This window comes from Klebsiella sp. HMSC16C06, from assembly GCF_001808325.1.
Lineage (GTDB): Bacteria > Pseudomonadota > Gammaproteobacteria > Enterobacterales > Enterobacteriaceae > Klebsiella > Klebsiella variicola.
Window position 1 is genome coordinate 56,644 of the sequence record NZ_KV793029.1, and the last position, 57,671, is coordinate 114,314.

Sequence of the window (57,671 nt, forward strand, 5' to 3'; positions counted from 1 at the left end):
GTTTCGGTCAGGAAGATGCTGCACCGGTTGTAGCTCCGGCTCCGGCTCCGGCTCCGGAAGTGACTACCAAGCACTTCACCCTGAAGTCTGACGTTCTGTTCAACTTCAACAAAGCAACCCTGAAACCGGAAGGTCAGCAGGCTCTGGATCAGCTGTACACCCAGCTGAGCAACATGGATCCGAAAGACGGTTCTGCAGTTGTTATGGGCTTCACCGACCGTATCGGTTCCGAAGCTTACAACCAGCAGCTGTCTGAGAAACGTGCTCAGTCCGTTGTTGACTACCTGGTTGCTAAAGGCATCCCGGCTGGCAAAATCTCCGCACGCGGTATGGGTAAATCCAACCCGGTTACTGGCAACACCTGTGACAACGTGAAAGCTCGCGCTGCACTGATCGACTGCCTGGCCCCGGATCGTCGTGTAGAGATCGAAGTTAAAGGCTACAAAGAAGTTGTAACTCAGCCAGCGGCTTAAGTTATAACTGATGAAAAACCCGCCTCGGCGGGTTTTTTTATGCCTTCTCTCCCGCTTTTGCGGTGGTGGGCCCCATATCAGAGTAGCCTCTGACAGGCCGCCGTAAAGACTACTCTTTGCCTAACAGTTCCTGCAGATCGTGTTTCAGGCTCGACATTTTGCTGGCGTACTTCTCTTTATGCTCAGCATCCTCAATCAGCTGCACGATGGTTTCGGACAAGGTTTTACCCCGCCGCTGCGCCAGGCCGGCAAGACGCTGCCAGACGACAAACTCTAGATCGATAGACTTCTTGCGCGTGTGCTGATGCTCCGCGTTAAAATGCCGTTTCCGTCGCGCGCGGATGGTCTGCTTCATGCGGTTCATCAGCGCCGGATTCATATGCTGCTCAATCCAGGCATGCACCAGCACAGGTTCATTCTCGAGCGTCAGCAAGTCATCTACCGCAGCTTGCGCAGCGCTGGCCTCAATGTAGCGGGTAATCAGCTCACCTTCCCGGTGCTTCTTTACCAGATATTTCCATTTCCAGCCGCTTTCAAGATTTTCCAGTTGTTGATATTTCATTGCGATCTCAATGTGACCGTGTAACTCATTTCAGGATATCAGTTTTTTCCTGATGTGCTGAATATAAATCATTATTCGTGATGTGTATGGCCGGGGAATCATCGGGGTAATCATAATCCTCCGTGTGCTCAGTCGCGGCATCAGGTATAATTGCGCGCTTTACATCTAACTAAAAAACAGCGACTTTGACCATTACGAAACTGACCCGAACCGACCTTGCGCCCGATATGGAACCTTATCAGGCGCTGTTTGCCCAAGCTGATCTCTCTCAACCGGCCCCCTCCCTCTCGGGCGATCTGCAGCCGCGTCTGTTCTACGCGCTTGAGCAATTGCTGTGCACGCCGGCAGTCTGCTCCTTCATGCTGGTGAAAGCCCCCGAAGAACCGGAGTATCTGCAATGGCTGACGGCAGAAACCCGTACGCTGCATGAACCTACCGCCCCGCTCTACGGGGTCCGCTATGACGTTGACGGCGCTCGCGTGACGCTCTCCCCGGCGCAACGGGCTGAGGATAATTTTGCCAGCACCGCCCCGGTCGTCGCGGCCGATTGGGTAGAGGCGGAACAGCTGTTTGGCTGCGTACGCCAGTTTAACGGCGACATCACCCTCCAGCCAGGCCTGGTTCATCAGGCCAATGGTGGCGTGCTGGTAATCTCGCTTCGCACACTGCTGGCGCAGCCGCTTCTGTGGGTGCGCCTGAAAAATATGGTGACCCGTCAGCGGTTTGACTGGCTCTCCATCGATGAGTCGCGCCCGCTGCCGGTCAGCATTCCCTCCATGCCGCTGAGCCTGAAAGTCATGCTGGTCGGCGAACGCGAATCGCTGGCGGATTTCCAGGAAATGGAACCAGAGCTTTGCGCTCAGGCGATCTACAGTGAGTATGAAGACACTTTGCAGTTTGCTGACGCCGAGACGCTGAAAGCCTGGTGCCAGTGGGTATGGCAAAATGCCCAGCAGCTGACGCTGCCAGGTCCGGCGGCCGACGCCTGGCCACTGCTGATCGATGAGGGGACGCGCTACACCGGCGATCAGGAGACCCTGCCACTCAGTCCGCTATGGATAGCCCGCCAGCTGCGAGAGGCCGCCGCGTTCTGCGAAGGCGAGGAGATTACTGGCGAAGAAATGCAGACGATGCTGGCACGCCGGGAGTGGCGTGAAGGCTACCTCGCAGAACGAATGCAGGATGAAATCCTGCAGGAACAGATCCTGATTGAAACCGAAGGCGAATGCGTCGGGCAGATCAACGCCCTGTCGGTGATTGAATTCCCCGGCCATCCGCGCGCATTCGGTGAACCTTCGCGCATCAGCTGCGTCGTGCACATTGGTGATGGCGAGTTTATTGATGTCGAACGCAAAGCCGAGCTCGGCGGCAATATTCATGCGAAAGGCATGATGATCATGCAGGCTTTTCTGATGTCCGAGCTGGAGCTGGAGCAGCAGCTTCCGTTCTCCGCTTCGCTGACCTTCGAACAGTCCTACAGTGAAGTGGACGGCGACAGCGCCTCCATGGCTGAACTCTGCGCCTTAATCAGCGCGCTGGCCAATGTGCCGATTAATCAGAGCATTGCGATTACCGGTTCCGTCGACCAGTTTGGTCGCGTGCAGCCGGTCGGCGGTCTGAACGAAAAAATTGAAGGTTTCTTCACTATCTGTCAACAGCGCGGGCTAACCGGTAAACAGGGCGTCATTATCCCTGCGGCCAACGTGCGTCATCTCAGTCTTAGCCATGAGCTCCGTCAGGCCGTTGCCGAAAACCAGTTTGCCATCTGGGCCATTGACGATATTACCGAAGCGCTGCCGATGCTGACCCAACTGATGTGGGACGGTGAAGGGCAGACGCTGCGACAAACCATTCAGGAGCGGATAGCGCAGGCGACCCAGCAAGAGACTCGCCATCGTTTTCCGTGGCCGCTACGCTGGTTAGGTGGGACAAGTTCTAACTGATCGGACTTGTTCAGCTTACACGTGTTAGCTATCCTGCGTCCCGAACTTAAAATAAGGCTTACTGAAAACATGGTAGATAAACGCGAATCCTATACAAAAGAAGATCTTCTTGCCTCTGGTCGTGGTGAACTGTTCGGCGCGAAAGGCCCGCAGTTGCCAGCACCAAACATGCTGATGATGGACCGCGTCATCAAAATGAGCGAAACCGGTGGTAACTATGACAAAGGTTATGTTGAGGCGGAACTCGACATCAACCCGGACCTGTGGTTCTTCGGTTGCCACTTCATCGGCGATCCGGTGATGCCGGGCTGCCTGGGCCTGGATGCGATGTGGCAGCTGGTCGGGTTCTATCTTGGCTGGCTCGGCGGCGAAGGCAAAGGCCGTGCGCTGGGCGTTGGCGAAGTGAAATTCACCGGTCAGGTTCTGCCGACCGCGAAAAAAGTCACCTACCGCATCCACTTCAAGCGCATTGTTAACCGTCGTCTGATTATGGGCCTGGCGGATGGCGAAGTGCTGGTTGACGATCGTCTGATCTATACCGCGAACGATCTGAAAGTCGGCCTGTTCCAGGATACTTCCGCTTTCTGATAATTATCGGCAGCGATTAAAAGGCGAAGCCCCCGCTATGCGGAGGCTTCTTTTTTAAAGAGACAGTGTCAGGCCGTTAGTACCCTGTCCTCCATGGCTTCTCGCCAGCCTCCCAGCCACCATGAGCGTTGATTCAAGCTCTGGTATGGACACATTTCTTTCGATCTCCCCGCGATACCCGCTTGATATCCACGTTGATGTGCCCGTTCCAGGCGATCTCGTTTTTGTCTCTTCATGCCTCGTTTCCCTCATTCTTTGATCTGGTGGAAAAGAAAACAGTGGTCGCAAATTGTGCAGCCACGGGTTACGAATACCGCGAAATGAAGACAACGTCAATGCGCAAAATTCACGCCAGTGTCATATTTGTGACCTATATAAGAGTTCATTTTTTGTTCATTCGGCGCAACGCTCGGTAACGAACTGACCTGGCAAAAAAAATGCCGCGCGGCTCAGATGAACCGCGCGGCATATCACTTTTATGAAATTTACTTATGGCAGACGGTTAAGCTCGCCGGCAATGGCCACCGCCTCCTGACTCCATGCCTGGGCCAGGGTCTTCACCATCGCGTCATAGCCATCCTGCTGCTGCTTGAGCACGATGTTAAACGGGCGCTTAATCAGCTGTCCCTGATGCTTCAATAGCCACTCGCCGCTGACGATAACCCGCCCGTCGTAGCGCCCGTGAAAGCCATTTACCGCCACATTGAGCGTATCCTGCTCGCTGCCCAAGGGTTGGGACGACACTACCCAGCCCGGCAACTGCTGGCTGAGGTTTGCCACCAGCGTAGTACGCAGCTGCTGGTCCAGCGGGCTGGCCCACAGATTATTATTGGCGATTACATACTGCACATCGGTGGTTTGATAGACCACTCCATTGCCCGCCAGATAATCCGGGATGCTGACCTGCTCAACCCACAGCAGACGTGCCCCCTGGCTGGCGGCGCTCTGCGCGCCGCCTTGCACCACCGGCAACTGGTAATATGTTTTGCTCTCACCGCCGCTACTGCACGCCGTCATCACGCAAACGGCTGCCACCAGTAACCATTTTTTCATTATTTCGCTCCCTTCGGCTGTGGGTCTTTTTTATCCTTCGCCTCAAATACCAGCGCATTGCTCTTATCATTGAGCGTTTTCAGGACCGGCTGCAGCTCACGCAGCACCTGATCCAGACGCTGCATATCGGCCACCATCTTATTGTAGGCCGCGGAGCCCGGCTGGAAGCCCTGCATGCTGCGGTTCAGCTCGCGCAGCGTCGTCTGCATATCGGCAGGTAGCTGCTGCATCGACTGACTGGAGGTGATCTTATTCAGACTATCCAGCGTGGTCTGTACATGCTGCATGGTCTTCTCGCTTTGCGCCAGCGTACTGGTTGCCTGTTCCAGTAGCGGATTGAGCGGCAGGTTATTGATTTTATCCAGCGCATCCATCAGACGCTGCTGGATCTGCGCCAGTCCACCGCTAATGGTCGGGATAATCGGATAGCCGTTAAACTCCTGAATTTTCCCACGCGGCGGCGCTTTCGGATAGAAGTCGAGATCGATATACAGCGCGCCGGTCACCAGGTTACCGGTTTTCAGCGAGCCGCGCAGTCCGCGGTTGATCAGATCGTCAATGTGAGCGCGAATATTCGGATCGCCGCCGAGCTGATTGACCAGACGCTGCGGTTCAACCCGCACTTCCACCGGAATGCGATAGTCATCGTTCAAACGCTGCTTCAGCCCAGGAATAAAGAACGGCACTTTGCCGACGGTTCCCAGACGGATGCCGCGGAACTCCACCGGAGCGCCGGGCTGCAGGCCACGAACCGAGTCTTTGAAGAACATCACGTAATCGATATGCTCGGTAAAGACCGAATCCTGGATGCTCTTCTGATCGTCAAACAGGTGATATTCCGTTTTGTTCGCCACCGGCTCGCCGAGGTCCAGTCCTTCCGGAATATCGAAGCTCACCCCGCCGCCAAACAGCGTCGACAACGAGCCCATCTCGACGCGCATCCCCGCCGCGGTCAAATCAACGGCGATCCCGCTGTCCTTCCAGAAGCGAACGTTAGTGGTCACCAGGCGGTCATTAGGCGCGTTGATGAACAGCTGATAAGTGATATGACGTTTCTGCGCATCAAAGGTGCTGGTTTCCACCGACCCCACGCGATAACCGCGGAACAGCACCGGGTCGCCTGGCGACAGCTGGCCTGCCTTGCTGCTTTCCAGCAAAATCCGGATCCCCTTGGCATCCGGCGAGGCCAGCGGCGGAGAATCCAGCAGCGGATACTGCGCCGGCACCGAACCTTTCGACCCCGGCTGCAGTTCAATATAGGCCCCGGACAATAATGTCCCGAGACCACTGATCCCCTCGCGCCCTACCTGCGGTTTCACCACCCAGAAGACGGAATCGTTATGCAGTAATTTCTGCATGCCGGAATTGAGGCGAGCTTTGATTTCCACGTGGGTTAAATCGTCGGTCAGCGTCGCGCTCTCTACCACCCCAACATCCACGCTGCGGCTCTTGATCCGGGTTTTTCCCCCTTCAATGCCTTCCGCGTTAGTGGTGATCAGCGTGACCTCTGGTCCCTGATGGCTGTAATGATAAAACAGGATCCACGCTCCGATCAGCGCAGTGACGATAGGGAAGATCCACACCGGTGACCAGTTCTTCACCTTCTGCACTTTCGCTTCTCCGCTCTTATTTTCCATGTTGTTGTATTTCCTCATGGCTTGAATCTGGCTCACGATCCCACAGTAAACGGGGATCAAACGTCATCGCTGAAAACATGGTCATCACCACCACCAGCGCAAACATGACCGCGCCGATGGCGGGATAGATATTCATCAACCCTCCCATGCGCACCAACGCAGAGAGCACGGCGATAACAAAAACGTCAATCATTGACCAGCGGCCAACAAATTCCACCACTTCATAAATCAGATGCATGCGTTCCGAATCGCGCGCGCCGTTGCCGTTAGCATTCCAGCACAGCCAGGCGATAGCGATCATCTTCAGCGTCGGCACCATAATACTGGCGATAAAGATCACCAGCGCCACCGGATAGGAGCCCTCGCTCCACAGTAACACCACCCCGGCCATAATGGTCGACGGCATTTTATCGCCCAGCAGATCGGTGATCATGATCGGCATAATATTGGCGGGAAGATAGAGAATAAATGAGGTCACCAGCAGCGCCAGCGTCCACTGCAGGCTATTTTTACGCCGCGCCGTCCCTTTGCTGTGACAGCGCGGGCAGACGGTCTGGTCGGCCGGTAACACCGCCGTGCAGCAGCCGCAGGAGCGCAGCCCCTGGCGGACCCCGGCTACCCCGACCTTCAGCGGCTGGGTAATCGCCGGCATAGGGGCAATATCATCCCATAGCCAGCGGCGGTCGACGCACTGGAAGGTGCGTAACTGCAGCAGGCAAAACATGCACCAGGGAATAAAGCTCAGGCCGATGCCGATATCGCCGTAGGCCATCAGTTTGACGAAGCTCACCAGCACGCCGGCAAGAAAGATCTCCGCCATGCCCCAGGTCTTGAGGTGAAACAAAATGCGCGCCAGAAACGCCTTCAGCCCAGCGGGCATCCTGACCCGATTGACCAGCAGCAAAATGGTGACCAGACAAAAGGCCGGTACCAGTTGTACAAAGAGCAAAAAGAAGGTGCCGAGGCTGGCGTAATCCTCGGTAAACAGCACGTTGGGAATTTCCAGCAGCGCTATTTCGCTGCTGATGCCACCCACTTTCATATAGATAAAAGGAAAGAGGTTGGCCAGCAGCAGCATAAACAGCGCGACCAGCGCGTAAGCCGTGGGACGCTGGCGAGGCGCGTCCCACGTGGTGGTTAACGTTGTACCGCAGCGCGGGCAGGCGGCTTTCTGGCGATGCTCAAGCTGCGGCAAAGCCACCAGCAAATCACATTGGGGACATAAAATATGTCGCGCAGCATGATGGTGATCGCACATGACAACTCCTCGGCTCAGGCGCCGTTCTTTAATCCTTCGAGATATTCCCAGCGTTCAAAGGCGGCTTCCAGCGCCTGCTCCGCTTCGGCCAGCTGCGCCAGCACTTGCTGCGTACGATCGTGCGATTGGCCAAAGAAGTCAGGATCGGCTACCTGCTCCTGCAGCGTTTGCAGTTCGGCCTCAAGCGTTTCCAGCTTCTGCGGCAGTTGCTCCAGCTCGCGCTGCAGGTTATAGCTTAGTTTGTTCCCGCCGCGTTTGACAGTTTCTGCTTTTGGCTGAGCGACTTCCGTCGTTTTTTTAACGATCGTCTGCTTTTGCGCCAAAGACTGGGCCTGCTGACCGCGGGCGTCGTGATAACCGCCGACGTACTGACCAATATGGCCGCCGCCTTCGAAGATCCAGCACTCGGTCACGGTATTGTCAACAAACTGACGATCGTGGCTAACCAGCATCACGGTGCCCTGATAGCCATCGATCAGCTCTTCCAGCAGCTCCAGCGTTTCGACATCAAGGTCGTTTGTCGGTTCATCGAGAATCAATAAGTTACTGGGTTTCAGGAACAGTCGCGCCAGCAGCAGACGGTTACGCTCCCCGCCGGACAGCGCGCGGACTGGCGTCATCGCCCGTTTCGGATGGAACAGGAAGTCCTGCAGATAGCCCAGCACGTGCCGCGGCTTACCGTTAACCATCACCTCTTGCTTACCTTCGGCGAGGTTATCCATCACCGTCCGGTCCGGATCCAGCTCTGCACGGTGCTGGTCGAAGTAGGCGACTTCCAGCTTGGTGCCAACGTGGATCCGCCCGCTGTCGGCCTGCAACTGGCCAAGCATCAGCTTCAGCAGCGTGGTTTTCCCGCAGCCATTGGGGCCGATCAGGGCAATCTTATCGCCGCGCTGGATTTGCGCGGAGAAATCTTTCACCAGCACTTTGCCGTCAACCTGATAGTTGACGTTCTCCATTTCGAAAACGATTTTGCCGGAGCGCGAAGCCTCTTCCACCTGCATCTTCGCACTGCCCATCACTTCCCGGCGCTCGCCGCGCTCGCGACGCATCGCTTTCAGGGCACGAACGCGGCCTTCGTTGCGGGTACGACGCGCTTTAATCCCCTGGCGGATCCACACCTCTTCCTGGGCCAGCTTGCGGTCGAATTCAGCATTCTGCAGCTCTTCAACCCGCAGCGCTTCTTCTTTATCCAGCAGATACTGATCGTAATTGCCCGGATAGGTCACGAGCTTGCCGCGATCGAGATCGACGATGCGCGTCGCCATGTTGCGGATGAAGGAGCGGTCGTGCGAAATAAAGATAATGGTGCCTTTAAAGCTTTTCAGGAACCCTTCCAGCCAGTCGATAGTTTCGATATCGAGGTGGTTCGTCGGTTCATCCAGCAACAGCACGCGCGGCCCGCTGACCAGGGCACGGCCCAGCGCCGCTTTACGCAACCAGCCGCCGGAAAGCGAAGCCAGCTGCGCGTCGGCGTTAAGACCAAGCTGCTCGATCACTTCATTGATGCGGCTATCCAGCTGCCACAGGCCCAGGTTATCCAACTGTTCCTGCAGACGGGCCAGTTCATTTAAATTTTTGTCGCTCGGGTCGGTCATCACCTGATGCGAAACATCATGGTAGGCCTTCAGGTAAGCGGCCTGTTCGGCGATCCCTTCGGCGACGAAATCGTACACCGTACCGGCAACGTTGCGCGGCGGATCCTGCTGCAGACGCGCGACGATCAGATCCTGTTCATAAATAATACGCCCGTCATCCAGCCCCTGTTCACGGTTAAGGATCTTCATCAGGGTCGATTTACCGGCGCCGTTGCGCCCAACCAGACAGACGCGTTCGTTATCTTCGATATGCAGTTCAGCATTATCCAGCAGCGGCGCATCGCTGAATGAAAGCCAGGCGCCGTGCATACTAATCAGTGACATTCTTTATTCCTTTCAGGCTGCAGTAATCAGCCAGCAGTTGTGGATCTGACGGTTGCGGGCAAAATCCTGCGACAGCGTTTTTTGCGAAATCTCTTGCGCCTTCAGGCCAAGCGCCGCCAGCCCGTCATGATCCATACGGAAACCGCGTTTGTTGTTCGAGAACATAATGGTGCCGCCTTTACGCAGCAGACGTTTCAGATCGGTCATCAGGCGAATATGATCGCGCTGCACGTCAAAGGCATCTTCCATTCGTTTGGAGTTAGAGAAAGTCGGCGGATCGATAAAGATCAGATCGAACTGCTCGGTGCTTTCCCGCAGCCAGCCCAGCACGTCAGTCTGCATCAGGCGATGCGCACGACCGGTCAGGCCATTGAGACGCAGGTTGCGCTCCGCCCACTCCAGATAGGTACGCGACATATCCACCGTGGTGGTGGATCGCGCGCCGCCCAGACCGGCGTGGACGCTGGCGCTGCCGGTATAGGAGAACAGGTTGAGGAAATCCTTACCTTTGCTCATCTGGCCCAACATGCGACGGGCGATACGGTGGTCGAGGAACAAACCGGTATCGAGGTAGTCGGTGAGGTTAACCCACAGGCGCGCGTTGTACTCCTGCACCTCGATAAAGTCGCCCTTCTCCGCCATCTTCTGATACTGGTTTTTACCCTTTTGCCGCTCGCGGGTCTTCAGCACCAGCTTGTTGGGGGCGATTTCCAGCACGGCGATGGTCGCCGCGATAATATCAAACAGACGCTGGCGCGCTTTGTGCGCATCGACGGTTTTCGGCGGCGCATACTCCTGGACCACCACCCAGTCACCGTAGCGATCGATCGCCACGTTATATTCCGGCAGATCGGCATCGTACAGGCGATAGCATTCAATGCCTTCCTGACGGGCCCACTTTTCAAATTTCTTCAGATTCTTACGCAGACGGTTGGCAAAATCTTCCGCCAGCATCGCCGGCTTGCCGCCTTCGCTTTCCGCCAGGTGATAGTTTTTCTGTATGCAGTCCAGCGGGCCGTTCTTCGCTTTGAACTGTTTATCGGCACGCAGCTGCAGGCAGCTCAGCAGTTCCGGCGAGGCGCTGAACACCGACAGGTTCCAGCCGCCAAACTGACTTTTCATGATCCGGCCCAGCAGGCTGTGCAGGGCAATCAGCGCCGGTTCGCTTTCCAGGCGCTCGCCGTACGGCGGGTTGCTGATCACGGTGCCGTACGGGCCTTTCGGCAGCGGGTTATTCAGCTGGGCGACGTCTTTGACTGCAAAATCGATCAGCTCGCCGATGCCGGCCCGGCGGGCGTTGCGGCGCGCGCGCTCAATGACGCGCTCGTCGACGTCAGAGCCATAGAAGCGCGACCCATAGGCCGCCAGCCCCTGGCGGGCGCGGGTTTGCGCTTCCGCCTTCACCTCTTTCCAGATAGCGTCATCGTGCTGCGCCCAACCGCCAAAGCCCCAGTGGCCGCGGTGCAGACCCGGCGCACGATCGGTCGCCAGCATCGCCGCTTCAATCAGCAGGGTACCGGAGCCGCACATCGGATCGAGCAGCGGCGTACCCGGTACCCAACCAGAGCGCATGACGATCGCCGCCGCGAGGTTTTCTTTGATCGGCGCCATACCGGTACCATCGCGGTAGCCGCGCAGATGCAACCCTTCCCCGCTCAGATCCAGGGAGATATGCGCCGTCTCTTTGTTCAGCCAGACGTTGATCCGCAGATCGGGCGACTCACGATCGACATTCGGGCGCGGCAGGTTTTTACGCGTGAAGCTGTCGACGATGGCGTCTTTGACTTTTAATGCGCCATACTGGCTGTTGCGGATCTCGTCATTGAGGCCGCTAAAATGTACCGCGAAGGTGGCGCCAGGGTTAAACATCTCCGTCCACGGAATGGCCTGTACGCCGAGGTACAGATCCAGATCGCTGTATACGCGACACTCGCCCAGCGGCAGCATGATGCGCGAAGCCAGCCGGCTCCACATCAGGCTTTGATACAGCAGGCGCGTATCCCCCTGAAAATGGACCCCGCCCTGGACGACCTGGCAGTCCGTCGCGCCAAGTCCTTCCAGTTCAGTTTTTAACAGCTCTTCCAGCCCACGAGCCGTACTGGCAAACAGAGAATTCATATCGTCACTTTTACTTAAAGAAAATTGGTGCGCATTATAGCCAATATGTGCCCTATGTCATAAAGTTATAGGCTTATTTTTGGAACCCGGAGGCAGCGTATGGTAACGCTCTCGCGACTTTTTATTCATCCCGTTAAATCCATGCGCGGCATGGGCATGACCCACGCCTTTGCTGATATCAGCGGCCTGGCCTTCGATCGCCTGTTTATGGTCACCGAAAACGACGGGACCTTTATTACCGCCCGCCAGTTTCCGCAAATGGTAAAATTTATTCCGGCGCCGCTGCATGATGGCCTTCACCTGACCGCGCCGGACGGCAGCAGCGCCGTGGTGCGTTTTAGCGATTTCGCCCTGCAGGCCGAGCCCACCGAAGTCTGGGGCAACCATTTCACCGCCCTTATCGCGCCCGCCGCCGTTAACCAGTGGCTCAGCGGCTTTTTCAAGCGCGATGTCCAGCTGCGCTGGCTGGGGCCGCAGTTAACCCGCCGGGTGAAGCGCCACGATGCGGTACCGCTCTCCTTCGCCGACGGCTACCCGTACCTGCTGGCTAACGAGGCCTCGCTGCGCGATCTGCAGCAACGCTGCCCGGCCAGCGTAAGCATAGAACAGTTTCGTCCTAACCTCGTGGTCACCGGCGCGGCCGCCTGGGATGAAGATAGCTGGAAAGTGATCCGCGTCGGCGAAGTGGTGTTTGACGTCGCTAAGCCATGCAGCCGCTGCATTTTTACCACCGTCAGTCCAGAGCGCGGGCAGAAGCATCCCACCGGGGAGCCGCTGGAAACCTTAAAGCGTTTTCGTACTGCGCTGGACAATGGCGATGTCGATTTTGGCCAGAACCTGATTGCCCGCAACAGCGGGGTGATCCGGGTGGGTGATGAAGTCGAAATCCTCGCCCGCGGCCCGGCGAAAGCCTACGGCGCCGGCGAGAGCGACGATACTCCGGCCCCGGAAGCGCAGCAGCAAGCTACGGTTGCCATCGAATGGCAGGGTCAACAGTTTAGCGGGAATAACCAGCAGGTGCTGCTGGAGCAACTGGAGCAACAGGGCATTCGCGTACCCTATTCGTGTCGGGCAGGGATCTGCGGCAGCTGCCGCATTCGGCTGGAAGAGGGCGAAGTCAGCGCGTTAAAGAAAAATGCGGTCGCCGGGGACGGCACCATTCTCGCCTGCAGCTGCGTACCGAAAACGGCGCTGCGCCTGGCGCCTTAAACCGCCTGTCCCAGGCTGTAGCTGACCGCGCTCTGCGCCGGCTGCAGCCTGTCGTTCATGATTTTAATAACGTCGCCTAACTGCATCACGCGCCCGGCAAGGGTGAGACCCGGCTGGGCCAGCAGACAAAGCGCGGCGTTATCTCCCGGCTCCACCACCAGCAAATTCACCTGCTCCCCGGTATCGCTCAGCCAGACGCAGGCGGCGTCGCCGCCGCTCGGCTGCCACTGGTGGGGATGAGCGATAAAGTGCCAGCTTTTCGGCATCTGCGGTTTGAGAAAACGGATCGCGGTTAACGCATTGAGGACTAATTCCGCTCGCTGTTCTTTCGACAGTTCGAGATCGCGACATTTTTCTTCAAAGGAGAAATAGAGCGCGGCGTCATCGACGCAGAATCCCGACGGCGCAAAGGCATCCGGGGTCAGCATTCGCCGGGCGAAGCGCGAGCGAAATAACATGCCATTGGCCAAATCGAGCATCATGCGGTCATGCTCTTCATCGTAATACCAACGCCAGTTATCGTCAGGTTTAATGCGCATTTTTCCCCCTGTCCCCTTTCATACGCCTCTGCAAAGTTGTTGCGACTTGCCGCAGAATATTTTCTAAAATTAAGAAAAGTCTAAAATGTTTAAATAAGCAACAGTGAGGGAATATAAAACAACCAGGGCCGGAAATAAAGCCCTGGGTGGGTTTCAGCGGAGGAAAAGATTAGATGTGGGTAACAATTTCTTTAATCAGCGGCGGACCTTTAAAAATAAATCCGGAATAGATCTGCACCAGCGATGCTCCGGCGGCTATCTTTTCTCGCGCAGCAATCACCGAATCAATACCGCCCACGCCGATGATAGGCAAACGACCATTCAGCTCAGCGGAGAGCATACGGATAATTTCAGTGCTCTTTAATTGTAATGGACGACCGCTAAGCCCACCGGTCTCATCACAATGTTTCATTCCCTGAACCAGAGAACGATCGAGGGTGGTATTGGTTGCAATTACCCCATCAATATTATGACGCACGAGGCTATCGGCAACCTGGATCAATTCCTCTGGTAAAAGATCCGGCGCGATCTTCACGGCGACCGGAACATATTTCTGATGCTTTTGCTGCAGCTCAAGCTGCTTATTTTTAATACCGGAGAGTAAATCATCGAGCGCTTCACCGTATTGCAGCGTACGCAGCCCCGGGGTATTCGGTGAGGAGATATTAATGGCGATATACCCGGCGTAAGGATAGACTTTTTCCATACAAATCAGGTAATCATCTTTACCGTGCTCCACCGGCGTATCTTTATTTTTGCCGATATTGATGCCCAGCACGCCGTCAAAATGCGCCTTTTTCACGTTCTCAACCAGGTTATCAACGCCATGGTTATTAAAGCCCATGCGGTTGATCAACCCCTCGGCATCCACCAGACGGAAGATCCTCGGTTTATCGTTGCCCGGCTGCGGACGCGGGGTGACGGTGCCGATCTCAATCGAACCAAAACCCATCGCGCCCAGCGCGTCAATGCATTCCCCATTTTTATCCAGCCCGGCCGCCAGACCCAGCGGATTTTTAAAGGTCAGCCCCATGCAGGTAACGGGCCTGGCCGGTACCTTCTGGCGAACCAGCATTTCCAGCGGCGTCCCGGTGACACGGCGTAATTGTTGAAAGGTAACTTCATGAGCGCGCTCAGGATCGAGCTGAAAAAGGGCTTTACGAACGAAGGGGTAGTACATGAACTCTCCTGGATTCCCGGTGTGCAAACCGGGGGCGTATTATGTGCGATCCGCAGCTGAAAGGGAATTGACCTGCGACAAAAAATCACCCATCAGCGCAAACGATTACCTCTCCCCGCGCCGTTATGCGCTTTTCGGCTATCTAACGGTGGATAAATCATTTAGGGAAATAATGGTGCTCTGTCACACTCACTGCAAATGTTATCAATTATAGATAAATGCAAACATTTAGTTATAAGGAGAGAGAGATGCGCGTCATTACGCTTGCGGGCAGCCCGCGTTACCCTTCCCGTTCCAGCGCCCTGCTGGAATATGCCAGAGAGACGCTCACCGCCGCCGATATCGAAGTCTGCCACTGGCATCTGCAGAACTTTGCCCCGGAAGACCTCCTGTACGCTCGCTTTGACAACCCGGCGCTACAAACGCTCAATGAGCAACTGGCCGGGGCCGACGGTCTGATTATCGCCACGCCGGTGTATAAAGCCTCGTTTTCCGGCGCCCTGAAAACCCTGCTCGATCTGCTTCCTGAGCGCGCGCTGGAGGGCAAAATCGTGCTACCGCTGGCCACTGGCGGCACCATCGCCCACATGCTGGCGGTGGACTACGCTCTGAAACCCGTCCTGAATGCCCTGAAGGCCCAGGAGATCCTCCATGGCGTCTTCGCCGATGACAGCCAGGTCACGGATTACCAGCATAAGCCGCAGTTCACCCCTAACCTGCAGCGGCGCCTGGATGAGTCCCTGGAGACCTTCTGGCAGGCGCTGCATCGTCCCAGCAGCCGCGCCCCGTCGTTAACGTCTCTGCGTGGGGTGGAACATGTTTAATCCTCTCCGCGCGCTGACCCTCGGCGGACTGCTGTTGTTCTCCGCGCTGGGCCACGCCGCCCCGGCGGCGCCCGATGCCCTGCGCATTGGTTATCAGAAAGGCAGCGTCAGCATGGTGCTGGCGAAGAGCCATCAGCTGCTGGAGCAGCGCTATCCGGGCACCCATATCTCGTGGATTGAATTCCCGGCCGGTCCGCAGATGCTGGAGGCGCTGAACGTCGGCAGCATTGACATCGGCAGTACTGGCGACATTCCGCCTATCTTTGCTCAGGCGGCGGGCGCCGATCTGGTCTATATCGGTTCTGAGCCGCCCAAGCCCAAAGCGGAAGTCATCCTGGTGGCGCAAGGCAGTCCTATTCACAACGTTGCCGAATTAAAAGGGAAAAAGGTCGCTTTCCAGAAAGGTTCCAGCTCCCACAATCTGCTGCTGCGCGCCCTGCAGCTGGCGGGCCTGAAATTTAGCGATATTCAGCCGGTTTACCTTGCCCCCGCCGATGCGCGCGCCGCCTTCCAGCAGGGTAATGTCGACGCCTGGGCCATCTGGGATCCGTACTACTCCGCCGCGCTGCTGCAGGGCGGCGCCCGGGTACTCACTGACGGAACCGATCTGAAACAGACGGGATCGTTCTATCTTGCTTCCCGCCCCTACGCTGAACGCAATGGCGCTTTCATTGAAGGCGTACTCGATACCTTTACTCAGGCCGATGCCCTGACCCATAGCCAGCGCGCGCAAAGCATTACGCTGCTGGCGAAAACGATGGGATTACCGGAGGCGGTGATCGCCAGCTATCTGGACCATCGTCCCCCCACCTCAGTGACCCCGGTGAGCGCCGAAACCGCCGCTCGCCAGCAGCAGACGGCCGACCTGTTCTATGAGAACAAGCTGGTGCCGAAAAAAGTTGATATCCGGGCCCGTATCTGGCAGCCCGCCGCCGCACAAGGAGCGAAATCATGAGTCTGAATATGTTCTGGTTTTTACCGACCCATGGTGATGGTCGTTATCTGGGCACCGAAGAGGGCGCCCGTCCGGTCGATTACGGCTATCTGCAGCAAATCGCGCAGACGGCGGATCGGCTGGGGTTCACCGGCGTGCTGATCCCGACCGGACGCTCATGTGAAGATGCCTGGCTGGTTGCGGCCTCGATGATCCCGGTGACGCAGCGGCTGAAATTTCTTGTCGCCCTCAGGCCTAGCGTGGTGTCGCCGACGGTAGCCGCCCGCCAGGCGGCGACCCTGGACCGACTGTCAAACGGCCGGGCGCTGTTCAATCTGGTCACCGGCAGCGATCCCGCCGAGCTGGCCGGCGACGGCGTCTTCCTCGACCACACCGAGCGCTATGAGGCCTCAGCTGAATTTACCCACATCTGGCGCAAGCTGATGGAGGGAGAAACCGTCACCTTTAACGGCAAGCATCAGCGCGTTCGCGACGCTAAGCTGCTGTTCCCGCCGCTCCAGCAGCCCCGTCCACCGCTCTATTTCGGCGGATCGTCTGACGTCGCGCAGGATCTGGCCGCCGAGCAGGTCGATCTCTATCTCACCTGGGGTGAACCGCCGAAGCAGGTGGCAGAGAAGATTGCTCAGGTCCGGGAGAAAGCGGCCCGGCATGGGCGCCGGGTGCGTTTTGGCATCCGTCTGCACGTGATCGTGCGGGAAACCAACGAGGAAGCCTGGCAGGCGGCGGACAGCCTTATCTCCCACCTTGATGATGAAACGATCGCCCGCGCCCAGGCGGCCTTCGCCAGAACCGACTCCGTCGGTCAACAGCGAATGGCGGCGCTGCACAACGGTCGACGCGATCAGCTCGAGATCAGCCCCAACCTGTGGGCCGGCGTCGGCTTAGCGCGCGGCGGCGCCGGTACTGCGCTGGTGGGCGATGCCGCCACCGTTGCCGAACGAATCAATGAATACGCTGCGCTGGGTATTGATAGCTTTATCTTCTCCGGCTATCCGCATCTGGAAGAGGCGTATCGGGTCGGCGAGCTGTTGTTCCCCCTGCTCGACGTCGCCGTGCCGTCTATCCCGCAGCCGCAAAACCTGCGCCTGCAGGGGGAAGCGGTCGCCAACGAGTTTATCCCGCGTAAAGTGGCGCAAAGCTGAGGAGACACTGATGGCAAAATCAACCCATCCCCTGTTGTTACGCCTCGCCCCCTGGCTGCTGCCGGTGGGGACGGTCATTGTCTGGCAGCTGGCCTCGTCCGTCGGCTGGCTCTCGACGCGGGTGCTTCCCTCGCCGGAGGGGGTATTGAAAGCGTTCTGGACGCTCTCGGCCAGCGGTGAGCTGTGGCAGCATCTGGCCATCAGCTCGTGGCGGGCGCTGGTCGGCTTCGCCATCGGCGGCTCCATCGGGCTGGTGCTCGGCCTGATCAGCGGCCTGTCACGCTGGGGCGAGCGCCTGCTGGACACCTCGATCCAGATGCTGCGCAATGTGCCGCATCTGGCGCTGATCCCGCTGGTGATTTTATGGTTCGGCATCGACGAGACCGCCAAGATCTTCCTTGTGTCGCTGGGCACTCTGTTCCCGATCTATATCAACACCTGGCACGGGATCCGTAATATCGACCGTGGGCTGGTAGAGATGGCGCGCAGCTATGGTTTATCCGGCTTCGCGCTGTTCCGTCACGTGATTTTACCCGGCGCCCTGCCCTCAATTATGGTCGGCGTGCGTTTCGCTCTTGGCCTGATGTGGCTGACGCTTATTGTCGCTGAAACCATCTCGGCGAATGCCGGTATCGGTTATCTGGCGATGAATGCGCGTGAATTTCTACAAACCGACGTGGTGGTGGTCGCCATCATTCTTTACGCCATCCTTGGCAAACTGGCCGATGTCTGCGCCCAGCTGCTGGAACGGCTCTGGCTGCGCTGGAACCCGGCGTATCATCTTCAGGAGGCTAACGCATGAACACTGCCCGTCTGACCCCAGGTATCCCGCTGCTGCTGAACGGGGTGACGAAACGCTATGGCGATAACACTATTCTTAACGAGCTGGATCTGCATATTCCCAGCGGCCAGTTTGTGGCGGTGGTGGGCCGCAGCGGCGGCGGCAAGAGTACCCTGCTGCGCCTGCTGGCGGGTCTGGAAAAACCGAACGCTGGCGAGCTGCTGGCGGGCGCGACACCCCTGGCGGCGATCCAGGACGACACCCGGATGATGTTTCAGGATGCGCGCCTGCTGCCGTGGAAAACGGTGATTGATAACGTCGGGCTGGGGTTAAAAGGCGCCTGGCGCGACGCCGCCCTACAGGCATTGGCCAGCGTCGGACTCGAGAGCCGTGCGCAGGAGTGGCCGGCGGCGCTGTCAGGTGGGCAAAAGCAGCGCGTTGCGCTGGCCCGCGCGCTGATCCATCGCCCGCGCCTGCTGCTGCTGGACGAGCCGCTGGGAGCGCTGGACGCCCTCACCCGTCTGGAGATGCAGGAGCTGATCGTCTCCCTGTGGCAGGAGCATGGTTTTACGGTCCTGCTGGTGACGCACGACGTCAGTGAAGCGGTGGCCATGGCCGACCGGGTGCTGTTAATTGAAGAGAAGAAAATTGGCCTCGATTTGAACGTGGATATTCCGCGACCGCGGCGCACCGGGTCGGCGAAGCTGGCCGAGCTGGAGGCAGAGGTGCTGGATCGGGTGATGAAACGCGGCAAGAGCGAGAGCGCACCGCGTTTGTTTAGTCATGGCTAACTAACGTCCCCGGCCCGCGCTTCGCTCGGCCGGGCTACCAAATCGCACAGCGCTGTAGCCCCGGTAAGCGAGAGCGCAACCGGGGATTTTGCCACCGTTACGCCAGCGCCTTACTGATTTTCTCGAACAGATCGCCGGAGAGATTCTCCAGCCCCTTCAACTGCTCCAGCGCAGCGCGCATCAGCGCCTGTCGCTTCTCATCATAACGCTTCAGACGAATCAACGGCTCAATAAGACGCGACGCCACCTGCGGGTTGCGCTGGTTAAGTTCGGTCAGCATCTCCACCAGGAACTGGTAGCCGCTGCCGTCTTCAGCATGGAACGCCGCCGGGTTGCTGCTGGCGAAAGCGCCGATTAGCGACCGCACACGGTTCGGGTTGCTCATGCTGAATGAACGGTGATTCAGCAGACCACGCACTGTTTTCACCACATTGGCCGCCGGGCTGGTGGACTGCAGGATAAACCACTTATCCATCACCAGACCGTCCTGATGCCATTTATCGTCATACTCCTGCATCAGCGCATCGCGGCTCGGCAGCTCGGCGGCAACCGCTGCCGACAGGGCGGCCAGCGCGTCGGTCATGTTATCCGCCTGGTGATACTGCGCCGACACCAGCTTATCGCCCAGCGTTGGCTCCGCAAACGCCAGATAGCGCAGGCAGGTATTGCGCAGGGCACGCTTACCAATATCGGCGTGCTCCACACGGTAGCTGTCGAGTTTATTGGCGTGATAAACCGCGAGGAATTCGTCCGCCAGTTCGTTCGCCAGAGTGCGGGTGAGCGCTTCGCGCACGGTGGCGATGGCGATCGGATCGATAATGGCGAACATCTCGGCGATTTCGTTGGCCGACGGCAGGGTTAAGATCTCGGCGGCCAGCGCCGGGTCAATCTTCTCGTCCAGCAGGATGGCGCGGAAGGCGTCCGCCACGTGTACCGGCAGCGACAGCGGCTGTCCCTGCTGATGACGGTTGACGTTCAGCTTGATATAGGTCGCCAGCAGGCTCTGCGCCGCATCCCAGCGCGAGAAATCATTCCGCGCATGGCGCATCAGGAAGGTGAGCTGCTGATCGCTCCACTTATATTCCAGTTTCACTGGTGCTGAAAATTCGCACAGCAGCGCCGGCACCGGCTGGAAATAGACGTTATCGAAGACGAAAGTCTGCTCGGCCTGAGTTACATTGAGCACCGGGTGCAGCGGATGGCCGCCCTTCTGCAGGGGGATCACCTTGCCTTCGTTATCGTACAGCTCAATGGCAAACGGGATATGCAACGGCTGCTTCTCGGCCTGCTCGGCGGTCGGCGGCGTACGCTGGCTGATGGTCAGCGTGTACTGCTCGGTTTCCGGGTTGTAGTCGTCATGCACGGTGACGATTGGCGTACCGGACTGGCTGTACCAGCGGCGGAAGTGTGACAGATCGACGTTAGAGGCATCCTCCATCGCCTGGACGAAATCATCGCAGGTCGCGGCGCTGCCGTCATGGCGTTCAAAGTACAGCTGCATCCCTTTCTGGAAGTTTTCTTCACCCAGCAGGGTGTGCAGCATGCGGATCACTTCGGCACCCTTTTCATAAACCGTCAGGGTGTAGAAGTTGTTCATTTCGATAACCATATCCGGGCGGATCGGGTGCGCCATCGGGCTGGCGTCTTCAGCAAACTGCAACCCGCGCATGGTGCGCACATTGTTGATGCGGTTAACCGCCCGTGAGCCTAGGTCGGAGCTGAACTCCTGATCGCGGAACACGGTCAGCCCTTCTTTCAGGCTGAGCTGGAACCAGTCGCGGCAGGTGACGCGGTTGCCGGTCCAGTTATGGAAATACTCATGACCAATCACCCGCTCGATATCAAGATAGTCTTTATCGGTGGCGGTATCGGTACGGGCCAGGACATATTTGGAGTTAAAGACGTTGAGTCCTTTGTTCTCCATCGCGCCCATATTAAAGAAGTCGACGGCGACAATCATATAGATGTCGAGGTCGTACTCGAGCCCAAAGCGCTCCTCATCCCATTTCATGGAATTTTTCAGCGAGGTCATTGCCCACGGCGCGCGGTCGAGATTGCCGCGATCGACGTACAGCTCCAGCGCCACTTCACGACCGGAGCGGGTGGTAAAGGTGTCACGCAGGACGTCAAAATCACCGGCCACCAGCGCAAACAGGTAGCACGGTTTCGGGAACGGATCCTGCCACTGTACCCAGTGACGACCATTCTCCAGCTCTCCCTGCGCCATGCGGTTGCCGTTGGAGAGCAGGAACGGGTATTTCGCTTTGTCGGCGATGATTTTGGTGGTAAACCGCGCCAGCACGTCCGGGCGGTCCAGGTACCAGGTAATATGGCGGAAACCTTCCGCTTCGCACTGCGTACACAGCGCTTCGCCTGACTGATACAGGCCTTCCAGTGCGGTGTTCGCCGCCGGGCTGATCTCATTGACGATGGTCAGGGTGAAATGCTCCGGCAGACCGCCGATCACCAGCTGATTGTTTTCTTCTTTATAGTCACTCCACGGCTGGCCGTTCACTTGCAGCGCGATCAGGGTCAGATCTTCGCCGTCGAGGCGCAATGGCACATCAGACGCAGCCGCGTGGCGGGAGACCTTGCTCTCGGCCGTAACGACGGTTTTTGCGGCATCCAGGTCAAAGGTCAAATCGATATCGCTAATCAGATACTCCGGCGCACGATAGTCGTGGCGGTATTTGGCTTGGGGCTGTTGTGTCATAAAAAACCTTTCGCATCTTGGGTAAAGTGTCGTCCCAGTCTATTCCCGTTGTGTCAATCGCGCTATGCAGAATCTTCATCTTTTCAATGTGAAACACGAAAACCGCTACATTTTGTTAACACGCGCGGCACGAAATGCCCTCGACCCGACGCAAAGCTTGTGGTGTGATCCATGTTCAATATATTAAACTAGGCCTCGCAAATGACCGTCAGCGTCGCCATCGCTCGCCATCGCGGGACAGAGCCGGGTAATAAAGGTATACTCCGCCTCCTTTTTTCGCGTTGGTTTGGATGGAACGCTCCAGTGAGAGGATGCTACTGCGCACCATGACACAATTCACTTCTCCTGTACTGCACTCGCTGCTTGATACGGATGCCTACAAGCTGCACATGCAGCAGGCTGTCTTCCACCGCTACGGCGATGTGCATGTGGCGGCGGAGTTTCGCTGCCGCGGAGACGACCTGCTCGGCATTTATGCCGACGCGATCCGCGAGCAGGTGGAGTCCATGCGCGACCTGAGACTGCGGGATGATGAATATCACTGGTTGTCCACCCTTCCCTTTTTCCGCCAGGATTATCTCGACTGGCTGCGCGATTTTCGCTATGACCCGCGCCAGGTCACAGTCAGCAATGACAACGGCAAGCTGAACATTCGCCTTACCGGCCCGTGGCGTGAAGCCATCATGTGGGAAGTCCCGCTGCTGGCGGTGATAAGCGAGCTGGTCCATCGCTATCGTTCACCAGAAATGGGCGTCGATCAGGCGCTGAACACGCTGGAACATAAGCTAGGCGACTTCGCCAGCATGACCGCTGGCCTCGATATGCGCGCCTTCCGCCTGATGGACTTCGGCACCCGCCGTCGTTTTTCACGCGAAGTGCAAGAGGACATTGTGCAACGTCTGCAGCAGGAGCCGTGGTTTGTCGGCACCAGCAATTACGATCTGGCTCGTCGTTTACATTTAACCCCGATGGGCACCCAGGCGCACGAATGGTTCCAGGCCCACCAGCAGATCAGCCCGAACCTCGCCAGCAGCCAGCGGGCGGCCCTTGCCGCCTGGCTGGAAGAGTATCCCGACCAGCTGGGCATCGCGCTGACCGACTGCATCACCATGGATGCGTTCCTGCGCGATTTTGGTCCGGAATTCGCTACCCGCTATCAGGGTTTGCGCCATGACTCCGGCGACCCGGTGGAATGGGGTGAAAAAGCCATCGCCCATTATCAGAAGCTGGGCATCGATCCGCTGAGCAAAGTGCTGGTCTTCTCCGATAATCTCGATCTCGCCAAAGCGGTCGATTTGTATCGCCACTTCGCCTCGCGGGTGAAATTGAGCTTTGGTATCGGCACCCGTTTAACCTGCGATCTGCCGCAGGTTAAACCGCTCAATATCGTGATTAAGCTGGTGGAATGTAACGGCAAACCGGTGGCGAAACTCTCCGACAGCCCGGGGAAAACCATCTGCCACGATAAGGCCTTCGTCCGCGCCCTGCGCGAGGCGTTCGACCTGCCGCCGATTAAAAAGGCGAGCTAAAAAACATGGCCCGACGGCATTCTGCTATCGGGCCAATCAATATCACTCCTGCGGCAGACGGGTTCTGACGACCTCGGCAAAATACTCCGCGCCAGTTAGCAATATCTCATCATTAAAGTCGTAGCAGGCATTATGCAACGGTGTATTGCCCTGAGCATCTGAACTATCGCCGTTGCCTAAAAAGATGAAACAGCCGGGGATTTTTTGCAGAAAAGCGCCAAAATCCTCCGAAATCATCATCTGTGCGACGTTGCCGTCCACCTTCTCAGCCCCTACCACGTTAATCGCAGCGGTGACCGCCACATCAACGCATTGCGGCCAGTTCACCGTTGGCGCAAATTCATGGGTATAGCTGAACTGGCACGTCGCACCGTGCATCGCGCAAATCGCTTCGCTAATGGTACGCATTCGTTCTTCGAGCAGCATCTGCACCTCCGGTGCAAAGCTGCGCGTATCCCCTTTGATTTCGACGTGCGTCGGAATCGCATTGCGGATGCCATCGGTGTGCAGTTCAGTACAGGAAATCACCGCTGGCACGTTCGGATCAACATTTCGCGAAACAATTGTCTGCAAAGCCAGGATGATTTCCGCCGCAATGACCAGCGGATCTTTCGCCATATGCGGCCGCGCCGCATGCGCTCCCTGCCCTTTAATACGAATAATAAAGTTATCTTCACTGGCCATAATGCCACCGACTCGCGTGGCGATAGTCCCGGCTTTCATACCCGGCATATTATGCAGACCGTAGATTTCCTCTATGCCAAAGCGTTCAATAACGCCATCGTCCATCATCGCTCTGGCGCCATAGCCAGGTTCCTCAGCAGGCTGAAAAACAAAGCAGACCGTGCCGTTAAAATTCTGCCGCTGCAATAGCAACTGCGCCGCGCCCAGCGCAATGCAGGTATGACCATCATGTCCGCAGCCGTGCATCCGCTCGGCGGTCATGGAGCGGTAAGACCAGTCTCCCTGTTCGGTCAATTGAATGGCATCGATATCGGCACGAATAGCAATAACGCCCTTCCCGTCGCCGCATTTCAATCTCCCCACCACCCCGGTTTTGCCAATATCGCGGTGCACCTCAATGCCCATAGCCTCGAGCTTTTCGGCAATAAACCGTGAAGTATTCTGCTCCTCGAAGGCGCTTTCCGGATGGGCATGCAAATAGTGACGCCAGGCGATAAGCTGCTGCTTTAGCTGTTGCTGATTCATTCTCTGCTCCTGTAAACATTAGTCCATACGCTGGGCGCGCTGTAAAACCACCTGCAGCAGCACATTGGCGCCAGCAATCAGATCTTTGGCTGCGCTATGTTCTTTGACGTTATGGCTAATGCCATCGACGCAGGGGACAAAAATCATCCCGGCGGGACATACCGACGCCATAAATTGTGCATCGTGTCCGGCGCCGCTTGGCAAACGTCGGTAACTGAGCGCCTGACGCTCCGCCTCGGCTTCCACCGCATTGACGATCTCATCGGCAAAAATGACCGGATTAAAGCGCACCAGTGAGCGGCTGGTTATCTCCACGCCCTCTTCCTGCGACGTTTTCGCGACAAATTCGGCCAATTGCTGCTCCGCCAGACATAAGATCGCATTATCGGTATTGCGGAGATCCACTGACATGACGACATGGTTGGGAATGACGTTGATTAGATTAGGCTTCACGCTGAAATGTCCAACGGTAGCTACCTGATTACCACCAAAGCTTAGCGCCAGCTCACGGGCAAAAACAGCGATTTTCGCAGCCGCCAGCCCGGCATCACGTCTCATGGACATTGGGGTAGTACCCGCATGATTCGATACGCCTCTCAGGGTAAATTCCTGCCACGAAATACCCTGCACGCCGGTAACCACGCCAATATCAATCTGCTCTTTATCAAGAATTGGTCCCTGTTCGATATGCAGCTCAACGTAGCTATCTACCGCCATATCTCCCGGCTGACGTTCGCCTTTATAACCAATGTTACGCAGCGCTTCATCGAGCGTGATACCGTCGAGATCTTTTGCCGCGAGCGCCTGCGCCAACGGATACTCGCCGGCAAACACCACGCTGCCCATCATATCGGGCTGAAATCGCACCCCCTCCTCGTTAGTAAAGAAGGTTACCGCCAACGGTCGTCGTGTGCGGATCCCGGCATCCTGGAGGGTGGCAATCACCTCAAGGCCGGCCATAACGCCGTAGTTGCCATCGTATAACCCACCTGTGGCGACGGTATCGATATGTGACCCCATCATCACCATCGGCAAAGTCTCCTCGCCGTGATAAACGCCGGTGACATTGCCGATAGCATCAATTGACACGCTCAGGCCCAGCGCCTTCATGCGGGCTACAACAAAGTCCCTGCCGGCTTTATCTTCGGCAGTCGCTGCCAGGCGGCATACGCCGCCGCCTGGCAGCGCACCATGTTCGCCAAGTGCATACAGGGAATCGATAAGCCGTTGGCCGTTAATCTGCAGATAATGACTCATAAAACATCTCGCTAATAATGGTGGTTATTGGAACATGCCGTAAAAAATGGCAGATACGGTGATAAGCCCAATCAGGGTGACGAAAACGTTGCTCGCTTTACCGCGCCAAGGGGCAAGCACCGGTAATTTATGAATGGCGTACATAGGCAACAGCAGCAGAATTGCCGCCCCGGTGGGACCGCTGATGCATTCGATAATACCGAGGATACTGGGGTTCTTGTACGCGGCGAACCAGCAGGTAAGCACCATAAACACCAGGATGACCGCGTCGACGAGGCGAATACCAGGTTTTTTACCGCGTGCCGCGGCGGCCTCCAGAATCAGGTCGCGCAGCGATTCATAGGCGCCGATGTAGTGGCCAAGAAATGATTTAGTAATAGCGACAAAGGCGATAATCGGCGATAGCCAGGCAATAATCGGTGTATCGTACTGATTGGCCAGATAGGACAAAATCGACAGATTCTGGGCTTTGGCTTCCGCCAGTTGCTGCGGCGACAGGCTTAACACGCAGCTGAGAACAAAAAACAGCACCACCACCGTCATGAGCAGGATACCGTAGCGCTGGATCTGCGCACATTTACCCTCAGCGAGCGCCAGACCGTAACGCTGCTTCTGGCGCACCACCATCGGCGAAATGATGGGATAGTGGTTAAACGACATCACCAGTACCGGGAAGGTCATCCAGAGGGATAACATGATCCCCTGCCCATCGCCCGTGGCGCTGAAGTTTACGGTTTGCAAAATTGCGCCGTTCCAGTGCGGAATCAGAAAAAGTGCCATAAAAATAAGCGAGATGATGAAGGGATAAACCAGGGTGCTCATCACCCGCATTATCACACGCTGTCCGAAACGGACGATAAACATCAGCCCGAGGATCAGAACGATGGCCACCAGCGACCGGGGAGGCTCGGCCATTGCCAACTGGTGGGTGATAAAGCTCTGCGCGGTGTTGGTGATAGCCACCGCATACATAATCAGGATGGTATAGACGGCGAAGAAATAGATGACGGTAAATACTTTTCCCGCCAGCGCGCCAAAATGCTCGCCAATAACATCGGTAATACTGCTTTCCGGCGTATTGGAAGAGTAAATGAATCTCGCCAGACCGCGGTGAGCCAGATAAGTAATAGGAAAAGCGAGGACAAAAACAATCAGCAGCGGCCAGAAGCCGCCAATTCCGGCATTAATCGGCAGAAACAGCACCCCAGCGCCAATGGCGGTACCGAACAGGCCAAGGACCCAAACGGTATCTTCGCTATGCCACTTTGCGGGATCGGAATATCCTTTATTGATAATTATATTTTCAGTATTCATCGGTCAGGTTCTCTCTATGCATGACGCGAAAGCGCGTATGTTTTCGTTATGAGTCAGAACGCTTGTCATACCGAGGGCTTGTAGGGTAGGTAAGATGGCCCCCTTGTTATTGTCGATAGCGCTCAACCATTACGGCCAAACCAGACGATGTCTTCATAGACATCGGGTGATGTATCTCCTTCCGTGCTGATTAACAGAACCTGTGCATCGGCATTCAGGCGCAGCGATTCGGCAAGCTCGCGATACGCCGGTTGAGTCATCAGCGCATAAAGCACTCCTGTGCCAATAGCGCCGGATTCCCCGGAGACAAAAGGTTCGTCAGTACCTGGTCGCGGAGCGGCCAACAGGCGCATGCCATTGGCGGCCAGACAATCGTCGGCGGAAATAAAACAGGTGGCATGGTCGCGGAGCATTGGCCAGCTGGTGATGTTAGGTTCACCACAGGCAAGCCCGGCCATCAGAGTTGACATATCCCCGCCGACGCTGTGCGGCAGTCCGTCATTAATGGTTGCCGAGCGATACAGGCAGTTCGCCTTGTGCGGCTCAACGATGATGATGGTGGGAGCCTGCTGCTGCATCTTTTCGATGAAATATCCCATGATGCTACCGGCAAACGACCCGACCCCGGCTTGTAAAAACAGATGCGTCGGCATCGGCGCTCCGCTTTCTGCCAGTTGCTGCCAGATTTCAACAGCGAGGGTCGTATAGCCTTGCATGATCCATGTGGGGATCTGCTCGTAGCCCTGCCAGGCGGTATCCTGGAGTAGAACCCATCCCTGCTCGCGCGCGGTTTTGGCCGCCAGCCGAACTGTGTCGTCGTAGTTCAGTTCAGTAATCGTGCATTCGGCGCCATGCCGGCGAATATTCCGCGCGCGTACCGGCGACGAGCCCTTTGGCATATACACCACCGCACGCAGCCCAAGCTGCTCAGCCGCCCACGCCACGCCACGTCCGTGGTTACCGTCGGTAGCAGTCACAAATACGATGTCCTTGATACGCGCCTTAATCACTGGTGAATTAAGCTCGGCAAAGCTCAACGTATTAATATCTCGCTCAAGCAGAGCGGCGAGATATTTCCCCATCGCATAGGACCCGCCTAGTCCTTTAAACGCATTCAAACCGAATCGCTGCGCTTCATCTTTTATATGGATCGATCCCAGCCCTAGCCGCTGGCTTAAAAATTCCAGCTTACGCAGCGGCGTGACCCGGTAATCAGGAAATTTTTGATGGAATGCCAGCACTTCGTTCCCCACGCTTTCATTCAGCAGACTCAAGTCTGCTCCATGGCCATAGGGCTGCCGCCGGGCGTTAAGTTGATATTTAATTGTGTCCACTATTCAGGCACCTCTATTTTCATATCGTCCTGCGACGATAACGTTATTTGCGACCATTCCGCCTAAACGACGGGTGCACGGATCCGTGCGGCCTGAGACAGGACGGTCGCTTTAAATTGGTTAAGTCAGAATGTGAGAGGCTTTTTGTCGCGATATACCGCTTTCCCACTGCCTGTGATGGTACACTGCGCCCGGCGGTTAATTGGCGCAAAGTTGCCCATCGCGCCGCAATTTTCACTCTGTTTTATCATTCTCACGCAACAACGTTGCATTAGTGAGGTTGATCACAGGCTTGCAGGACGAGATATATGATGAAACTTGACGCATGGGATAAAAAAATTCTTACGCTCTTGCAGCGTAATAATCGCTTGTCGCAACGGGAGATCGCCGATCGGATCAGCCTGTCTCCTTCGGCAGTCAATCGGCGTATCGCTGCACTGGAGGATGCAGGAGTGATTAAAGGCAGTGTTAGCTTAGTGGACGCCAGTAAAGTGGGAAGACCGATCACCATTATGGTGCAGGTGACCATTGAGAATGAACGTCTCGATCTGCTTGAGGAGGATAAACAGCGTTTCGTAACCTGTCCGCAAGTGCAGCAGGTCTACTATGTCACTGGCGACTTCGATTTTCTGCTCGTGATCAACGTCCGTGATATGGCGGAATACGAAGCGCTAACCCGTGAACTCTTTTTTGCCTCGGGAAATATCAAGTCTTTCCGGACCATCGTGTCGATGCAAAATGCGAAGCAGGAAATGACGGTCATTATCGAGTAAGTCGTGTAAAAGTCGACATGGGGAGCCAAAGAACGCCCCGGAGGTGTATTTATTTCCGAAATCCACCCTTCCCTGTGCGAAATCTACTTGTCTGATGGAAGATGACAGGTAACATAGATATCCCCCCGCTGTTGGGGGAAGAGACTTTTTTATTGGACTACATAGAGAGATTATTATGAGCGTTGTGCCTGTAGCCGACGTACTCCAGGGCCGCGTTGCCGTTGACAGCGAAGTCACGGTCCGCGGATGGGTGCGTACCCGCCGAGATTCTAAAGCTGGCTTTTCATTCCTCGCCGTCTATGACGGTTCCTGCTTTGATCCTGTACAGGCCGTTATTAATAATTCTCTGCCCAATTACAATCAGGAAGTGCTGCGCCTGACCACCGGTTGCTCGGTGATTGTCACCGGTAAAGTCGTGGCTTCCCAGGGTCAGGGTCAAAGCTTTGAGATCCAGGCGAGCAGCGTGGAAGTCACCGGCTGGGTGGAAGACCCGGACACCTACCCGATGGCGGCCAAGCGCCACAGCATCGAGTATCTGCGTGAAGTAGCGCACCTGCGTCCGCGCACCAATCTGATTGGCGCGGTAGCTCGCGTGCGTCATACCCTGGCACAGGCGCTGCACCGTTTCTTCGACGAACAGGGCTTCTTCTGGGTTTCCACCCCGCTGATCACCGCTTCCGATACCGAAGGCGCCGGCGAAATGTTCCGCGTGTCGACGCTGGATCTGGAAAACCTGCCGCGTAACGATCAGGGCAAAGTCGACTTCGATAAAGACTTCTTTGGTAAAGAGTCGTTCCTGACCGTATCCGGCCAGCTGAACGGCGAGACCTACGCCTGTGCGCTGTCGAAAATCTACACCTTCGGCCCAACCTTCCGCGCCGAAAACTCCAACACCAGCCGCCACCTGGCGGAGTTCTGGATGCTGGAGCCGGAAGTCGCCTTCGCGAGCCTCAACGATGTTGCTGGTCTGGCGGAAGCGATGCTCAAGTACGTCTTTAAGGCGGTACTGGAAGAGCGTGCGGATGACATGCAGTTCTTCGCCGAGCGCGTAGACAAAGACGCTATCGACCGTCTGCAGCGTTTCGTCTCCGCTGATTTTGCTCAGGTGGATTACACCGATGCCGTCACTATCCTGGAAAACTGCGGTAAGCAGTTTGAGAACCCGGTTTACTGGGGCGTGGATCTCTCCTCCGAGCACGAGCGTTATCTGGCTGAAGAACACTTCAAAGCGCCGGTCGTGGTGAAAAACTATCCGAAAGACATTAAGGCCTTCTACATGCGCCTTAACGAAGACGGTAAAACCGTCGCGGCAATGGACGTGCTGGCGCCGGGCATCGGCGAGATCATCGGTGGTTCCCAGCGTGAGGAGCGTCTCGACGTGCTGGACGCGCGTATGGCAGAGATGGGGCTCAACAAAGAAGACTACTGGTGGTATCGCGACCTGCGCCGCTACGGCACCGTACCGCACTCCGGCTTCGGTCTGGGCTTCGAACGCCTCATCGCTTACGTCACCGGCGTGCAGAACGTCCGCGATGTCATTCCGTTCCCGCGTACCCCGCGCAACGCGACATTCTAAATTTTTCTGACATAAACCTGAAAGGCCAGCGCAAGCTGGCCTTTTTTTATGTCAATTACTGTTAGCAAAATTCAACAAACTTAAACATCAAGGCCTGGAAATCACATTTATGTTACGCACTGTTTCGGTGCACACCGGTGATGCAGATCGCACTTTATGTTCATATCAGAGCAAAACCCCTGATAAATTTGCTCATTTTTTAACCATGCGCCGCACGTCTTGCCAAGACAGAGGCTGAATAAAAAGAAGACGAATTCAACACATAAAATGAACGAATTGCCGCTTATCCAAATTAATCATAAATAATTCATATAGATAGATAAGCAATGGCGTTTTACCTCATCAGGTGGAACGGAATTTTGATTAAGTTCACAAAGTTCCCCAAAATACACATTTAGTTACATGATTTTTCGTTTTGTTACTCATATGAGATATTCGTAGCATTTTCCGGCTAGCGAAACGTTGTCGCGGATGGAAAGATGCCTTCAGACACCAAACTCTCATCAATGGTTCTGTAAGTTTTTATTGACAGAACTTATTGACGGCAGTGGCACGTGTTCATATAAAAAATATTAATGAGGGTAATAAATAATGATGAAGCGCAATATTCTGGCAGTGGTGATCCCTGCCCTGCTGGTAGCCGGTGCAGCCAACGCTGCAGAAATCTATAACAAAAACGGCAACAAACTGGACTTCTATGGGAAAATGGTCGGCGAGCACGTCTGGACCACCAATGGCGACACCAGCAGCGACGATACCACCTATGCCCGTATCGGCCTGAAAGGCGAAACTCAGATCAACGATCAGCTGACCGGTTACGGCCAGTGGGAATACAACATGGATGCGTCCAATGTTGAAGGTTCCCAACCGACGAAAACCCGTCTGGCGTTCGCGGGTCTGAAAGCGGGCGAATACGGTTCATTCGACTACGGCCGTAACTACGGCGCGATCTACGATGTCGAAGCAGCAACCGATATGCTGGTTGAATGGGGCGGCGACGGCTGGAACTACACCGACAACTACATGACCGGCCGTACCAACGGCGTGGCAACCTACCGTAACTCTGACTTCTTTGGTCTGGTTGACGGCCTGAGCTTCGCGCTGCAGTACCAGGGTAAAAACGACCACGACCGTGCGGTTCGCAAGCAGAATGGCGACGGCTTCAGCACCGCAGCCACCTACGCGTTCGACAACGGTATCGCACTGTCTGCAGGCTACTCCGGCTCCAACCGTAGCGTCGTTCAGAAAGCTGACGGCAATGGCGACAAAGCCGAAGCCTGGGCAACCTCTGCAAAATATGACGCCAACAACGTCTATGCAGCGGTCATGTACTCTCAGACCTACAACATGACTCCGGAAGAAGATAACCACTTCGCGGGCAAAACCCAGAACTTTGAAGCTGTCGTACAGTATCAGTTCGACTTCGGCCTGCGTCCGTCCATCGGTTACGTGCAGACCAAAGGTAAAGACCTGCAGTCACGTGCTGGCTTCTCCGGCGGCGATGCGGATCTGGTTAAATACATCGAAGTGGGTACCTGGTACTACTTCAACAAGAACATGAACGTCTACGCTGCGTATAAATTCAACCAGCTGGACGACAACGATTACACCAAAGCGGCTGGCGTAGCCACCGACGACCAGGCGGCCGTGGGTATCGTTTACCAGTTCTAATCTGCAGTACACCCCTTCGTGATATGCCTTCAAAGCAGGACTTCGGTCCTGCTTTTCTGTATTCGTGAGGCAAAGATCGTATCTTTCGAAAACCTTCTCGCTTTTTGTAGCAAACGGTTGGCAATTCGTTATTCTCCCGTTAACCTGATAGCGGATTTCCCTTCAGTAATCACAATGGAACCTCGTCATGTTTGAGAACATTACCGCCGCCCCAGCCGACCCGATTTTAGGTCTGGCCGATCTGTTTCGTGCCGATGACCGCCCTGAAAAAATTAACCTCGGAATTGGTGTTTACAAGGATGAAACCGGTAAAACACCCGTTCTGACCAGCGTCAAGAAAGCAGAGCAGTACCTGCTGGAAAATGAAACGACTAAAAACTATCTGGGCATCGATGGTATTCCTGAATTTGGTCGCTGCACCCAGGAGCTGCTGTTCGGTAAAGGCAATGCGATTATCGCTGATAAACGCGCCCGCACTGCGCAGACCCCTGGCGGTACTGGCGCTCTGCGTGTCGCGGCTGACTTCCTCGCCAAAAACACCGACGTGAAACGCGTGTGGGTGAGCAACCCAAGCTGGCCGAACCACAAGAGCGTGTTTACCTCTGCCGGGCTGGAAGTGCGCGAATATACCTACTACGACGCCGCTAACCATGCGCTGGACTTTGAGGGTCTGCTGGCCAGCCTGACCGAAGCCCAGGCCGGCGACGTGGTGCTGTTCCACGGCTGCTGCCACAACCCGACCGGTATCGATCCGACGCTCGACCAGTGGCAGCAGCTGGCTCAGCTGTCAGTGGAAAAAGGCTGGCTCCCGCTGTTTGATTTCGCCTACCAGGGCTTCGCCCGCGGTCTGGAAGAAGATGCTGAAGGTCTGCGCGCCTTTGCTGCGCTGCACAAAGAGCTGCTGGTCGCCAGCTCCTACTCGAAAAACTTTGGCCTGTACAATGAGCGCGTCGGCGCCTGCACGCTGGTCGCCACCGATCAGGAGGCCGTGGACCGCGCATTCAGTCAGATGAAATCGGTGATCCGCGCCAACTACTCCAACCCGCCTGCGCATGGCGCCTCCGTGGTCGCCACCATTCTGAGCAACGATGCGCTGCGTGCGATCTGGGAGCAGGAGCTGACCGATATGCGCCAGCGCATCCAGCGTATGCGCCTGCTGTTCGTCAACACCCTGCAGGAGAAAGGCGCGAGCCGCGACTTCAGCTTTATCAGCCAGCAGAACGGCATGTTCTCATTCAGCGGCCTGACTAAAGAGCAGGTGCTGCGCCTGCGTGAAGAGTTCGCCATCTATGCGGTTGCTTCCGGACGTATCAACGTGGCCGGGATGACGCCTGACAATATGGCGCCGCTGTGCGAAGCCATCGTCGCAGTACTGTAAGCGACAGCGTGCTCTAAGCGAGATAAAAGAAAAAGGCCGCGAATGCGGCCTTTTTTATGTGTTCGCGTCATGTCTGTTACCAGACCGGCATCTCATCCTGCAGGAACGGGTTGTTACGGCGTTCCTCACCCAGCGTCGACAGCGGACCATGGCCGGGAATAAAGGTCACGTCATCGCCCAGCGGCAACAGCTTATCCTTAATGGCCGCAATCAGCTGTCCATGGTCGCCGCGTGGAAAATCGCTGCGCCCCACCCCGCCTTTAAAAATCACGTCTCCGGAAATGAGCAATCGGGAAGCGTCATCGAAGAAGACCACGTGACCCGGCGTATGGCCCGGACAGTGCAGTACCTGCAGCGCCACATTCCCTACATTGACCACATCGCCTTCATTGAGCCAGCGATCCGGACGCAGCGGCTGGCAATCCTCCAGGCCGAACATCCGGCTTTGCGCCGGCAATCCTTCCAGCCAGAACTCATCTTCTTTTTCCGGACCAATAACCGGTACGCCATAATGCTGCGCCAGTTCCGCAGCGGCGCCGACGTGATCGAGATGGCCATGCGTCAGCAGGATCTGCATCAGCGTGACGCCCGCCTCCGCCACCACCGCTTTGATACGTTCAGCATCGCCGCCAGGATCGACCAGCGCCGCCAGGCGGGTTTGTTCGCACCAGATGAGAGAACAGTTCTGCGCGAACGCGGTAACCGGAATAATACGATAGTTCATGACGCTCCTTTCGTTACCAGTGCCTTACGGGACCGGTATCAATATGCACAAAGTTACTACGTGGGTAATATCCTACACCACCTGCGCGCATAGATAACGCCGCTTTGCGAATATTGCTTAACGAAATACCTTCGATATGGAAATCCATTGCCTGCCCCTTGGTGTGATAGCTGTGTTTTGCCACACCACGGCTTCGTGCGCGAAGCTCATCATTGGTATCGAGGGAACGATAACCAGAAATAAGCTGGACAGGTTTGTTGGTGCCAAGCAATCCCTGCAACCGATAAAGATGATCGAACAGATTTGGATCGATGGACTTAATTTTATTCGCGCGGTAATCACGGAAAAAATGATTAAGTCTTGCTAATTCATCCTGAATATAGCCTCTGCCATCGAAAAACTCCGCCTTGAGCGATTCACCGGTATGCAGGTTATTCAGCGTCAAAATACGCGGACGGGGGGTCGAGAGGGTGGCAAATGCCGGCGCAGGGAGAATGGCGGCAGCACCCAGCGCAGCACCACCCAACGCCAGCAATCTGCGGCGATTAGCGTCAAATTTGTCCATGATAATCAGGTCTACAGTCAATGAATCGTTATATACTTTTTCCGCATCGCGCGAGGCTAACCGCCAGCTCGCCATCGCTCGCCACAGCCGTGATGCTGTCCGGCAAAGGAGAGCGTTCGCGCTGACCGCGCTACGCATTGAGCGGAATGATATGTATATGCACTTCTGGCGCACGAAAGGCACCTTACCGGGCATTATTGCCAACGTCAAGGCAGCCTCACCCCAGGAAAATCGGGCGCTGCAGAGGAGCAGCGCCCTTTTTTACCCAGTGCTAGGACAACAAAATCCATTGAACTACTTCATTTACCTGATTAATTGTTCAGCTTTCGTCAGAATTTGTGCACTGGATCGCGCGGTGAGATCGTAATTGTAAATATCTGTTCGATATTGTGTACGTCCATCAGCGTCCACAAAAGCCGTTAAGTAATATAAATTCACCGGTATATTTTGCCGAATATTGACATAGCGCGTGTCCCCTTGCTTCAGGGCATCGGAAATACGCGTGTCGTTCCAGCCCGCGTCCTGCAGCAACATATTGGCCAGCTCCGAGGCCTTATTGACGCGTACGCAGCCGGAGCTGAGCGCGCGAACATCTTTCTGGAACAGATTATGGTTCGGCGTATCGTGCAGATAAATAGCATCTGAACTCGGCATATTAAACTTGTAGCGGCCCAGTGAGTTACGCGCTCCAGGCGCCTGCTGAAAACGGAACGGTAAATTATTCTCGGTGATGGTCGACCAGTCGACCCGATAAGGATCGATGGTCTCTTTACTGTTCCAGCCGCGCATCACGGTGTAGCCATGCTGCTCCAGATAGCCTGGATTGTTACGCACCTTCGGCAGGATATCTTTGCGCGCCAGCGTCGGCGGCACGTTCCACGGTGGATTGACCACCACGTTGTTCAGCGCGCTGCTCATCATTGGCGTTTTGCGGTCCGGACGCCCGACGATCACCCGCGAGGCCAGCACCTGGCTGCCATCCTGGTAATAGACCAGCGAGAAAGCGGGAATATTCACCATAATGCCGGTCGACAGTTTGCCCGGTAGCAGGCGTAAACGCTGAATATTCAAGGCCAGCACCCCCGCACGCTGCGCGGAAGAGACGTTGAGCCAGTCGCGGGTGGACTGGCCAATGACGCCATCCGCACCCAGCCCCTGCATGGCCTGAAAGCGCTTAACCCCCTCCACCAGCTGGCGATCGTACACGCCGCGCGCCGCGGGTTTGCTCTTTTTCTTCGCCGACGGGCTCACCACATCGCCGGGCAGAACGATATTGGCGGTATTGTCCAGCATCCCGGTACGCTGGAGGATCTCGCGCAGGGCACCGATATCATTGCTCCATTCGCCGGGGCGCAGCGAGCCGCTACCGGTCATCTGCGGCCACGGGCGAGAATCAGCCACCAGCGCCAACAACGACTGGTGCATGGCCTCATACTGCGGATGATGCGGCGCCAGGCCAGCGATAAACGCCGGCAGGGAGCCATTGTCCAGCGCCAGCTGCCACTGGTTAATCACCGATAGCGGCGGGGTCGCCATCTTGTACGGCGTCGAGCTATATAGCCAGCGGGTCCCCTGGGTGGGGATGCCGCTGATAAAGTGCAGATAGCCCATCATGGCATCCGACAACACCACATCGCGCGCCATGCCGCTGACGGCGGGATCGGTCAGCAGACTGACCCAGGTGGTAAACTGCGGCTGAAAACCGGCGATGGCGATCTCCGCCAGCTGCTGCTGGAACGCCTGCACCGCCTCGCGGTTCTCCCACATCGGTTTCATATCCCTGGCGGCGTACAGCGACACCAGCGGATTGATAAAGACAGGTTTGTACCCTGCCGGCAACAGCGCCTCGATCTGGGCGCGACTGTTTGCCGCCGCCTCCATCGACAGCGGCTGCTCACCGGCCAGCTTCGCTACCGCCGGCGATTGCCCATCGCTTTGCGTCAGCGCGACGGAAAGCTCTCCAGGCGTAGCGGAGCTATCACCAGGTACGACTTCAGGCTCTGCGGCCTGGACATTGAACAGCGGAGCAAATGCCAGTGCCAGGCTCAGGCTGAGCGCTGACAATGGACGACCATACCGTTTCTTTAGCAACATCCCTTGCCCCCTGTTGTCACACATTGCCGCCCACAAATTAGTGGGCTTTATCACAGTATATAAAGACGGAAAGGCTTTTGCCTTACCTAATGTAAAGAAGCTTAAAGATTATACCACCCAGGCATACCAGGCTGGATAGCAAAAAGGGCAACTTAACGTTGCCCTTTTCAGCGCTTAGCCGCCAGAATGTAGCCGCAGCCTCAGGAGGCGTCGGCCGTTCCCGGCAGTGCTTCCGGTACCGGCGCGGCAAAACCGCGCAGGCCGACAACGTGTACGTGTTCGTGATTATTAAACACTTTACGCACCAGTTTATAGGTCGTGCCTTTTTCCGGGCTGATATTTTCCGGCGCCGCGATAATCAGCTGCATCTCCAGACGTTCGCACAGCTCGAACAACGTGGCGATGGAGCGGGCGTCGAGACGCGCCGCTTCATCGAGGAACAGCAGACGGCAAGGCGAGATATCCTTGCCGCGCAGGCGACGAGACTCATCTTCCCAGCTCTGCACCACCATTACCAGAATCGACATCCCGGTACCGATCGCTTCCCCGGTCGACAGCGCGCCGGACTCCGCGCGCAGCCAGCCGTCGGAGCCGCGGTTAACTTCCACTTCCATCTCCAGATAGTTGCGGTAGTCGAGTAGCTCTTCGCCGATGGTTTGCGGCGTGCGCTGCCCCATGTCGATCTGCGGGTTCAGGCGCTGATACAGCTTGGCCAGCGCTTCCGAGAAGGTCAGGCGATTGCTGTTAAACAGATCCTGATGCTGCTCATGCTGTTCAGACAGGACATCCAGCAGCGTCGAGTGGGTCTCACGCACGTTAACGTTCAGACGCACGCTGTTGACCTGGCCGAACGAGACGCTCTGCAGTCCCTGGTTGAGCATCCGGATACGGTTCTGCTCACGCTGAATGGTTTTGCGAATAATGTTCGCCACGCTGCGGGAACTGATCGCCAGCTTCTGTTCGCGGTTGGTCAGCTCTTCGGTCAGACGACTGAGCTCGATCTCCATCTGCTCGATCGCTTCCACCGGGTCATCGGTACGAATAATATCCTGACGGATACGCTCACGCAGATGCTGATAGACGGCGACGAAGAACTGGATTTTGCGCTCCGGACGTTTCGGATCTTCCGATATACGCAGCACGTCGCGCAGATGTTCGTTATCGGCAACCGCCAGACGCAGCGCACCGAGCGCCTTATCCGACATCGAACGCAGTTCGTCAGCAGAGAGATAGGCCAGCTCGCGGCGATGCAGACGACGTTCGACGCCGTTGTCTTTCACCAGACGCATCACCGCGCACCAGCCCGCCTTGGCGCTGACAACCTGCTCACGCATTTCGCAGTAATCGCGTTCCAGCTTGCGCAGTTTACGGGTCAGGTTGTCCATTTCCGCTTCGCAGAAGGTCAACGCTTTTTCCAGCTGATTGCGACGGGAGCGGTTGTTGCTCAGCTGCGTGTGCAGCTCGTCACGACGCTGACGCGCGCGCTCTTCCGCCCCGGCATCGGCGCGCACGCCGATATCCTGCAGCTCTTTATACAGATCGTTGAGCAGCTCTTTTTTGGTGTCATACGAGCTCTTCAGCGACGCCAGCACCTGGTTGTACTGGTTCAACTGCGCAACGTGGCTACGCATCGCTTCGCGCGCGCGGCTACGCTCAGATTCCGCTTGTTGCAGACGCTGGCGCAGCTTCTCGTTGAGATCGCTGTTGCCACTGAGCATCTCCGCCGAATCGGAGTAGCTGAAGTGGGCCCGGCGCTGCACGACTTCCGCCAGCGCAAAGGCCTGCTGACGCGCATCGCGCTGGGTTTGCTGCGCATAGGCGTAATCTTCTTTCAGCTGCTCAAACTGCTCCGGATCGCTCTGCAATACCGAGACGATCGGCTCCAGCTTCGCCAGCTGATTGCCATGCTGCTGAATAAAGCGCACTGCCTCCTGCGCTTCGTCCAGACGTTCCTGGATCTCGTCCACGCGGTCAGCCAGCGTATCATCCGACAGCAGGTTCAGGCGCGGCAGCAGGCGGTTGAGCGCCGACACGCCCTCTTTCGCCTGCTCATACTGCACGCGGTTCTGTTGGTTATCGCTCTCATGGGCGTTCAGCGCACGCTCCAGCTCGCCGCGGCGGCTGTTAAGCTTGCGGATCTCTTCTTCCGGATCGTCCTCGAAAGCCACCGCCAGATGGCTGCCAATGAAGCGGCTGAAAGCCTGGTGAAGTCGCTGGGTTTTCTGCACGTCGAACGACAGGGTCGCGAAACGCTCGGAGAGACTCTCACGCTCAGCATGCAGTGTTTCGATGCGATTTTCGCGCGCCGCGCGACCAAACAGCGGCAGCGTTGGGAAACGTGAATAACGCCACTGGCGGTCGGCAATCTTCACCACCACCGCTTTTTCCAGCTCGTCAACGCTGAACACGCTGTCGTCGAAGGCCTGCGGATCGCCTTCGATCAGATACAGGTCTTCCGGACAATCTTCCAGCCCTTCGAGCTGCTCCGCCACCTGCGACAGATCCGGCACCACGATCGCATGGCGCGATGGGCCATACAGCGCGGAGAAGTACGGCGCATCTTCGAGGCTAACGTCGTCATAAATTTCCGACAACAGGACGCCGCCAAAGCGCTCCGCCAGCGCGTTCAGACGCGGGTCTTCAGAGCCGCCCGGCTGACTGAGTCGCTCGATCTCTTCGTCGATGGCACGCTTGCGGGCGCCGACCTCGTCACGTTCAACGATAGCCTCACGCTCACGCTCCAGCAGCTGCTGCAGGTATTCGGTGACCTCCTGGCCGGACTCAAACTGTTCGCCGCTCTGCTCGCACAGCTGGTTGAGACTGTTCTGCGCCGCCAGCCAGATCGGCGCCCGGCGCATCAGCGTCTGGGTGCGCGACTGCAGTTGCTCCAGCTCCTGACGCAGGGTCATGCGCTGTTCCTGAGCGTTAGAGACGCTGTCGGCCAGCGACGCGATGCGCGCTTCCAGCTCCTGATGCAGCGTTTCCAGATCGTCGATATCGTAGCGTTTGCCCTGGCGTTTGCAGAACTCAGCCAGCTGACGCTCGGCGTCCTGCTGCTCGCGCAGACGCTGTTCCAGCTCGTTGAGACGGCTGCGCAGCCCCTGCGCCTGCTCGGCCTGATGGCGCTGGTTAACGCCGTCGCGCAGCAATTCGCGCGCCACGTCCCAGGCTTCATTACGCGCCAGCGGGCCGTTAATCGCCGCCACCAGCTGGTACGCCTGTTCGAACTGGCTGTGCGCGGTTTGCGCCACGCTCATTTTCTGTTCCAGCGACAGCATTTTCTCCGTCGCTTCCTGCTCTTTCGCCTGGAAGGTTTCCAGCCACTCGTCGGCGCTCTCTGGCGTCAGATCCGGCAGATGGCACAGCGCCTTCGCGCGCTCCAGCGCCTGCAGCGCCTGGTTATACTGAATGGCGCGGGTCTGCTGGACGTCGAGCGCCTGCTGATAGTCGGCGAGCTGGTTTTTCAGCTCATCCACTTCCAGTTCGGCGGCTTCGGCGCGGGCTTCGTTCTCTTCCTGCTGGTCGGTGGCTTCCGCCACCACTTCATTCTGCTCTTCCAGACGGATCTGCAGCTCATCGAGATCCGCTTCGTAGCGCTCAATTTTTTCCTGCTGACGCAGGGCGGTCTGCACCAGGTTCAGGTGATCGCTGGCGGCCTGGTAATCGGCTTCCAGATCGCCCTCCGCGCCGTTGTGCTCCTGCAGCTCGCGCGCCATCTCGACGTGCTTATACTGCTCGGCCGCCAACTGCGAACGCGAGGTAAAGAGATCGCGACGATACTCCAGCGCCTTATCCAGGTGAATGCGCCGCTCGTTGGCGTGACGCATATAGTCCGCCGCCACGTAGTTGGTGGCTTCGCTGATCAGGTGTTTAAACAGATCGCGGTCAGACTGGGTTACGCGAATGGCTTCCAGCGTCATGCGGTTTTCCCGCAGCGCCGCTTCCATATCCTGGAACGCTTTACGCACGCCGCTGTTTTCCGGCAGCAGGTAGTCGCGCAGCGAGCGGGTAATGGTGCTGGAGATCCCGCCGTACAGCGAGGCCTCAATCAGGCGGTAGTATTTGCTACGATCGGAGGCGGAACGCAGACGACGCGCCACCACGCCCAGATCGAACATTAGCGAGTGATATTCGGTGATCGAGTTGAACTGTTTAAACTGGACGCCTTCCATCGCCTCGAGTTTGTCTTTCAGCTCATTGAGACTGACCACGCGCGCCTGACGATCGTTCAGCGTTTCGGTCAACAGCTGGGTCGGCAGGATAGAGGTCGGCAGTCCCTGAATGGCGAACGGCTTAATATCGACTTTACGATCGCGTCCGGCGACCTGTTGTAGGCGCACGCCGACCACCACGCGCTGGTGGCGGGAGTTGATCACATCGAGTACCGAGTAACACACCCCGGCGCGCAGCTTACCATGCAGGCCTTTATCGCGTGAGCCGCTGGTGGCCCCCGCTTCAGTGGTGTTACGGAAGTGCAGCAGGGTTAAATCCGGGATCAGCGCCGTGACGAAAGCCGCCATGGTCGTGGACTTACCCGCGCCGTTCCCCCCGGAGAGGGTGGTCACCAGTTCATCAAGATCAAAGGTCCGGGCAAAGAAACCGTTCCAGTTAACCAGCGTTAGCGAGCGAAACTTACCGCGTTCAATCATTACTCTTCCTCCCCGCTATCCGGCTGGTTTTCTTCATTCTCATCATTGAGCTGCAGGTGATTTTCCAGAGCCATTGCTTCCCCGTCGCGGATCAGGCGGCGCTGCGCCTCGCGCGGGTCGTCGCCGGCGCGCACATCGGCGCCAAAGCGGAATACCGATTCGGTAATGCGAAACTTGCTGCTGTCATGGCCCATAAACCACACCATCCCCAGACGGCGCAGGCGGTTTAGCGACGCGCGCATTTTTTCCTGCAGCTTCTGGCGGTCCAGATCCGAACCGGTGGAACGATTGTTCACCAGCTTCAGCAGCCTGGCTTCATCCGCCAGGGTCAGCAGTTCGTCATAGAGCTCCTGCTGGGTGAAAATCCCTTCGTTTGCCAGGCGCTCCGGGCTGAGATAGAGATAGCAAAGAATTTTGCCCACCATCATATCCAGCTCCGACAGCACCGAGCGCGAAATCAGCGTGGTGGAGCGCGGGCGCAGATAGAAGAACCCTTCCGGTGCGCGGATCAACTCGACGTTATAGCGAGCGTAAAATTCTTCCAGGTAATCCTGGAAATCCATCAAAAATGCGTGATTATCCAGCTCGTCGAGACCGATATGACGGCCCGCGCGCAGGGCGCTGTCCAGCGCCGGAAATAACGGATTGGCCAACGCCTGCGCCAGCTTAACCGGCATCACTTGTTCAATATTTGTCAATGACATGCGCCTGTACCTTGGCTCCGTAATCATTAATCGGCTGCCATTTTGCCGGCAGTCCGGTGAAATCTGCCTGGGCGACGCCCAGCTGTACCGCCTGATCCACGACGATCCGCGCCACGTCGAAGTGACGTCCGCGCGGATACTGCGCCAGGAACTCCCGCGCCACCAGGCCGAGGTCCAGCGGTATTCCCTTCTCTTTATAGACCGCCAGCTGCGCTTCGATCAGCGCCGCCAGCTGCTCGCGAATTTCGTTAAACTCTTCAAATTCGAGATCCGCCGGCAGTTCGCCGGTGACCTCTTCATCGCGCAACGCCATCTCTTCATCGCGCATATCCAGCAGACGGTCGGCGTTGGCGTAAGTCAGCGCCCACGGTTCATCAAAATAGGTCTGTACCGACTGGCGCAGACGCTGGGCGAAGACGCGGTTCTTATCCATATCGATAGCGGTACGGATAAACTTATGCACATGGCGGTCGTAGCCGATCCACAGGTCAATCGCCTGCTGACCCCAGCTGACGATGCGGTCGAGTTTGCTTTGCAGGTCGAATACCAGCCGGTCGACAAAATGCAAATCGTCGCGCGCCATGGTCGAATCCTGAATGCGCAGCAGATTCGCCTGCAGTTTATCCCCCGCCGCATCCAGCGTATCCTGCAGTTCGCGCAGGGTGCCAGAGGTTTCCGACAGCAGCAGTTCACAGCTGGAAATCGCCGCGCGCCAGTCTTTATTTAACAACTGTGCGATATCGTCTTTCACCAGCTGCTGCTGCTCATCCATAATGCGCTGCGTCAGGTCGATGCTGTCGAAAATTTCCGCCACGGAATATTTCAGCGGAGCGAAAACATTGCGATGCCAGTGGAACTCATCCCCGCCCTCTTCTGCCGCATCCGCCGCACGCTTCAGCTCGCCAGCGACGATCGACAGCTGCATCGAGAGACGCAGCGTCGAGAATTCACGCTGACGGATATAGTAATCGGTGATCCCGATCCCCAACGGCGTCAGGCGATAGATCGCATTGCCTTCGGTAATTTCGCTGGTAAAGCGGTTCAGCAGACGCTGGCGCACCAAATCGTTGATCGCATTATTGGCGCGCTGGCTGATGGTTTCGCTGGTCTGCTCAAACGCATCACTGACGTGGCGGAACGCATCCACCAGTTCTCCCTCGCTCATTTCCCCTTCCAGCCGTTCGCCGTTCAGCGTGGCGACCGCCAGCAGAAAAGAGAGTCTGTCGACCGGCAGCGAGATAGAAAAATCATTTTTCCTGGCCCAGGCAACCAGTTCGGGGACTGTCTGGGAAAATTCACTCATACTTTATCCTTGCATCTGCGGCTATGAGCCTGGCTCTTAAGCGCGGTGACATGAATATAACGGCCCAGGCTGAGATACGGCTCCTGACGACAGTAGCGCGTTTCCAGCTCCAGCAGCGCCGCATAGCTGTCATGCTGTTGGCGTTTTTCACGCAGATAATCATGAAACACCCGCACGCCGGTTTTGCTGACAATCTGCCAGCCAATCTCTTCCAGCCAGTGATAAACCTGCTGCGGCTCACGCGGATAATCCGGCGACAGCGTGCGTTTTTTCTTTTTTGGCATGCCCAATTGTACGTAATCGAAATTACCGGCCACCATATTGTGCATCAGCAGGCCGTTAGCATTGTAGAACATCAACGACAGCCCACCGCCAGGACGCAGTGTCGACCACAGCGTACGCAGCACCTCCTGGGGCTCCGCCACCCACTCCAGCACCGCATGAAACAGTACCAGATCAACCGGGCTTTCCAAATGCTGCGCAATATCCTGAGCCGCGCATTGTACAAAATGCATGTTGTCGATCACACCTTTATCGACGGCCGCCTGGCGGGCGCGCGCCACCATTTCAGCGGAGAGATCGCACAGCGTCACCTGATGACCCAGTTGCGCCACTTTAATGGCCGTTTGCCCTTCGCCGCCGCCGGCATCCAGCACCCTCAGCGGTCCCGGCCCCAGCTGCGCCAGCAGCGGTTCCAGATCCTGCCAGAGGATCGCCTGGCGCAGCTGACCTTTTGTGGTGCCGTAAATATTGCGCGAAAACTTTTCAGCAATGTCATCGAAATTGCGATCCTGCACGGGCGACTCCACAAGCCAACACAAAACCGCTATTTTGTCATACCCACGCCGAGAATGAAGCGATCTGTTATAAGATCCGAACATAACTTTGGTTATATGGTTAAAAAAGGAACCATCTGGCATGCTTTTCACGCTAAAAAAGATCGTCGGCGGTCTGCTGTTGCCGCTTCCCGCCCTGCTGTTGCTGATCGGGATCGGGATCGCGCTGTTATGGTTCAGCCGCTTTCAACGTACCGGCAAGCTATGCGTGAGCCTCGGCTGGCTGCTGCTGGCGCTGCTGAGCCTGCAACCGGTGGCCGACAGCCTGTTGAAACCGATTGAAGATAGCTACCCCACCTGGCGCGGCGAGCAGCCGGTGAGCTACGTGGTGGTGTTGGGCGGCGGCTATACCTGGAATCCGGAGTGGGCGCCAAGCTCTAATCTTATCAATAACAGCCTGCCGCGCCTGACGGAGGGCATTCGCCTGTGGCAGGCGAATCCCGGATCGAAAATGATCTTTACCGGCGCGGCGGCAAAAACCAACCCCGTCAGCACGGCGGAGGCCGGGGCGAGAGTCGCGGAGAGCCTCGGCGTACCGCGCAGCGATATCATCGTGCTCGATCGGCCGAAAGATACGGAAGAGGAAGCGCAGGCGGTGAAGCGCGCCATCGGCGATGCGCCCTTCCTGCTGGTCACTTCGGCGTCCCACCTGCCACGGGCGATGATTTTCTTTCGTCATGCCGGTCTGGATCCCCTGCCCGCGCCGGCAAATCAGTTAGCGGTGACCTCGCCGCTTAATCCGTGGGAACGAGCCATCCCCTCCCCGGTATGGCTGATGCACAGCGACCGGGTCGGCTATGAAACCCTCGGTCGCGTCTGGCAATGGCTGAAAGGTGGCTCAGGCGAGCCAGGGCAGGAGTGATTTTGTCGCGAGGTCGAAACGGGCGCGGTCAAAGCGCCCGGTATTGACCAGATTATCCACCTCATCCCACAGCAGATAGAGCCAGCGCCGCCAGACAAAGGCCTCGGAAACTGGCGCCTGCTGCAGGTAGCGCCACAGCAACTGTTCCGCCTGGCCGCCTTCTGCAAGGCGGAACAGTTCATACTCGCGTGGCGCCCACAGCATCATCCCCGGGCCCACCATCGCCAGCAGCTGATCGCTGCGTGGGTCTTTCAGCATACTGCGCAAGGTGAAATTACCGTGCACCAGCACGGCATTGTCATTGAAATCGCGAAACAGCTCCGGAAGGCACTCGCGGGAGCGGAACAAAATACGCTTATCCTGCATCGTCAGGCCGGTATCCTGATACAGGTTCAGGGTGCTCCACAGCATCTCTACCCGCTGGCGGTACCAGTTCGACCACAGATTGTCCTGGGTATTATCGACCATTCCTACGCAGCCGCCGCTGTCCTGACGATGCCAGGCGAGCAGCGCCTCGACGATTTGCTCCTGCAGTTGCTCCCAGCGCGCAGGTGTGCGCGTGGGGGCCTCCACCGGAACGCCGCGCAAGCGCTCAAGCAGCAGCACATCCGGCCCGGGATGCTCTTCATGCGTCATCACGCCGTAAACCACCGGCATGCGCACTGTACCACTGCGCGCAAGGGTGGAGATCTTCCATGCCAGTTGCCGCGCCACACCGGGCGTGGTGAAACTGCGCGCCAGCAGCGGCATCGGGTTTCCCTGCGCGTCGTACAGGGACCACAGCGCCGTAGCGGGTTTTTCACTGACACACTCCACCCGGCTCAGCTTTTCGCCAAGCAGGTGACTGAGTTCGGTTCGCAACTGTTCCATTGTCGATTACCCCTATGAACACTACTGGTTTCATAATGAGCGCCCGCACCTGGGTTGTCATCGAATAAGATCAAAAAGGGACAAAAAAAGCGAAAAACCGGCGGGGATATCCCCCCCTGCAAGGAGGGGACAGGGGATTAACGCAGTTCAGCGCGGACGCGCTCCAGATCTTCCGGGGTATCCACACCGGTGCCGGGCACTTCTGCCGCCACGGCAACATGGATTTTCTCGCCATACCACAGCACCCGCAGCTGCTCGAGCATTTCAATCTGCTCCAGCGGGCTCGGCGCCCAGCTGACATAGCGGCGAATAAAGCCAGCGCGGTAGCCATAAATGCCGATGTGACGCAGCAGGGAATCACCGATGGTCTCGCGGGAGTGGGCAAAGCGATCGCGATCCCAGGGTATGGTGGCACGGGAGAAATAAAGCGCATAACCTTGCGCATCCATCACCACTTTCACCGCATTTGGATTAAACGCCTCTTCCGCATCGTGGATCGGTACCGCCAGCGTCGCCATTCCACTGCTGCTGGACGCCAGATTCTCCGCCACCTGGCGGACGATCGCCGGGGGGATCATCGGCTCATCGCCCTGAATATTGACGATGATAGTGTCATCGCTGAATGCGCACTTCTCCACCACTTCCGCCAGCCGTTCAGTGCCGGACTGGTGATCGGCGCGGGTCATGCACACTTCACCACCCGCCGCTTCAACGGCGCTGGCCACGTCCGGATGATCGGTGGCGACAATAATGCGATCCGCGCCGGATTCGCGCGCGCGCTCCAGCACGTGGACAATCATCGGTTTGCCGTTAATGTCCTGCAGTGGTTTTCCCGGCAGGCGCGTAGAGGCGAAACGCGCAGGAATAATAACCACGAAACTCATGAGTGACTCTCTTCAACCGTCAGCGCTCGGGCCTCTGTCTCCAGCAGCACAGGAATACCATCGCGCAGCGGAAACGCCAGACTATCAAGTTTGCAAATAAGTTCTTGCTTATCCTGACTGTAATACAGCTTACCGTTACAGACCGGGCAGGCGATGATTTCAAGTAAACGGTGATCCATGTTTCCTCCTGATGGACCGGATAGATTTCACAGCAGCATATCACAGGAAGGTCGGCGCCGGGATCAATCGGCGTTGATTTCCCACCCCTGCTCCTGGCCGACAAACAGCCCTTCCGGCAAGCCTCGGCACAGGATCCGCTCCGCCGATTGCCAGCGCGCGAAGTCGTTAATCGCCCGGCGCAGCCCCTGCTCAAGGCCACGGGTGATCTTCACACCCTCCTCCAGCCACAGAGAGAAGATCTCCAGCTCCTGGCTTTTGCGATGTATTTTACTGTCCATCCGCCCAACCAGTTTTCCCTGGTGCAGCAGGGGCAGTACGAAGTAGCCATACTGCCGCTTCGGCGCTGGGGTATAGCACTCCAGGCGATAGCTGAAGTTGAAGAGTTGCTCCGCGCGTTTCCGATCCCAGACCACCGGGTCAAAAGGAGAGAGCACGGCGCTATGGCTGGCGATCAGCTTACCACCAGGCGCTGACTCAAGCTGCGCCAGCGCGTCGCGATGCAACCACATCTCGCCGAGTGCTTCCACGTTAACCGGCACCACCAGGCCCTCTTCCTGCCAGGCAGCCAGCAGACCCGGTAGCGACGGCTGGCGCAAGCGATAGTAATCGGCCAACCACTGGGGACGAAAGATACCGAGGCTGCGGGCGCTGTTGCGCAGCATGATGGCCTCTGCGTCTTCGCGGGACAGCGCGTCGCGTTCGTCATCCCAGTCCGGCATCACCCGCCGGGTTAAATCATACACGCGGTGAAAATTGCGTCGTTCCACCACCATCACTTCGCCGGCGGTAAACAGCCCTTCCAGATGGCGCTTATGCGGTTTCCACTCCCACCAGCCGCTGGCGCCTTTGCGCGGGTGGGTAAAATCCGCCGAGCGAACCGGGCCGTTTTGCCCGATATGCGCCAGCAGCTCTGCAATACTCCCGGCATGCTCCTCCATCCACGCGCGATGGTATTTCCAGCCCATATTGTCGGGATTCAACATGCGATGGCGCACCAGGGCGAAATCGCTGCGCGGTAGAAAGCAGGCTTCATGCGCCCAGTATTCCATTAGCTCGCCGCTGCGCAACGACTCATCCAGCCAGTGCTGCGGATAGCTGCCGAGGCGGCTGAACAGCACCAGATAGGGGCTGCGGGCCACCACGTTGATGGTATCGATTTGCAGCAGCGACATCTGCTGGATGGTGGAAAGAATGTCTTTCGGGCGAGCGCGACGTCGGGGCTTCTTTAACAACCCCTGCGCCGCGAGATGGAGGTGGCGCGCCTCGTTAAGCGATAATTGCAATACCGACATGCAGGTTCTCCGTCAGGAATTCCAGCACAGCGGCGAGCAAAGCCGGCGCGTCAGTTAACGTTGCGCCAACGTCGCTAAGTCCGCAAGCAACCGCTGTGCGCGTTCATCGGCCATTATGGCGTCGACCGGTAAATACCACCAGTTTGCGGCGGCGAAATCGCGACATTTCACCGCGTCTTTCTCGGTCATCAGCAGCGTCTGCCCGGTGGTTACCAGGGCGGCGACATCGGCCTGGCTCAGCGCCTGATGGTCTGCCAGCGCCACGGTTTTGACCGGCTGGACGCCACAGCTTTCAAGGGTGGCGAAAAAGCGCGGCGGATGGCCGATGCCGGCCATCGCCACTACGTTCGTGAAAGTCGAGACATCGCGACGTTCGCCGGTAAGCAGGTTAACCGCCATCCCTGGACGCAGTTGCATCGGGATCTCCCCCGGACGCGCCACGCCACCGTTAACGATAACCGCATCAACGCTTTGCAAGCGCGACGCCCGCTCGCGCATCGGCCCGGCAGGCAGCCACCAACCGTTGCCAAAGCGGCGTACGCCGTCGATAACGACAATTTCTCTGTCCCGCGCCAGCTTATAGTGCTGCAACCCGTCGTCGGTCACGATAATCTGCAGATCGTGCGCGCTGAGCAGCGCTTTCACCGCGTCGCTGCGCAGCGGAGAAACCGCCACCGGCGCGCCGGTACGCTGATGAATTAACACCGGCTCATCACCCGCCTGCGCCGTACTGGTCCGGTCAGTTAATACCAGTGGGTAGCGGTCGGCTTTACCGCCGTAGCCGCGAGAGACCACCCCCACGCGAATACCGCGCTGCTGCAGCTGCTCCACCAGCCAGATCACCACCGGCGTTTTACCATTGCCGCCGGCGGTCAGGTTACCGACCACCACCACCGGCACCGGCGCGCGCCAGGCTTTTTGCCACCCCAGCTGATAGCTGAGGCGAATCACCGCGCTCACCAGGCCATACAGCCAGGAGAGCGGCAGCAGCAGGCGCCACAGCGGCGATTCCCCGGACCAAATGCGCGCGATCATTCGCCGAATTGCATCTTATGCAGCTGGGCGTACACGCCCTTATGCTCCAGCAGATCGTGGTGCGTTCCGCGTTCCACGATCCGCCCATCTTCAACCACCACAATTTCATCAGCCTGCTCAATGGTCGACAGACGGTGGGCGATAACCAGCGAGGTGCGGTTTTTCTGCAGCTCATCCAGCGCCGCCTGAATGGCTCGCTCGGACTCAGTATCCAGCGCCGAGGTGGCTTCATCAAGGATCAGGATCGGGCTGTTACGCAGCAGCGCACGGGCGATAGCAATACGCTGGCGCTGGCCACCGGACAGCATTACGCCATTTTCACCAATGATCGTATCCAGACCATTGTCCATCTTGTTGATGAAATCCATGGCGTAGGCCATTCGCGCGGCCTCTTCAATCTGCTCGCGGCTGTACTCTTCGGTACGGGCATAGGCGATGTTGTTGGCGACAGTATCGTTGAACAGATGCACGTTCTGTGAAACGAGTGCCACCTGGTCGCGCAGCGAGCTCAGCTTGTACTCGCGCAGGTCGTGACCATCCAGCAGGATCTGGCCGTCGTCAACATCGTAGAAGCGGGTGATCAGGCTGGCAATGGTCGATTTACCCGACCCTGAGCGCCCCACCAGCGCGACGGTTTTCCCTTCCGGGATATCGAGATTGATATTGCGCAGCGCGGCCACTTCGCGGCCCGGATAGGTGAACGTGACGTTCTCAAACTTGAGATTGCCTTTGGCCCGCTCAATGACCCGCGTACCTTCATCTTTTTCCTGCTCGGAATCGAGGATCGCAAACAGCGTCTGGCACGCCGCCATCCCACGCTGGAACTGGGCATTGACGTTGGTCAGCGACTTCAGCGGGCGCATCAGCGCAATCATTGAGGAGAAGACCACGGTAATGGTCCCGGCGGTCAGGGTGTCCATTACGCTCGGGAAGCTGGCGGCATACAGGACAAAGGCCAGCGCCAGCGACGCGATAAGCTGAATGATCGGGTCGGAGATAGACGAGGCAGAAACCATCTTCATCCCCTGCAGACGCATTTTATTGCTGACCTTATCAAAACGTTTGGTTTCCACCTCCTGGCCACCAAACATCAGCACCTCTTTATGCCCTTTCAGCATCTGCTCAGCGCTGGTGGTGACCTGCCCCATCGTGTTCTGCATATTCTTACTGATATTACGAAAACGCTTGGAGACCACGCGGATTGCTACCGACACGATCGGCGCCAGTACGATCAGGATCAGCGACAGCTGCCAGCTGTAATAGAACATCATCACGAACAGGCCGATAATCGATGCCCCTTCGCGGACCACGGTGATCAGCGCGCTGGAGGAAGATGAGGCGACCTGCTCAGAATCATAGGTAATGCGTGACAGCAGCGTCCCGGTAGACTGCTTGTCAAAGAAGGCCACCGGCATGCCCATCATGTGGCCGAACAGGCGACGACGCATGGTCATCACGACTTTGCCGGAAACCCAGGAGATACAATAGCTCGAGATGTAGCTGGTGATCCCACGCAGCACCATCAGCCCGATAACCACCAGCGGCATCCATAGCAGCACTGAGCGATCCGTTTTACCAAAACCATCATCCAATAACGGTTTAAGAAGCGATAACATGAAGGTGTCACTGCCCGCGTTAAGCACTAACGCCACCGCCGCGACGATTAGCCCGGCTTTAAACGGTGCAATAATCGGCCAAAGTCGGCGGAAGGTCTGCCACGTGGAGAGATCTTTATCGTTCTGCATTCAATAAACCAGCTTGTGTTGAAATAGCCGCATATTCTACCCGTTATCGGCGGGCGCGCCAAACCACTGATGATACCAACGTGGTAAAACTTGATCCCGTAAGCTATGGATTTGCCACCCTTCTGCGGAAAAAACCACCGTTATCTGTCCCTGCTGCGGCGTGGCGAACCAGCGATACCCCCGCTGGCGATAGCGCTGAACCACCTTGTACGAGGGCATCCGCCACGCATTGTAGCGCGAAGCGGATGCCAGCGCGGCCGCACCCTCTACCCGGTGGACCAGCAATTCGCTGGAGGAGGTGTTGCTACCGTGGTGGGGAACCTGGATAAGTGTAGACGTCAGATGCTGCCAGTAACGGCTGATCATCGCCTGCTCCGCCTGACGTTCTATATCGCCGGTGAGCAGGATGCTGGAGCGACCATCATCGATGCGCACCACGCAGGAGTGATTATTACCCTTTGCCGTGCTGCCCGGCAGCGGCCACAGGGCCTGGAAGTTGAGTCCCTGCCATTGCCAGCGCTCGCCGCGATGACACGGCAGATGACGCGCCCAGCCTAAAGGGCTGCGCACCCACGCCTGCGGCCATGCCTGTAGCACTGAATTAAGGCCGCCGCGATGATCCAGATGCTCGTGGCTTAGCACAATGCCCTGCAGCTGCAGATGATGCCAGCGCAGCCACGGGATAATCACCTGCTGACCGCTGTCGCCCTGCGGCCATGCTGGCCCGGTATCATAGAGGAGCGCCTTGCCGTGACGTTCGATAACCATCGCCAGCCCCTGCCCGACATCCAGCATCGTCACCCGCCATTCGTCCGCGGGAAACGGCCTCCAGAAGGGCCGCATCAGCAGGAACAGCACGCTCAGACACAGGGCCGGGAAATGCCGCCAGCTCTGAAAACGCCAGCCCATCACCAGCAGCCACGGCAGGCTACTGATCCAGAGCCAGCGAGCGTCCAGCGGCAGCCAGCCGTCCGGTAAACGTCGTAATCCCCAAAACAGCAGCGCCAGCACGCGATCGGCCGCCAGCCAGAGCAACGACTCCACCATCCCCGGTCCCGTGAGATGCAGCAGCATCGCGCCGAGAATAAGCGGCACCGCCAGCAGGGTCACTAAGGGTACCGCCAGCAAATTGGCGGCCATGGACGTCAGGCTGACGCCATGGAAGAGCAGGAGCTGGAGCGGCATCAGCAACAGCGTCACGCCAGCCTGCAAATGAACGAGGGCGAACAGTGTCTTCCATGGCCAGCGCCAGCGGCCGGCAGGCAGCGGTACCCACTGAAACCAGAAGATCAGCCCCGCCACGGCGAAAGCGGATAGCCACAGGCTTTGCGACAGCACCGCCAGCGGGTCGGTAACGAGTATCGCCCCCAGACAGCAGAGCCACACCTGCCACGCCGTCCAGCGTTGGCCCGACAAGCGTAAGGCGCAGCACACGCCCAACCCTACGCAGGTGCGCAGCGCCGGCGGCTGCATGCCGGTCAGCCAGGCATAGCAGACGGCGCCGGCCAGCCCGGCCAGCAGCGGCAACCGCCAGCCGATCCAGCGGCCCGGGAGAATATACTGCACGCCGCGCAGCAGGAGCACGATAAGGGAAGCCGCGAGGGCGATATGAAGACCAGAGATGGCCATCAGATGGGAGGTGCCCGTGTTCTGCATCAGGACCTTAATCGCCGTCGGCAGGGTCAGTCGCTCCCCCATCCCTAATCCCAGCATCACCGCACGCCAGGGATAAGGCTCCAGACGCCGGGTCAACGACGCCAGGTAGCGGGCGCGCAGGCTGCAGCGGGGATCCAGCGCGGAAGCTGCAACAATCCCCCCGCTCAGCGGCCGGTGCTGCGCCAGCGCATAACGCTGGCTGTCGAAGCCCCCGTCGTTGAGCTGCCCGTGCACCGGGCGCAGGCGCAGCGTCATCAACCAGTGCTGACCCGCACAGGCGGGCGCAGGTGTAAGTTCCCCGTACAGCGTCACGCCCACCGGGGGAAACAGGTAGTGGCCCGCCAGGCGCACAATCTGACCACGGTGCAGGGCCTGGCCATCCGTCTCGCTGAGGATCACTTCCGCCTGCCGGATGGCGCCGGTAAGGTGCCGGGTCGGCCACAGCGCCTGATGCGCGCTCAATACTCCCCAGATCATCAGCAGAAGCGTCATCGCCACACAAGCCATGGCCGTTCCGCGCAGGCGGGTCAGCAACAGCGCCGCAAGGCACGCGCTCGCCAGAACGTGCGGGCCCGGCAAGACGGGTAGCCAGAGTAGCGGCAGCATCGCGATGCTGGCGCATCCGGCAAGCCATGGTAGACGCATAAACACCTCCCTGTGAGCAGGCAGTGTTACGCAAAGCGACGGTGGCGTCCCGCCGCCGAATTCAGGCGTGCGTAGCGCCTTCCAGACAATCGTATCTGTTGCAGTCAGGCACGGTTTTTTTGCGAAGCTGGAGGTAAATCGCGGACACAAAAAAAGCACCCGCAGGTGCTTTTTTTATCATCAGGCAGGTTGCACGTCGTGCAACTTACTCTTCATAAATATTGGCGCGGTCACGTAATTCTTTCCCGGGCTTAAAGTGCGGAACGTACTTACCTTCCAGTTCGACTTTATCACCAGTTTTCGGGTTACGTCCGGTGCGAGGTGCTCGATAGTGCAGAGAGAAGCTGCCGAAACCGCGGATTTCAATGCGCTCACCTTGAGCAAGCGTTGAGGCCATATGTTCCAGCATTTCTTTAACAGCATCTTCCACCGCTTTCGCCGGAATGTGAGATTGCTGGCTGGCAAGTCTTTCAATCAATTCTGACTTGGTCATTATTCCTCCGGTTTCCTTCAAGGCAAAAATTAGCTAACAGCTTAAACAAGGGCGGCCGTAGCCGCCCTTTGTGCTTGATTACAGGACGAATCCTGCAATCTGTCAAGTAAACTCGTCACTATTCAGGTTGTTATTACCTGAATGACAAAGATTACTCGCCTTTCGCTGCTTTGAACGCTTCAGCCATAGCGTTGTTGGAGAAGTTCGCGTCTTCCTGCTTGTTCACGGTAGCGATAGCGTCTTTTTCTTCCGCTTCGTCTTTCGCACGTACAGACAGGCTCACTACGCGGTTCTTACGATCCACGCCGGTGAATTTCGCTTCAACTTCGTCGCCAACGCTCAGAACCAGAGTTGCGTCTTCAACGCGGTCACGGGATGCTTCAGAAGCACGCAGGTAACCTTCTACGCCGTCAGCCAGTTCTACGGTTGCGCCTTTAGCGTCAACTGCAGTTACTTTACCAACAACGATAGCGCCTTTCTTGTTCAGAGCAACGTAGTTGTTGAACGGATCTTCCGCGAGCTGTTTAACGCCCAGGGAGATACGCTCACGCTCTGCGTCAACCTGCAGAACAACTGCTGCGATTTCGTCGCCTTTTTTGTATTCACGAACTGCTTCTTCGCCTGCAACGTTCCAGGAGATGTCAGACAGGTGAACCAGGCCGTCGATGCCGCCGTCCAGGCCGATGAAGATACCGAAGTCAGTGATAGACTTGATTTTACCTTCAACACGGTCGCCCTTGTTGTGGGTTTCCGCGAACTGCTGCCATGGGTTAGATTTGCACTGCTTCAGACCCAGGGAGATACGACGACGCTCTTCGTCGATATCCAGAACCATCACTTCCACAACATCGCCAACGTTAACAACTTTGGACGGGTGGATGTTTTTGTTGGTCCAATCCATTTCGGAAACGTGAACCAGGCCTTCAACGCCTTCTTCGATTTCAACGAAGCAGCCGTAGTCGGTCAGGTTGGTCACGCGACCGGTCAGTTTGGTACCTTCCGGATAACGTTTAGCGATAGCTACCCACGGATCTTCGCCCAGCTGTTTCAGGCCCAGGGATACACGGGTACGCTCGCGGTCGAACTTCAGCACTTTAACAGTGATTTCGTCGCCAACGTTTACGATTTCGCTCGGATGCTTAACGCGTTTCCAGGCCATATCGGTGATGTGCAGCAGGCCGTCAACGCCGCCCAGATCAACGAATGCACCGTAGTCAGTGAGGTTCTTAACGATACCTTTGACTTCCATGCCTTCCTGCAGGTTTTCCAGCAGCTGATCGCGCTCTGCGCTGTTTTCGGATTCGATAACGGCACGACGAGAAACAACAACGTTGTTACGCTTCTGGTCCAGCTTGATGACTTTGAACTCAAGCTCTTTGCCTTCCAGGTGCAGCGTGTCGCGCACCGGACGAACGTCTACCAGGGAACCCGGCAGGAACGCACGAATACCGTTCAGCTCAACAGTGAAGCCACCTTTAACTTTGCCGTTGATAACACCGGTAACAGTTTCAGCGTCTTCGTAAGCTTTTTCCAGCGTGATCCAAGCTTCGTGACGTTTAGCTTTCTCACGGGACAGCAGAGTTTCACCGAAGCCGTCTTCTACTGCATCCAGAGCAACGTCAACTTCGTCACCAACCTGGATTTCCAGCTCGCCCTGGGCGTTTTTGAACTGCTCAGCCGGGATGGCGGACTCAGATTTCAGACCGGCGTCAACCAGTACTACGTCTTTGTCGATAGCAACAACAACACCACGAACGATGGAACCCGGGCGGGTTTCGATTTCTTTTAAGGATTCTTCAAACAGTTGAGCAAAAGATTCAGTCATGTTTAATCTTCAGGTTAATATTAACGTCCACCTGGCTCCGTGCCGGATGGGGTTGTTTCACATACCCGCTGACCATCCATTGCCGCGGGGTACTGCTATAATTCGGAGGCTTCGGCGCGCTACCGGTTAAGGCTCACGCAACGGCCAATTTTTCGCGCGCATATTGTAGCGCTTTTTCAATCACTTGCTCAATGTTTAGTTCTGTTGAATCGAGAACTAATGCATCGGCAGCCGGGACAAGCGGCGCCACTGCGCGATTTCGGTCGCGATCGTCACGCTCTTTTATCTCGGACAAAAGACGTTCAAAGTTAACATCAAAGCCCTTTTCCTGCAACTGCCGCATGCGGCGATGCGCCCGCTCATCGGCCGAGGCATCGAGGAAAATTTTCACCGGCGCGTCCGGGAAAACCACCGTGCCCATATCGCGCCCGTCGGCGATGAGCCCCGGCAGTTCACGGAAGGCGCGCTGGCGGCGCAGCAGCGCTTCGCGAACGCGGGGGAAAGCGGCCACTTTCGAGGCGGCATTGGCGACCTCCTGAGTGCGAATTTCGCCGCTGACATCTTCCCCTTCCAGCACCACTTCCAGGGTGCCGTCAGTAGAAATAAAGCGCACGTCAAGATGGGCCGCCAGGGGCACCAGCGCCTCTTCGGACTCTACGTCAACATGATGATGCAGCGCCGCCAGCGCCAGAACGCGGTAGATCGCGCCTGAATCTAACAGATGCCAGCCCAGCGCTTCCGCCATTGCCTTGCACAACGTACCTTTACCCGCACCGCCAGGCCCATCAATGGTGATTACCGGAATATTCGCCGTCATCTTTTTCTCCTTCAGCAAGGCGCATGGAATATAAACGCCGCGCATTATACGCATCAATACGCCGGAAAGTGAGCATTGCTTGTAAATTACGGACTACAGGAAATGAAAAGCAGAAGTTTTGCGCAATTATAGCGGGCTGACAGGACATCAGCCCGCGGGATGACAAAGTTTTACTCAGGCGAGGGTACTGATCCGCGCCAGTTGCTCAAAATAGTCCGGGAACGTTTTGGCCGTACATTTGGGATCAAGGATGGTCACCGGCGTATCAGACAGCGCCACCAGCGAGAAGCACATCGCCATCCGGTGGTCGTTATAGGTGCCGATTTCAGCATATTTCAACTTTGCCGGCGGGGTGATGCGAATATAATCTTCACCCTCTTCCACCTCGGCGCCCACTTTACGCAACTCGGTCGCCATGGCGAACAGACGGTCCGTCTCTTTGACCCGCCAGTTGTAGATATTGCGCAGCGTAGTGGTCCCTTGCGCGAACAGCGCGGCGGTAGCGATGGTCATCGCCGCGTCCGGGATATGGTTCATATCCATATCGATAGCCTTGAGCTCGCCGCGGGTGCAGGCGATAAAATCGTCGCCCCAGGTCACGGTAGCGCCCATTTTCTCCAGGACGTCGGCGAAACGGATATCGCCCTGCACACTGCCGCGGCCGATACCGGTGACTTTTACCGTGCCGCCCTTAATGGCGCCAGCGGCGAGGAAATACGAGGCCGAGGAAGCATCGCCTTCCACCAGGTAATCCCCTGGCGAC

The 57,671-nt window shown here is 57.2% G+C and carries 47 protein-coding genes (2 of these 47 only partly in view); 15 read left to right on the forward strand and 32 right to left on the reverse strand.

The genetic code is table 11. The features are described 5' to 3' along the window. A protein-coding gene (ompA, locus tag HMPREF3142_RS26290) for a porin OmpA (protein WP_008805892.1) crosses the window boundary here: on the forward strand, positions 1-473 show its final stretch. Its footprint begins 580 nt before the window's first position; only the last 473 of its 1,053 coding nucleotides appear in the window; its start codon lies beyond the left edge, outside the window; the stop codon is at positions 471-473. 109 nt (positions 474-582) lie between these two features. Here ompA and matP read toward each other — a convergent pair whose 3' ends face one another. After that, the gene (matP, locus tag HMPREF3142_RS26295) at positions 583-1,035 is read right to left on the reverse strand and encodes a macrodomain Ter protein MatP (RefSeq protein ID WP_008805891.1); all 453 of its coding nucleotides are present in this window, start codon (positions 1,033-1,035) and stop codon (positions 583-585) included. A 185-nt stretch (positions 1,036-1,220) separates the two neighbouring features. Between matP and HMPREF3142_RS26300 the strand changes: the two genes are divergently transcribed. Then, positions 1,221-2,978, forward strand: coding sequence for an AAA family ATPase (locus tag HMPREF3142_RS26300; protein WP_064170867.1), 1,758 nt, complete (start codon positions 1,221-1,223; stop codon positions 2,976-2,978). Positions 2,979-3,047: 69 nt separating this feature from the next. Continuing rightward, positions 3,048-3,566: a bifunctional 3-hydroxydecanoyl-ACP dehydratase/trans-2-decenoyl-ACP isomerase gene (gene fabA, locus HMPREF3142_RS26305; protein WP_012542300.1), complete on the forward strand. Its 519-nt coding sequence runs from the start codon at positions 3,048-3,050 to the stop codon at positions 3,564-3,566. Between the two features lie 68 nt (positions 3,567-3,634). On the opposite strand, the gene rmf is transcribed toward fabA, so the two are convergent. The 6 genes from rmf to rlmKL all read right to left on the reverse strand — a co-directional run bounded on the left by rmf (position 3,635) and on the right by rlmKL (position 11,554). Further along, complete coding sequence (gene rmf / locus HMPREF3142_RS28745) at positions 3,635-3,802, reverse strand: ribosome modulation factor (protein ID WP_002898396.1); 168 nt, start codon at positions 3,800-3,802, stop codon at positions 3,635-3,637. A 253-nt stretch (positions 3,803-4,055) separates the two neighbouring features. Further along, entirely contained in the window at positions 4,056-4,619 is a 564-nt protein-coding gene (gene pqiC / locus HMPREF3142_RS26310) for a membrane integrity-associated transporter subunit PqiC (RefSeq protein WP_008805888.1), read from the reverse strand. Further along, on the reverse strand, positions 4,619-6,256 hold the full coding sequence (gene pqiB / locus HMPREF3142_RS26315; protein ID WP_008805887.1) for an intermembrane transport protein PqiB: 1,638 nt from the start codon (positions 6,254-6,256) through the stop codon (positions 4,619-4,621). The genes pqiC and pqiB overlap by 1 nt, the downstream gene beginning before the upstream one ends. Beyond that, a complete protein-coding gene (gene pqiA, locus HMPREF3142_RS26320) occupies positions 6,246-7,514 on the reverse strand; it encodes a membrane integrity-associated transporter subunit PqiA (RefSeq protein WP_064170866.1) in 1,269 nt (422 codons plus the stop codon). The genes pqiB and pqiA overlap by 11 nt, the downstream gene beginning before the upstream one ends. 14 nt (positions 7,515-7,528) lie before the next feature. After that, positions 7,529-9,436: an ABC transporter ATP-binding protein gene (locus HMPREF3142_RS26325; protein WP_012542303.1), complete on the reverse strand. Its 1,908-nt coding sequence runs from the start codon at positions 9,434-9,436 to the stop codon at positions 7,529-7,531. A 12-nt stretch (positions 9,437-9,448) separates the two neighbouring features. Continuing rightward, complete coding sequence (rlmKL, locus tag HMPREF3142_RS26330; RefSeq protein WP_064176085.1) at positions 9,449-11,554, reverse strand: bifunctional 23S rRNA (guanine(2069)-N(7))-methyltransferase RlmK/23S rRNA (guanine(2445)-N(2))-methyltransferase RlmL; 2,106 nt, start codon at positions 11,552-11,554, stop codon at positions 9,449-9,451. A 99-nt stretch (positions 11,555-11,653) separates the two neighbouring features. Here rlmKL and HMPREF3142_RS26335 point away from each other — a divergent pair, with 99 nt between their 5' ends. After that, positions 11,654-12,763 (forward strand): YcbX family protein, encoded by a 1,110-nt coding sequence (locus tag HMPREF3142_RS26335; RefSeq protein WP_049158037.1) that lies wholly within the window; start codon positions 11,654-11,656, stop codon positions 12,761-12,763. Here the strand turns inward: HMPREF3142_RS26335 and zapC are convergent. Next, positions 12,760-13,302 carry a cell division protein ZapC gene (gene zapC / locus HMPREF3142_RS26340; protein ID WP_012542305.1) on the reverse strand — a complete coding sequence of 181 codons (543 nt, stop codon included), beginning with the start codon at positions 13,300-13,302 and terminating at the stop codon, positions 12,760-12,762. The genes HMPREF3142_RS26335 and zapC overlap by 4 nt on opposite strands. A 169-nt stretch (positions 13,303-13,471) precedes the next feature. Then, positions 13,472-14,482, reverse strand: coding sequence for a quinone-dependent dihydroorotate dehydrogenase (pyrD, locus tag HMPREF3142_RS26345; protein ID WP_002898303.1), 1,011 nt, complete (start codon positions 14,480-14,482; stop codon positions 13,472-13,474). 248 nt (positions 14,483-14,730) lie between these two features. Between pyrD and ssuE the strand changes: the two genes are divergently transcribed. Genes ssuE through ssuB form a run of 5 tightly spaced genes read left to right on the forward strand, consistent with a single transcriptional unit; the run spans position 14,731 to position 18,975 of the window. Continuing rightward, positions 14,731-15,306 carry an NADPH-dependent FMN reductase gene (gene ssuE / locus HMPREF3142_RS26350; protein ID WP_008805880.1) on the forward strand — a complete coding sequence of 192 codons (576 nt, stop codon included), beginning with the start codon at positions 14,731-14,733 and terminating at the stop codon, positions 15,304-15,306. Beyond that, on the forward strand, positions 15,299-16,261 hold the full coding sequence (locus HMPREF3142_RS26355; protein ID WP_012542306.1) for a sulfonate ABC transporter substrate-binding protein: 963 nt from the start codon (positions 15,299-15,301) through the stop codon (positions 16,259-16,261). Before ssuE ends, HMPREF3142_RS26355 begins: the two co-directional genes overlap by 8 nt. Then, positions 16,258-17,403: an FMNH2-dependent alkanesulfonate monooxygenase gene (gene ssuD, locus HMPREF3142_RS26360; protein WP_012968613.1), complete on the forward strand. Its 1,146-nt coding sequence runs from the start codon at positions 16,258-16,260 to the stop codon at positions 17,401-17,403. Before HMPREF3142_RS26355 ends, ssuD begins: the two co-directional genes overlap by 4 nt. Positions 17,404-17,413: 10 nt before the next feature. Next, the gene (gene ssuC, locus HMPREF3142_RS26365) at positions 17,414-18,205 is read left to right on the forward strand and encodes an aliphatic sulfonate ABC transporter permease SsuC (RefSeq protein WP_008805877.1); all 792 of its coding nucleotides are present in this window, start codon (positions 17,414-17,416) and stop codon (positions 18,203-18,205) included. Further along, on the forward strand, positions 18,202-18,975 hold the full coding sequence (ssuB, locus tag HMPREF3142_RS26370) for an aliphatic sulfonates ABC transporter ATP-binding protein (protein ID WP_016160579.1): 774 nt from the start codon (positions 18,202-18,204) through the stop codon (positions 18,973-18,975). The genes ssuC and ssuB overlap by 4 nt, the downstream gene beginning before the upstream one ends. Before the next feature lie 97 nt (positions 18,976-19,072). Here the strand turns inward: ssuB and pepN are convergent, their stop codons facing one another. Then, on the reverse strand, positions 19,073-21,688 hold the full coding sequence (pepN, locus tag HMPREF3142_RS26375) for an aminopeptidase N (protein WP_049158039.1): 2,616 nt from the start codon (positions 21,686-21,688) through the stop codon (positions 19,073-19,075). A 326-nt stretch (positions 21,689-22,014) separates the two neighbouring features. Here pepN and pncB point away from each other — a divergent pair, with 326 nt between their 5' ends. Further along, the gene (pncB, locus tag HMPREF3142_RS26380) at positions 22,015-23,217 is read left to right on the forward strand and encodes a nicotinate phosphoribosyltransferase (RefSeq protein WP_049158055.1); all 1,203 of its coding nucleotides are present in this window, start codon (positions 22,015-22,017) and stop codon (positions 23,215-23,217) included. Between the two features lie 42 nt (positions 23,218-23,259). Here pncB and HMPREF3142_RS26385 read toward each other — a convergent pair whose 3' ends face one another. From HMPREF3142_RS26385 to dpaL, 4 genes are all read right to left on the reverse strand, one after another. Next, entirely contained in the window at positions 23,260-24,426 is a 1,167-nt protein-coding gene (locus HMPREF3142_RS26385; RefSeq protein ID WP_064142677.1) for a M20 aminoacylase family protein, read from the reverse strand. A gap of 18 nt (positions 24,427-24,444) precedes the next feature. Beyond that, the gene (locus tag HMPREF3142_RS26390; RefSeq protein ID WP_064142676.1) at positions 24,445-25,683 is read right to left on the reverse strand and encodes a Zn-dependent hydrolase; all 1,239 of its coding nucleotides are present in this window, start codon (positions 25,681-25,683) and stop codon (positions 24,445-24,447) included. Between the two features lie 24 nt (positions 25,684-25,707). After that, positions 25,708-26,997 carry an aromatic amino acid transport family protein gene (locus HMPREF3142_RS26395; RefSeq protein ID WP_070612908.1) on the reverse strand — a complete coding sequence of 430 codons (1,290 nt, stop codon included), beginning with the start codon at positions 26,995-26,997 and terminating at the stop codon, positions 25,708-25,710. A 122-nt stretch (positions 26,998-27,119) separates the two neighbouring features. Further along, on the reverse strand, positions 27,120-28,331 hold the full coding sequence (gene dpaL, locus HMPREF3142_RS26400; RefSeq protein WP_077270077.1) for a diaminopropionate ammonia-lyase: 1,212 nt from the start codon (positions 28,329-28,331) through the stop codon (positions 27,120-27,122). A gap of 311 nt (positions 28,332-28,642) precedes the next feature. Here dpaL and HMPREF3142_RS26405 point away from each other — a divergent pair, with 311 nt between their 5' ends. The 4 genes from HMPREF3142_RS26405 to HMPREF3142_RS26420 all read left to right on the forward strand — a co-directional run bounded on the left by HMPREF3142_RS26405 (position 28,643) and on the right by HMPREF3142_RS26420 (position 33,729). Then, positions 28,643-29,104, forward strand: a complete 462-nt coding sequence (locus tag HMPREF3142_RS26405) for an Lrp/AsnC family transcriptional regulator (protein WP_002898209.1) — start codon at positions 28,643-28,645, stop codon at positions 29,102-29,104. Positions 29,105-29,279: 175 nt separating this feature from the next. Further along, a complete protein-coding gene (gene asnS, locus HMPREF3142_RS26410; RefSeq protein WP_046621985.1) occupies positions 29,280-30,680 on the forward strand; it encodes an asparagine--tRNA ligase in 1,401 nt (466 codons plus the stop codon). A 591-nt stretch (positions 30,681-31,271) separates the two neighbouring features. Then, complete coding sequence (ompK35, locus tag HMPREF3142_RS26415) at positions 31,272-32,351, forward strand: porin OmpK35 (RefSeq protein WP_070612912.1); 1,080 nt, start codon at positions 31,272-31,274, stop codon at positions 32,349-32,351. Positions 32,352-32,538: 187 nt separating this feature from the next. Continuing rightward, complete coding sequence (locus HMPREF3142_RS26420) at positions 32,539-33,729, forward strand: amino acid aminotransferase (protein WP_023339853.1); 1,191 nt, start codon at positions 32,539-32,541, stop codon at positions 33,727-33,729. Between the two features lie 76 nt (positions 33,730-33,805). Here the strand turns inward: HMPREF3142_RS26420 and HMPREF3142_RS26425 are convergent, their stop codons facing one another. The 7 genes from HMPREF3142_RS26425 to cmoM form a co-directional block, all read right to left on the reverse strand. Beyond that, on the reverse strand, positions 33,806-34,453 hold the full coding sequence (locus HMPREF3142_RS26425; protein ID WP_008805870.1) for an MBL fold metallo-hydrolase: 648 nt from the start codon (positions 34,451-34,453) through the stop codon (positions 33,806-33,808). A gap of 13 nt (positions 34,454-34,466) precedes the next feature. Continuing rightward, positions 34,467-35,018: a YcbK family protein gene (locus HMPREF3142_RS26430; RefSeq protein WP_004201403.1), complete on the reverse strand. Its 552-nt coding sequence runs from the start codon at positions 35,016-35,018 to the stop codon at positions 34,467-34,469. Positions 35,019-35,321: 303 nt separating this feature from the next. Then, on the reverse strand, positions 35,322-37,112 hold the full coding sequence (gene ldtD, locus HMPREF3142_RS26435) for a L,D-transpeptidase (protein ID WP_012542312.1): 1,791 nt from the start codon (positions 37,110-37,112) through the stop codon (positions 35,322-35,324). Between the two features lie 200 nt (positions 37,113-37,312). Then, the gene (gene mukB / locus HMPREF3142_RS26440; protein WP_070612914.1) at positions 37,313-41,761 is read right to left on the reverse strand and encodes a chromosome partition protein MukB; all 4,449 of its coding nucleotides are present in this window, start codon (positions 41,759-41,761) and stop codon (positions 37,313-37,315) included. Next, positions 41,761-42,465, reverse strand: coding sequence for a chromosome partition protein MukE (gene mukE / locus HMPREF3142_RS26445; RefSeq protein WP_032735144.1), 705 nt, complete (start codon positions 42,463-42,465; stop codon positions 41,761-41,763). The genes mukB and mukE overlap by 1 nt, the downstream gene beginning before the upstream one ends. Further along, a complete protein-coding gene (mukF, locus tag HMPREF3142_RS26450; protein WP_008805866.1) occupies positions 42,446-43,768 on the reverse strand; it encodes a chromosome partition protein MukF in 1,323 nt (440 codons plus the stop codon). Before mukF ends, mukE begins: the two co-directional genes overlap by 20 nt. Continuing rightward, positions 43,765-44,565 (reverse strand): tRNA uridine 5-oxyacetic acid(34) methyltransferase CmoM, encoded by an 801-nt coding sequence (cmoM, locus tag HMPREF3142_RS26455; protein WP_008805865.1) that lies wholly within the window; start codon positions 44,563-44,565, stop codon positions 43,765-43,767. The genes mukF and cmoM overlap by 4 nt, the downstream gene beginning before the upstream one ends. 121 nt (positions 44,566-44,686) lie before the next feature. Between cmoM and elyC the strand changes: the two genes are divergently transcribed. Continuing rightward, a complete protein-coding gene (gene elyC, locus HMPREF3142_RS26460) occupies positions 44,687-45,466 on the forward strand; it encodes an envelope biogenesis factor ElyC (protein ID WP_008805864.1) in 780 nt (259 codons plus the stop codon). Here the strand turns inward: elyC and HMPREF3142_RS26465 are convergent. From HMPREF3142_RS26465 to aroA, 11 genes are all read right to left on the reverse strand, one after another. Beyond that, entirely contained in the window at positions 45,443-46,336 is an 894-nt protein-coding gene (locus HMPREF3142_RS26465; protein WP_008805863.1) for a YcbJ family phosphotransferase, read from the reverse strand. The two genes, elyC and HMPREF3142_RS26465, sit on opposite strands and share 24 nt — an antisense overlap. 137 nt (positions 46,337-46,473) lie before the next feature. Continuing rightward, complete coding sequence (kdsB, locus tag HMPREF3142_RS26470) at positions 46,474-47,220, reverse strand: 3-deoxy-manno-octulosonate cytidylyltransferase (protein ID WP_012542315.1); 747 nt, start codon at positions 47,218-47,220, stop codon at positions 46,474-46,476. Then, on the reverse strand, positions 47,217-47,399 hold the full coding sequence (gene ycaR, locus HMPREF3142_RS26475) for a protein YcaR (RefSeq protein WP_012542316.1): 183 nt from the start codon (positions 47,397-47,399) through the stop codon (positions 47,217-47,219). The genes kdsB and ycaR overlap by 4 nt, the downstream gene beginning before the upstream one ends. A 63-nt stretch (positions 47,400-47,462) precedes the next feature. Continuing rightward, positions 47,463-48,692, reverse strand: coding sequence for a winged helix-turn-helix domain-containing protein (locus tag HMPREF3142_RS26480; RefSeq protein ID WP_022066088.1), 1,230 nt, complete (start codon positions 48,690-48,692; stop codon positions 47,463-47,465). 54 nt (positions 48,693-48,746) lie between these two features. Continuing rightward, on the reverse strand, positions 48,747-49,727 hold the full coding sequence (gene lpxK / locus HMPREF3142_RS26485; protein ID WP_016160566.1) for a tetraacyldisaccharide 4'-kinase: 981 nt from the start codon (positions 49,725-49,727) through the stop codon (positions 48,747-48,749). Continuing rightward, the gene (gene msbA / locus HMPREF3142_RS26490) at positions 49,724-51,472 is read right to left on the reverse strand and encodes a lipid A ABC transporter ATP-binding protein/permease MsbA (protein ID WP_004201387.1); all 1,749 of its coding nucleotides are present in this window, start codon (positions 51,470-51,472) and stop codon (positions 49,724-49,726) included. The genes lpxK and msbA overlap by 4 nt, the downstream gene beginning before the upstream one ends. A 36-nt stretch (positions 51,473-51,508) precedes the next feature. Then, positions 51,509-53,773 carry a ComEC family protein gene (locus HMPREF3142_RS26495; RefSeq protein WP_064142674.1) on the reverse strand — a complete coding sequence of 755 codons (2,265 nt, stop codon included), beginning with the start codon at positions 53,771-53,773 and terminating at the stop codon, positions 51,509-51,511. A 205-nt stretch (positions 53,774-53,978) separates the two neighbouring features. After that, positions 53,979-54,266, reverse strand: a complete 288-nt coding sequence (gene ihfB / locus HMPREF3142_RS26500) for an integration host factor subunit beta (RefSeq protein WP_004100704.1) — start codon at positions 54,264-54,266, stop codon at positions 53,979-53,981. Between the two features lie 151 nt (positions 54,267-54,417). Further along, the gene (rpsA, locus tag HMPREF3142_RS26505; RefSeq protein ID WP_002898162.1) at positions 54,418-56,091 is read right to left on the reverse strand and encodes a 30S ribosomal protein S1; all 1,674 of its coding nucleotides are present in this window, start codon (positions 56,089-56,091) and stop codon (positions 54,418-54,420) included. A 133-nt stretch (positions 56,092-56,224) separates the two neighbouring features. Then, positions 56,225-56,908, reverse strand: coding sequence for a (d)CMP kinase (cmk, locus tag HMPREF3142_RS26510; RefSeq protein ID WP_012542319.1), 684 nt, complete (start codon positions 56,906-56,908; stop codon positions 56,225-56,227). A gap of 174 nt (positions 56,909-57,082) precedes the next feature. Next, positions 57,083-57,671: the final stretch of a 3-phosphoshikimate 1-carboxyvinyltransferase gene (aroA, locus tag HMPREF3142_RS26515; RefSeq protein ID WP_008805857.1), read on the reverse strand. 695 nt of this gene lie beyond the right edge of the window; 589 of the gene's 1,284 nt are visible here — the last part of the coding sequence; the start codon falls outside the window, past its right edge — the gene reads right to left on this strand; it ends in the stop codon at positions 57,083-57,085.

Coding starts and splice junctions, on each gene's coding strand:
- HMPREF3142_RS26325 (WP_012542303.1), bottom strand. CDS start 9,436: ATGTCACTGATTAGTATGCACGGCGCCTGGCTTTCATTCAGCGATGCG.
- asnS (WP_046621985.1), top strand. CDS start 29,280: ATGAGCGTTGTGCCTGTAGCCGACGTACTCCAGGGCCGCGTTGCCGTT.
- elyC (WP_008805864.1), top strand. CDS start 44,687: ATGCTTTTCACGCTAAAAAAGATCGTCGGCGGTCTGCTGTTGCCGCTT.
- msbA (WP_004201387.1), bottom strand. CDS start 51,472: ATGCAGAACGATAAAGATCTCTCCACGTGGCAGACCTTCCGCCGACTT.
- HMPREF3142_RS26355 (WP_012542306.1), top strand. CDS start 15,299: ATGTTTAATCCTCTCCGCGCGCTGACCCTCGGCGGACTGCTGTTGTTC.
- pqiC (WP_008805888.1), bottom strand. CDS start 4,619: ATGAAAAAATGGTTACTGGTGGCAGCCGTTTGCGTGATGACGGCGTGC.
- pepN (WP_049158039.1), bottom strand. CDS start 21,688: ATGACACAACAGCCCCAAGCCAAATACCGCCACGACTATCGTGCGCCG.
- rmf (WP_002898396.1), bottom strand. CDS start 3,802: ATGAAGAGACAAAAACGAGATCGCCTGGAACGGGCACATCAACGTGGA.
- HMPREF3142_RS26395 (WP_070612908.1), bottom strand. CDS start 26,997: ATGAATACTGAAAATATAATTATCAATAAAGGATATTCCGATCCCGCA.
- zapC (WP_012542305.1), bottom strand. CDS start 13,302: ATGCGCATTAAACCTGACGATAACTGGCGTTGGTATTACGATGAAGAG.
- HMPREF3142_RS26385 (WP_064142677.1), bottom strand. CDS start 24,426: ATGAATCAGCAACAGCTAAAGCAGCAGCTTATCGCCTGGCGTCACTAT.
- mukE (WP_032735144.1), bottom strand. CDS start 42,465: ATGTCATTGACAAATATTGAACAAGTGATGCCGGTTAAGCTGGCGCAG.
- HMPREF3142_RS26420 (WP_023339853.1), top strand. CDS start 32,539: ATGTTTGAGAACATTACCGCCGCCCCAGCCGACCCGATTTTAGGTCTG.
- kdsB (WP_012542315.1), bottom strand. CDS start 47,220: ATGAGTTTCGTGGTTATTATTCCTGCGCGTTTCGCCTCTACGCGCCTG.
- HMPREF3142_RS26405 (WP_002898209.1), top strand. CDS start 28,643: ATGAAACTTGACGCATGGGATAAAAAAATTCTTACGCTCTTGCAGCGT.
- pqiA (WP_064170866.1), bottom strand. CDS start 7,514: ATGTGCGATCACCATCATGCTGCGCGACATATTTTATGTCCCCAATGT.
- ssuD (WP_012968613.1), top strand. CDS start 16,258: ATGAGTCTGAATATGTTCTGGTTTTTACCGACCCATGGTGATGGTCGT.
- ompK35 (WP_070612912.1), top strand. CDS start 31,272: ATGATGAAGCGCAATATTCTGGCAGTGGTGATCCCTGCCCTGCTGGTA.
- pqiB (WP_008805887.1), bottom strand. CDS start 6,256: ATGGAAAATAAGAGCGGAGAAGCGAAAGTGCAGAAGGTGAAGAACTGG.
- HMPREF3142_RS26495 (WP_064142674.1), bottom strand. CDS start 53,773: ATGCGTCTACCATGGCTTGCCGGATGCGCCAGCATCGCGATGCTGCCG.
- ycaR (WP_012542316.1), bottom strand. CDS start 47,399: ATGGATCACCGTTTACTTGAAATCATCGCCTGCCCGGTCTGTAACGGT.
- HMPREF3142_RS26335 (WP_049158037.1), top strand. CDS start 11,654: ATGGTAACGCTCTCGCGACTTTTTATTCATCCCGTTAAATCCATGCGC.
- HMPREF3142_RS26465 (WP_008805863.1), bottom strand. CDS start 46,336: ATGGAACAGTTGCGAACCGAACTCAGTCACCTGCTTGGCGAAAAGCTG.
- HMPREF3142_RS26430 (WP_004201403.1), bottom strand. CDS start 35,018: ATGGACAAATTTGACGCTAATCGCCGCAGATTGCTGGCGTTGGGTGGT.
- ssuC (WP_008805877.1), top strand. CDS start 17,414: ATGGCAAAATCAACCCATCCCCTGTTGTTACGCCTCGCCCCCTGGCTG.
- HMPREF3142_RS26390 (WP_064142676.1), bottom strand. CDS start 25,683: ATGAGTCATTATCTGCAGATTAACGGCCAACGGCTTATCGATTCCCTG.
- HMPREF3142_RS26425 (WP_008805870.1), bottom strand. CDS start 34,453: ATGAACTATCGTATTATTCCGGTTACCGCGTTCGCGCAGAACTGTTCT.
- HMPREF3142_RS26480 (WP_022066088.1), bottom strand. CDS start 48,692: ATGTCGGTATTGCAATTATCGCTTAACGAGGCGCGCCACCTCCATCTC.
- mukB (WP_070612914.1), bottom strand. CDS start 41,761: ATGATTGAACGCGGTAAGTTTCGCTCGCTAACGCTGGTTAACTGGAAC.
- lpxK (WP_016160566.1), bottom strand. CDS start 49,727: ATGATCGCGCGCATTTGGTCCGGGGAATCGCCGCTGTGGCGCCTGCTG.
- pncB (WP_049158055.1), top strand. CDS start 22,015: ATGACACAATTCACTTCTCCTGTACTGCACTCGCTGCTTGATACGGAT.
- pyrD (WP_002898303.1), bottom strand. CDS start 14,482: ATGTACTACCCCTTCGTTCGTAAAGCCCTTTTTCAGCTCGATCCTGAG.
- rpsA (WP_002898162.1), bottom strand. CDS start 56,091: ATGACTGAATCTTTTGCTCAACTGTTTGAAGAATCCTTAAAAGAAATC.
- ssuE (WP_008805880.1), top strand. CDS start 14,731: ATGCGCGTCATTACGCTTGCGGGCAGCCCGCGTTACCCTTCCCGTTCC.
- fabA (WP_012542300.1), top strand. CDS start 3,048: ATGGTAGATAAACGCGAATCCTATACAAAAGAAGATCTTCTTGCCTCT.
- cmk (WP_012542319.1), bottom strand. CDS start 56,908: ATGACGGCGAATATTCCGGTAATCACCATTGATGGGCCTGGCGGTGCG.
- rlmKL (WP_064176085.1), bottom strand. CDS start 11,554: ATGAATTCTCTGTTTGCCAGTACGGCTCGTGGGCTGGAAGAGCTGTTA.
- matP (WP_008805891.1), bottom strand. CDS start 1,035: ATGAAATATCAACAACTGGAAAATCTTGAAAGCGGCTGGAAATGGAAA.
- mukF (WP_008805866.1), bottom strand. CDS start 43,768: ATGAGTGAATTTTCCCAGACAGTCCCCGAACTGGTTGCCTGGGCCAGG.
- ihfB (WP_004100704.1), bottom strand. CDS start 54,266: ATGACCAAGTCAGAATTGATTGAAAGACTTGCCAGCCAGCAATCTCAC.
- ssuB (WP_016160579.1), top strand. CDS start 18,202: ATGAACACTGCCCGTCTGACCCCAGGTATCCCGCTGCTGCTGAACGGG.
- ldtD (WP_012542312.1), bottom strand. CDS start 37,112: ATGTTGCTAAAGAAACGGTATGGTCGTCCATTGTCAGCGCTCAGCCTG.